This window comes from Sphingobacterium sp. HMA12, assembly GCF_002933815.1.
GTDB lineage: Bacteria > Bacteroidota > Bacteroidia > Sphingobacteriales > Sphingobacteriaceae > Sphingobacterium.
In genome coordinates this window covers 57,672-115,342 of record NZ_BEYR01000008.1, presented here as the reverse complement: position 1 = coordinate 115,342, position 57,671 = coordinate 57,672, and the positions used below count along the sequence as shown (strand labels likewise).

The 57,671-nt window shown below is 39.8% G+C and carries 51 protein-coding genes and 3 tRNA genes (2 of these 54 cut by a window edge); 21 read left to right on the top strand and 33 right to left on the bottom strand.

Features of this window, described 5'->3' with window-relative positions; genetic code table 11:
- The 3 genes from HMAT_RS25810 to HMAT_RS25800 form a co-directional block, all read left to right on the top strand.
- Nucleotides 1-861: the final stretch of a glycoside hydrolase gene (locus HMAT_RS25810; RefSeq protein ID WP_104385716.1), read on the top strand. 1,041 nt of this gene lie to the left of the window's left edge; only the last 861 of its 1,902 coding nucleotides appear in the window; its start codon lies beyond the left edge, outside the window; the stop codon is at nt 859-861.
- Nucleotides 862-1,084: 223 nt separating this feature from the next.
- Complete coding sequence (locus tag HMAT_RS25805; RefSeq protein ID WP_104385715.1) at nt 1,085-1,645, top strand: CopD family protein; 561 nt, start codon at nt 1,085-1,087, stop codon at nt 1,643-1,645.
- Between the two features lie 56 nt (nt 1,646-1,701).
- Nucleotides 1,702-2,508 carry a DUF4476 domain-containing protein gene (locus HMAT_RS25800; RefSeq protein ID WP_104385714.1) on the top strand — a complete coding sequence of 269 codons (807 nt, stop codon included), beginning with the start codon at nt 1,702-1,704 and terminating at the stop codon, nt 2,506-2,508.
- Between the two features lie 162 nt (nt 2,509-2,670).
- On the opposite strand, the gene HMAT_RS25795 is transcribed toward HMAT_RS25800, so the two are convergent.
- The 5 genes from HMAT_RS25795 to HMAT_RS25775 form a co-directional block, all read right to left on the bottom strand.
- Nucleotides 2,671-4,110, bottom strand: a complete 1,440-nt coding sequence (locus tag HMAT_RS25795) for an NAD-dependent succinate-semialdehyde dehydrogenase (protein ID WP_305852151.1) — start codon at nt 4,108-4,110, stop codon at nt 2,671-2,673.
- A gap of 157 nt (nt 4,111-4,267) precedes the next feature.
- Nucleotides 4,268-4,702, bottom strand: coding sequence for a thiol-disulfide oxidoreductase DCC family protein (locus tag HMAT_RS25790; RefSeq protein ID WP_104385712.1), 435 nt, complete (start codon nt 4,700-4,702; stop codon nt 4,268-4,270).
- Nucleotides 4,703-4,783: 81 nt separating this feature from the next.
- Nucleotides 4,784-5,998, bottom strand: a complete 1,215-nt coding sequence (locus HMAT_RS25785; RefSeq protein WP_077437666.1) for a bifunctional 3,4-dihydroxy-2-butanone-4-phosphate synthase/GTP cyclohydrolase II — start codon at nt 5,996-5,998, stop codon at nt 4,784-4,786.
- A 71-nt stretch (nt 5,999-6,069) separates the two neighbouring features.
- Nucleotides 6,070-7,554, bottom strand: coding sequence for an LptF/LptG family permease (locus tag HMAT_RS25780; protein WP_104385711.1), 1,485 nt, complete (start codon nt 7,552-7,554; stop codon nt 6,070-6,072).
- Nucleotides 7,555-7,655: 101 nt separating this feature from the next.
- Nucleotides 7,656-8,033, bottom strand: a complete 378-nt coding sequence (locus HMAT_RS25775; protein WP_104385710.1) for an START-like domain-containing protein — start codon at nt 8,031-8,033, stop codon at nt 7,656-7,658.
- A 65-nt stretch (nt 8,034-8,098) separates the two neighbouring features.
- On the opposite strand from HMAT_RS25775, the gene HMAT_RS25770 reads away from it, so the two are divergent.
- From HMAT_RS25770 to HMAT_RS25760, 3 genes are all read left to right on the top strand, one after another.
- Nucleotides 8,099-8,172: transfer RNA gene (locus HMAT_RS25770), tRNA-Met, on the top strand.
- A gap of 291 nt (nt 8,173-8,463) precedes the next feature.
- Nucleotides 8,464-8,537, top strand: a tRNA-Met gene (locus HMAT_RS25765).
- 370 nt (nt 8,538-8,907) lie between these two features.
- On the top strand, nt 8,908-10,824 hold the full coding sequence (locus HMAT_RS25760) for a peptide-N-glycosidase F-related protein (RefSeq protein ID WP_104385709.1): 1,917 nt from the start codon (nt 8,908-8,910) through the stop codon (nt 10,822-10,824).
- A 53-nt stretch (nt 10,825-10,877) separates the two neighbouring features.
- Here HMAT_RS25760 and HMAT_RS25755 read toward each other — a convergent pair whose 3' ends face one another.
- The 3 genes from HMAT_RS25755 to HMAT_RS25745 form a co-directional block, all read right to left on the bottom strand.
- On the bottom strand, nt 10,878-12,557 hold the full coding sequence (locus HMAT_RS25755) for a hypothetical protein (protein WP_104385708.1): 1,680 nt from the start codon (nt 12,555-12,557) through the stop codon (nt 10,878-10,880).
- Between the two features lies 1 nt (nt 12,558).
- Nucleotides 12,559-13,335: an ABC transporter ATP-binding protein gene (locus HMAT_RS25750; RefSeq protein WP_104385707.1), complete on the bottom strand. Its 777-nt coding sequence runs from the start codon at nt 13,333-13,335 to the stop codon at nt 12,559-12,561.
- Nucleotides 13,336-13,483: 148 nt separating this feature from the next.
- Nucleotides 13,484-13,873 (bottom strand): hypothetical protein, encoded by a 390-nt coding sequence (locus HMAT_RS25745; protein WP_104385706.1) that lies wholly within the window; start codon nt 13,871-13,873, stop codon nt 13,484-13,486.
- 205 nt (nt 13,874-14,078) lie between these two features.
- On the opposite strand from HMAT_RS25745, the gene HMAT_RS25740 reads away from it, so the two are divergent.
- A complete protein-coding gene (locus tag HMAT_RS25740; RefSeq protein WP_104385705.1) occupies nt 14,079-14,339 on the top strand; it encodes a hypothetical protein in 261 nt (86 codons plus the stop codon).
- Here HMAT_RS25740 and HMAT_RS25735 read toward each other — a convergent pair.
- From HMAT_RS25735 to rplM, 6 genes are all read right to left on the bottom strand, one after another.
- Nucleotides 14,336-15,160: an AraC family transcriptional regulator gene (locus tag HMAT_RS25735; protein WP_104385704.1), complete on the bottom strand. Its 825-nt coding sequence runs from the start codon at nt 15,158-15,160 to the stop codon at nt 14,336-14,338. The genes HMAT_RS25740 and HMAT_RS25735 overlap by 4 nt on opposite strands.
- Before the next feature lie 251 nt (nt 15,161-15,411).
- Nucleotides 15,412-16,275, bottom strand: a complete 864-nt coding sequence (locus tag HMAT_RS25730; RefSeq protein ID WP_104385768.1) for an SDR family oxidoreductase — start codon at nt 16,273-16,275, stop codon at nt 15,412-15,414.
- Nucleotides 16,276-16,486: 211 nt separating this feature from the next.
- Nucleotides 16,487-17,323 (bottom strand): translation elongation factor Ts, encoded by an 837-nt coding sequence (gene tsf / locus HMAT_RS25725; protein WP_104385703.1) that lies wholly within the window; start codon nt 17,321-17,323, stop codon nt 16,487-16,489.
- Between the two features lie 198 nt (nt 17,324-17,521).
- Nucleotides 17,522-18,319: a 30S ribosomal protein S2 gene (rpsB, locus tag HMAT_RS25720; RefSeq protein ID WP_104385702.1), complete on the bottom strand. Its 798-nt coding sequence runs from the start codon at nt 18,317-18,319 to the stop codon at nt 17,522-17,524.
- An 18-nt stretch (nt 18,320-18,337) separates the two neighbouring features.
- Nucleotides 18,338-18,724: a 30S ribosomal protein S9 gene (gene rpsI / locus HMAT_RS25715; RefSeq protein WP_104385701.1), complete on the bottom strand. Its 387-nt coding sequence runs from the start codon at nt 18,722-18,724 to the stop codon at nt 18,338-18,340.
- 11 nt (nt 18,725-18,735) lie between these two features.
- Complete coding sequence (rplM, locus tag HMAT_RS25710) at nt 18,736-19,179, bottom strand: 50S ribosomal protein L13 (protein ID WP_077437655.1); 444 nt, start codon at nt 19,177-19,179, stop codon at nt 18,736-18,738.
- 235 nt (nt 19,180-19,414) lie between these two features.
- Here rplM and HMAT_RS25705 point away from each other — a divergent pair, with 235 nt between their 5' ends.
- From HMAT_RS25705 to HMAT_RS25685, 5 genes are all read left to right on the top strand, one after another.
- Entirely contained in the window at nt 19,415-21,136 is a 1,722-nt protein-coding gene (locus HMAT_RS25705) for a hypothetical protein (protein WP_104385700.1), read from the top strand.
- The gene (locus HMAT_RS25700; protein WP_104385699.1) at nt 21,126-21,929 is read left to right on the top strand and encodes a DUF4292 domain-containing protein; all 804 of its coding nucleotides are present in this window, start codon (nt 21,126-21,128) and stop codon (nt 21,927-21,929) included. Before HMAT_RS25705 ends, HMAT_RS25700 begins: the two co-directional genes overlap by 11 nt.
- Before the next feature lie 108 nt (nt 21,930-22,037).
- Nucleotides 22,038-23,351: a murein hydrolase activator EnvC gene (locus tag HMAT_RS25695; protein WP_104385698.1), complete on the top strand. Its 1,314-nt coding sequence runs from the start codon at nt 22,038-22,040 to the stop codon at nt 23,349-23,351.
- 93 nt (nt 23,352-23,444) lie between these two features.
- Nucleotides 23,445-23,642, top strand: coding sequence for a twin-arginine translocase TatA/TatE family subunit (gene tatA, locus HMAT_RS25690; protein WP_046671996.1), 198 nt, complete (start codon nt 23,445-23,447; stop codon nt 23,640-23,642).
- Between the two features lie 183 nt (nt 23,643-23,825).
- On the top strand, nt 23,826-25,292 hold the full coding sequence (locus HMAT_RS25685; protein WP_104385697.1) for a LysM peptidoglycan-binding domain-containing protein: 1,467 nt from the start codon (nt 23,826-23,828) through the stop codon (nt 25,290-25,292).
- An 8-nt stretch (nt 25,293-25,300) separates the two neighbouring features.
- Here the strand turns inward: HMAT_RS25685 and HMAT_RS25680 are convergent, their stop codons facing one another.
- Both HMAT_RS25680 and HMAT_RS25675 read right to left on the bottom strand, forming a co-directional pair.
- Nucleotides 25,301-25,813 carry a phosphoribosyltransferase family protein gene (locus tag HMAT_RS25680; protein WP_104385696.1) on the bottom strand — a complete coding sequence of 171 codons (513 nt, stop codon included), beginning with the start codon at nt 25,811-25,813 and terminating at the stop codon, nt 25,301-25,303.
- Nucleotides 25,814-25,918: 105 nt separating this feature from the next.
- Nucleotides 25,919-26,500, bottom strand: a complete 582-nt coding sequence (locus tag HMAT_RS25675) for a C40 family peptidase (protein WP_104385695.1) — start codon at nt 26,498-26,500, stop codon at nt 25,919-25,921.
- A 530-nt stretch (nt 26,501-27,030) separates the two neighbouring features.
- On the opposite strand from HMAT_RS25675, the gene thrA reads away from it, so the two are divergent.
- From thrA to thrC, 3 genes are all read left to right on the top strand, one after another.
- A complete protein-coding gene (thrA, locus tag HMAT_RS25670; RefSeq protein WP_104385694.1) occupies nt 27,031-29,478 on the top strand; it encodes a bifunctional aspartate kinase/homoserine dehydrogenase I in 2,448 nt (815 codons plus the stop codon).
- Nucleotides 29,479-29,566: 88 nt separating this feature from the next.
- Nucleotides 29,567-30,505, top strand: a complete 939-nt coding sequence (locus HMAT_RS25665; RefSeq protein ID WP_104385767.1) for a homoserine kinase — start codon at nt 29,567-29,569, stop codon at nt 30,503-30,505.
- A gap of 127 nt (nt 30,506-30,632) precedes the next feature.
- Nucleotides 30,633-31,940: a threonine synthase gene (gene thrC, locus HMAT_RS25660; protein WP_104385693.1), complete on the top strand. Its 1,308-nt coding sequence runs from the start codon at nt 30,633-30,635 to the stop codon at nt 31,938-31,940.
- Between the two features lie 15 nt (nt 31,941-31,955).
- Here the strand turns inward: thrC and HMAT_RS25655 are convergent, their stop codons facing one another.
- A complete protein-coding gene (locus HMAT_RS25655) occupies nt 31,956-32,897 on the bottom strand; it encodes a hypothetical protein (protein WP_104385692.1) in 942 nt (313 codons plus the stop codon).
- Nucleotides 32,898-32,959: 62 nt separating this feature from the next.
- On the opposite strand from HMAT_RS25655, the gene HMAT_RS25650 reads away from it, so the two are divergent.
- Together HMAT_RS25650 and HMAT_RS25645 are read left to right on the top strand one after the other, a co-directional pair.
- Nucleotides 32,960-34,147 (top strand): class I SAM-dependent rRNA methyltransferase, encoded by a 1,188-nt coding sequence (locus HMAT_RS25650; protein WP_104385691.1) that lies wholly within the window; start codon nt 32,960-32,962, stop codon nt 34,145-34,147.
- Between the two features lie 60 nt (nt 34,148-34,207).
- On the top strand, nt 34,208-35,404 hold the full coding sequence (locus HMAT_RS25645; protein WP_104385690.1) for an MFS transporter: 1,197 nt from the start codon (nt 34,208-34,210) through the stop codon (nt 35,402-35,404).
- A gap of 62 nt (nt 35,405-35,466) precedes the next feature.
- On the opposite strand, the gene HMAT_RS25640 is transcribed toward HMAT_RS25645, so the two are convergent.
- The 7 genes from HMAT_RS25640 to HMAT_RS25610 all read right to left on the bottom strand — a co-directional run bounded on the left by HMAT_RS25640 (nt 35,467) and on the right by HMAT_RS25610 (nt 41,395).
- The gene (locus tag HMAT_RS25640) at nt 35,467-36,228 is read right to left on the bottom strand and encodes an SGNH/GDSL hydrolase family protein (RefSeq protein ID WP_104385689.1); all 762 of its coding nucleotides are present in this window, start codon (nt 36,226-36,228) and stop codon (nt 35,467-35,469) included.
- Nucleotides 36,229-36,254: 26 nt separating this feature from the next.
- Entirely contained in the window at nt 36,255-37,451 is a 1,197-nt protein-coding gene (locus tag HMAT_RS25635) for an aspartate aminotransferase family protein (protein WP_104385688.1), read from the bottom strand.
- Nucleotides 37,452-37,512: 61 nt separating this feature from the next.
- Nucleotides 37,513-37,932, bottom strand: coding sequence for a hypothetical protein (locus HMAT_RS25630; protein WP_233789605.1), 420 nt, complete (start codon nt 37,930-37,932; stop codon nt 37,513-37,515).
- Nucleotides 37,932-38,990 carry a hypothetical protein gene (locus tag HMAT_RS25625; protein ID WP_104385687.1) on the bottom strand — a complete coding sequence of 353 codons (1,059 nt, stop codon included), beginning with the start codon at nt 38,988-38,990 and terminating at the stop codon, nt 37,932-37,934. The genes HMAT_RS25630 and HMAT_RS25625 overlap by 1 nt, the downstream gene beginning before the upstream one ends.
- Before the next feature lie 33 nt (nt 38,991-39,023).
- On the bottom strand, nt 39,024-39,569 hold the full coding sequence (locus HMAT_RS25620; RefSeq protein WP_104385686.1) for an RNA polymerase sigma factor: 546 nt from the start codon (nt 39,567-39,569) through the stop codon (nt 39,024-39,026).
- 21 nt (nt 39,570-39,590) lie between these two features.
- A complete protein-coding gene (locus HMAT_RS25615; protein WP_104385685.1) occupies nt 39,591-40,544 on the bottom strand; it encodes a transketolase family protein in 954 nt (317 codons plus the stop codon).
- Between the two features lie 2 nt (nt 40,545-40,546).
- Nucleotides 40,547-41,395 carry a transketolase gene (locus tag HMAT_RS25610; protein ID WP_104385684.1) on the bottom strand — a complete coding sequence of 283 codons (849 nt, stop codon included), beginning with the start codon at nt 41,393-41,395 and terminating at the stop codon, nt 40,547-40,549.
- A gap of 188 nt (nt 41,396-41,583) precedes the next feature.
- Between HMAT_RS25610 and HMAT_RS25605 the strand changes: the two genes are divergently transcribed.
- Entirely contained in the window at nt 41,584-44,001 is a 2,418-nt protein-coding gene (locus HMAT_RS25605; protein ID WP_104385683.1) for a glycoside hydrolase family 3 N-terminal domain-containing protein, read from the top strand.
- Between the two features lie 109 nt (nt 44,002-44,110).
- On the opposite strand, the gene HMAT_RS25600 is transcribed toward HMAT_RS25605, so the two are convergent.
- The 4 genes from HMAT_RS25600 to HMAT_RS25585 form a co-directional block, all read right to left on the bottom strand.
- Nucleotides 44,111-44,665, bottom strand: a complete 555-nt coding sequence (locus HMAT_RS25600; RefSeq protein ID WP_104385682.1) for a NifU family protein — start codon at nt 44,663-44,665, stop codon at nt 44,111-44,113.
- A gap of 72 nt (nt 44,666-44,737) precedes the next feature.
- Entirely contained in the window at nt 44,738-46,087 is a 1,350-nt protein-coding gene (purB, locus tag HMAT_RS25595; protein ID WP_104385681.1) for an adenylosuccinate lyase, read from the bottom strand.
- Nucleotides 46,088-46,215: 128 nt separating this feature from the next.
- A complete protein-coding gene (locus HMAT_RS25590) occupies nt 46,216-46,440 on the bottom strand; it encodes a hypothetical protein (protein ID WP_104385680.1) in 225 nt (74 codons plus the stop codon).
- A 150-nt stretch (nt 46,441-46,590) separates the two neighbouring features.
- Nucleotides 46,591-46,815 carry a hypothetical protein gene (locus HMAT_RS25585; protein ID WP_104385679.1) on the bottom strand — a complete coding sequence of 75 codons (225 nt, stop codon included), beginning with the start codon at nt 46,813-46,815 and terminating at the stop codon, nt 46,591-46,593.
- A 343-nt stretch (nt 46,816-47,158) separates the two neighbouring features.
- Between HMAT_RS25585 and HMAT_RS25580 the strand changes: the two genes are divergently transcribed.
- Nucleotides 47,159-48,508: an acyl-CoA dehydrogenase family protein gene (locus HMAT_RS25580; protein WP_199768769.1), complete on the top strand. Its 1,350-nt coding sequence runs from the start codon at nt 47,159-47,161 to the stop codon at nt 48,506-48,508.
- A 95-nt stretch (nt 48,509-48,603) separates the two neighbouring features.
- On the opposite strand, the gene HMAT_RS25575 is transcribed toward HMAT_RS25580, so the two are convergent.
- From HMAT_RS25575 to rplS, 5 genes are all read right to left on the bottom strand, one after another.
- Nucleotides 48,604-49,386, bottom strand: a complete 783-nt coding sequence (locus HMAT_RS25575) for an META domain-containing protein (RefSeq protein WP_104385677.1) — start codon at nt 49,384-49,386, stop codon at nt 48,604-48,606.
- Between the two features lie 121 nt (nt 49,387-49,507).
- Complete coding sequence (yidC, locus tag HMAT_RS25570) at nt 49,508-51,331, bottom strand: membrane protein insertase YidC (RefSeq protein WP_104385676.1); 1,824 nt, start codon at nt 51,329-51,331, stop codon at nt 49,508-49,510.
- 39 nt (nt 51,332-51,370) lie between these two features.
- Entirely contained in the window at nt 51,371-52,981 is a 1,611-nt protein-coding gene (locus HMAT_RS25565; protein WP_104385675.1) for a CTP synthase, read from the bottom strand.
- Between the two features lie 124 nt (nt 52,982-53,105).
- Nucleotides 53,106-54,191 carry a carbohydrate-binding family 9-like protein gene (locus tag HMAT_RS25560; RefSeq protein WP_104385674.1) on the bottom strand — a complete coding sequence of 362 codons (1,086 nt, stop codon included), beginning with the start codon at nt 54,189-54,191 and terminating at the stop codon, nt 53,106-53,108.
- A gap of 337 nt (nt 54,192-54,528) precedes the next feature.
- Nucleotides 54,529-54,876 carry a 50S ribosomal protein L19 gene (gene rplS, locus HMAT_RS25555; protein ID WP_077437627.1) on the bottom strand — a complete coding sequence of 116 codons (348 nt, stop codon included), beginning with the start codon at nt 54,874-54,876 and terminating at the stop codon, nt 54,529-54,531.
- Between the two features lie 342 nt (nt 54,877-55,218).
- Here rplS and HMAT_RS25550 point away from each other — a divergent pair.
- Both HMAT_RS25550 and HMAT_RS25545 read left to right on the top strand, forming a co-directional pair.
- Nucleotides 55,219-55,292, top strand: a tRNA-Pro gene (locus tag HMAT_RS25550).
- Nucleotides 55,293-55,636: 344 nt separating this feature from the next.
- A protein-coding gene (locus tag HMAT_RS25545) for a tetratricopeptide repeat protein (RefSeq protein WP_104385766.1) crosses the window boundary here: on the top strand, nt 55,637-57,671 show its 5' portion. Its footprint extends 494 nt past the window's final position; only the first 2,035 of its 2,529 coding nucleotides appear in the window; its start codon is at nt 55,637-55,639; the stop codon falls past the right edge of the window.

Here is a 57,671-nt window from a genome sequence, read left to right as displayed (position 1 = left end):
CGTGATTCCAAGCCGCCATTAGCTGCCTGGGCGGTCAATGCGATCTATGAAGCTGATCATGACCTATCGTTTGTACGGGAAATGTATGATAAACTAGTCTTGTACCATGAATGGTGGTTTCGCTACCGGGATCACAATAAAAATGGTATCTGTGAGTACGGTGCTACAGATGGAACATTGGAAGCCGCTAAGTGGGAAAGTGGTATGGACAACGCTATTCGGTACGACAGTACCCAGATGTTATGGAATGAAGAAGGGGCCTGGAGTATGAATCAAGAGTCTGTGGAGCTCAGTGCTTATCTCGAGTTGGAACGAAAATATCTGATGCAATTTGCAGAATTGCTCGGTGTACCATTTCGGGGGAAAACAGAATCCTACCTTGCCATGGATTACTTCTTCGATCAAGAGCGGGGGTATTATTTTGACCGCAAACTGGATGGAGCGCTTATCCCATGTTTTGGTCCCGAAGGTTGGTCGCCATTGTGGACAGGTTTAGCTACTTTGCGGCAAGCTGAGGCTGTGGTTCGTGTAATGCAGGATACCAGTAAATTTGCCTCCTTTGTACCATTTCCTACTGCTGCCCTAGACAACGCTAAATTCATGGATAGGGGATACTGGCGCGGGCCTATTTGGTTGGATCAGGTCTATTTCGCAATTTCTGGTTTAAGGAAATATAATTATCAAAAGGAGGCCGATCTGTATACCAAACAGGTCTTTGAGCGACTGGAGGGATTATCCGATAATGGGCCAATTCATGAAAACTATGAGGCACGCACGGGTAAAAGACTCAAAGCACCCCATTTTAGTTGGTCTGCTGCACACTTATTTTTGTTATATAAGGAACTGAAAACTTCTCAGTAGAAAAAATTAGATGAGTTGAAAATCGGAGAGATAACAACACTTCGGATCTGGTAGTTGTACAATCTATGCCGGATTTGAAGCGTTTATTATTTAATATGCATTACTGAAAACTATAGTTATGTAATAGAGATGGACTTTTGTCTTTTTGTATACTATATGTAAGATTTATCTAATTAAAGCCTAGCTTTATTGATTGCCCCTAACTTTTCTTATTTTTGTATCCATGGTCTATTTATACGCAAAAGCAGTTCATATTATCTTTGTGGTTTGTTGGATGGCTGGATTATTTTATATCGTTCGCTTATTCATTTACCATACCGAAGCTAAATCCAAATCTGCAGAAGAGTATGGGGTTTTGCATAAACAGTTTATACTGATGGAGAGTAAATTGTGGTGGATCATCACGACACCCGCCATGTATCTCACCATTGTGGCTGCCCTCGTTATGCTGTATATCAATCCGGGATTATTGACCATGGGCTGGATGCATGTTAAGCTCACTTTTGTATTAGGGTTGATCCTTTATCATTTCGCTTGCCAACGTATTATGTTTCAGTTAAAAGGGGAATCATCGGCTTGGTCCTCGACCAAATTGCGTCTTTGGAATGAGCTGGCGACCGTCTTATTATTTGCAATCGTATTTACCGTTGTATTAAAGTCTGCCCTCAATTGGATATTTGGTGTCCTTGGACTTTTAATATTGTCGATCTCCTTAATGATGGCTGTGAAGCTCTACAAAAAGTTCAGAAATAAAAGTAATTCGAACAAAACGTTAAATTCTTAGTTTTCTTAATCCTTTTCTATTCTCGTTAGTCGAACGATTATAAATTGAAAAGGAATATGTACAAGAGACTTTTGACCGTGATCATGTTGCTTGCTATTGCAACTGGAGGATTCGCCCAACGTTATAGACCTTATGGCGGAACACTAAATATTTATTCGACCGATGTTCCCTTCTTTCTTTATATCAATAATGTTTTGTACAATAATAGACCGTCGATTGACCTTTGTGTGCCGAATTTGCAAAACCCGAGATATAATCTCCGTATTGTCTTTGCAAACAGACAGCAGAGAACTTTAAACGGAAGAGGTGTGCAGCTCGTCAACGGAAATGGTCAATATATGGATGTTGTATTTTCAGTAAGCAGCCGTGGGGGGAATCGGGGGATTGTACTGGAATCGATGAATCCTGTAGATCGGTATAATGATAATTATCGGAACAGGGATAACTATAATGACGGCACTAATAATGAGAATAGATACGATCGGGATCAACAACAAAACGAGGGATATGGCCAGTCTGAGGGTGGTAGAAGTAATAATCAACAATATCAGGAAGATCCGATCGACAATACTGGTTATCAGGATAAAAATGATGCGAACCAGTTGAATGATCTACTCAACCAAAAAGAAAATGATCAGGATCGCTTGCAGGTCGCTACCCAGGAATTGAAAAATAGGCGGTTGCGCAGTTCTGAAATCATAGACCTCATGGAATTATTTATAAGAGACGACAATAAATTGGCTTTTGCTAAATATGCCTATACAAGCTGTCTTGACAAAGAGAACTATGATAAAGTAGGCGCGGCACTGTCATTTAGTTCAACTCGGGAGAAATTGGCAGCATTTATTAAAACTCAGCATTAGCTGCGGGAGGTTCGGATTGAATTGGGTCTTTTCAACTGCAATTGCCTATGAATGAAATTAAACGAGAATTGGCTGTATGAACAAGGGGGCTATTTGCGTCAGATTTCAAAACAACAATGGATTCTTTGGCAAACAGTCCCTTTCAGTTAAGCTATATCGTAATTATTCGCCGAAACAGATGTACTTCAATTCCATGTACTCATCGAGTCCATGTTTTGATCCCTCACGGCCGACGCCAGATTCTTTTACGCCACCAAATGGGGCTGCTGCATTTGATATTAATCCCGTATTAACACCGACCATACCCGCCTCCAATTGTTCGGCAACACGGAAGCAACGATTGATATTGGTGCTGTAGAAATAGGAGGCAAGACCAAATTCAGTCTGATTGGCCATGGCAATACCGTCTTCCTCTGTTTTGAAACTGAATAATGCACAGACTGGGCCGAAAGTTTCCTCGTGAAATATCAGTGCCTCTTTAGGGATATTGGTCAGTACAGTTGGCTGGAAGAATAGGTCTTTGATCACAGTGCCTCCTGTTGCCAGTTCTGCTCCATGCTTTAAAGCATCTTGGACATGATGCTGTACTTTTTCCAAACCTTTGGCATTGATCAAAGGTCCAACTTGAACCCCCTTGTCTAAGCCGTTGCCCACCTTTAGTTGACGTACAGCTTGAATGAGTTTTGTGGCAAAGGCATCGTATACATCTTCCTGGATCAGAAAACGGTTGATTGACACGCAGGTTTGCCCAGAATTACGGAATTTACCGGCAATAGCACCTTCCACGGCGGCATCAATATCTGCGTCATTAAACACAAGAAAAGGTGCATTTCCACCGAGTTCCATAGAGACCTTCTTAATGTTTGAAGCTGATTGTTCGATTAATGTCCTGCCAACTTCAGTAGATCCCGTAAAAGAAAGTTTTCGCACCAGATTGTTAGTGGCAAGTTCCTTTCCGATACCAGCGCTGTCCCTTCCGGTAATCACGTTAAAGACACCTTTTGGCAGGCCTGCTTCTTCGGCTAGTTTGACTAATGCGATTGCAGATAAAGGTGTTTGGGATGCGGGTTTGAGTATAACTGTACAGCCTGCAACGAGTGCGGGAGCGACCTTTCGGGTGATCATGGCCAAAGGGAAATTCCAGGGTGTAATCGCGGCAACAACACCAACTCCTTGTCGGATTGTCATCATTCGTGTTCCTTTTTTCTGGACTGGGATAGTTTCACCATAGGCTCTCTTACCTTCTTCGGCATACCACTCAACAAATGAATTTCCGTAATCTACTTCTACTTTTGATTCATTGAGCGGCTTTCCGCTCTCAAGTGTCATAATTTCAGCAAGTAAATCTTTATTCTGTTGAATGAGATTGTACCAATTGCGCACAATGGCACATCGTTCCGAAGTTGTTATATTTTTCCAGCTTTTCCAGGCTTTGTCAGCAGCCTGTATGGCTTTTGTGCAATCTGCAACCTTTAAATCAGGTAAGGATGCAATCGTTTTCCCAGTGGCGGGATTGACGACATCAAACCTATTTTTTGATGTGATGAATTTTCCGTTGATATAGGCTTTGTCAATTAAGAGTGGATTTTTCATTGGACTCATTAGTTTTTGTTTTTTACAAGGAATTTTATTGCTTGGGCCCTTTCCTTATGTATTCTTGTGGATAGATCCTCTTGGACTGTTTGGTATAACAGCTGCTTTTGGAACAATATTCTTCAGCCTATTGTTTGCAAACAAACGATTTTATGGGACGATTTACTTAGACGAATTTTTTCCGTTGCTGCTCATTGGGAAGCGTACAATACGTATTGGTGCCAAACCATTTGTAGCGATTTTTTGCAAAGTACTCATAGCCTGCGTCCCGCCATTTTTTCGGCAGTATTTTTATAAAATAGAAAATTGAATAGGGAAGACCTAACGTTTTGCAGATATTCAATATCGCCTCGCTTTTGATATAACAACCTGTTGATGATAAATAAACGATGGAATCTATATTTTTTGGAATAACATTTAAATTATCTTTAGCGAAGTCAGACTGTAAGGAACTAAACAGAAACCTATTATTGGTATCTATTTTCAATAGGATTTGAACAAAACGATTACAAACTAAGCAATCACCGTCAAAAAAGATGATATGTTTCCCTTGCTTATCCATTAGTATAAAGTTACTTCTATTTCCCGAACGAACTGCCATGATAACATCACATCTTTTATAAAAAAAGCGGTTTTTTTCCGTATAAAAAAACCGCTTTTGAAATATTCTTTTCGATTTTTATTATAAGTTTTTCATAATGGTATGACCCATACGATCCCGTTTTGTTTTCAGATATTCCTCGTTGTAAGGATTAGCTGTTATTTCAATTGGAACGTTTTCTACAATTTCTAAACCATAACCGACCAATCCGGCACGTTTTGTTGGGTTATTGGACATTAGGCGCATTTTTGTTACCCCAAGGTTTCGCAGGATTTGTGCTCCTACCCCATAGTCTCTCAAGTCAGCTTTAAATCCAAGTTGTGTATTGGCATCAACAGTATCCAATCCATTCTCTTGCAATTTGTAAGCATGCAATTTATTGATCAGTCCAATACCGCGGCCTTCCTGATTCATATAGACAATCACCCCTTTTCCTTCATTTTGGATCATTTCCATTGCCTTGTGAAGTTGAGGTCCACAGTCACAACGGCAGGAGCCAAAAATATCGCCGGTCACACAAGAGCTATGTACACGGACAAGAATAGGTTCATCTTCGTTCCATTCTCCTTTATAAAGGGCAAGATGTTGTTCGCCGGTATCTTTTTGTGTAAAGGCTTTCATTTGAAAATCACCATATTGTGTAGGCATATTGACCGTTACTTCTTCATTGATCAACGAATCGTGTTTTAAGCGGTATTCAATAAGGTCTTCAATACTGATAATTTTTAAATCAAATTTTTTGGCAACTTCCATTAATTCTGGTAGTCTTGCCATTTCGCCATCTTCTTTTAAGATTTCGACCAATACACCTGCTGGTTCAAAACCTGCCAAACGAGCAAGGTCAACAGTTGCTTCAGTATGTCCTGTACGACGCAGTACACCACCGTCTTTAGCAATCAATGGAAAGATATGTCCTGGTCTGCCCAACTCCTCGTAGTGAATATTTGGGTCGATCATAGCCTTGATGGTCTTTGAACGATCAGATGCTGAGATTCCCGTTGTACAGCCGTATCCCTGTAAGTCAATAGAAACCGTAAAATTAGTCTCGTAAACGGCTGTATTTTGCCCTACCATGAGGTCAAGATGTAAAGCATCAGCTCTTTCTTTGGTAATAGGAGCACATACTAAACCCCGGCCATGGGTTGCCATAAAATTGATAATCTCGGGAGTTGCGTTGCGGGCGGCGGTGATGAAATCACCTTCATTTTCACGATCTTCGTCATCTACGACGATAACTACTTTTCCTGCTTGTATATCAGCGATCGCTTCTTCGATCGTGTTTAATTTGAATTCCATTTATTGTTATATTGTATAGATACAAAGTTAGTATAGAATCTAATTTTATTTATAATAAGGCTGTCAAAAATCTAATGTGATTCTTTTAATTTATCCTTTTTACCAAATTTCTCTTTGATCCACTTCCAGGCCGCTTCAGCTTTTATTTTATATTGATCGATATCAAAGAGTGCTGAATCTGTGGTTGACTTATAGGTTAAAAATGCCGCCAGTGGCGTCAATACGATGATCGCCATCCACATACCTACTGCCGACGATATCGCACCATCTTTGGCTGTTTTTTCGGCAACTGTAGAGATGATATGATAGATTAGGAAGAAGATGATGGCCATAACGACCGGAAGACCGAGACCGCCTTTTCTAATAATAGCGCCTAAAGGTGCTCCAATAGCAAATAAAAGTAGACAGGATACCGCTAATGTAAATTTTCTATGCCATTCGATCCGATATCGAATATCTTTTGTCTTATAGTCCTTAAATTCAAGTGTACGGCTATTAAGGTCTTCTTTCAAATAGTTTAGCTGGCTCAGGGCATTCATGGTGACCTGTGTCCGTTGTTCAGGCGGTACTAGATCGGCTATTAAATCGTTATAAGGCTTTACTTTCGCTTCCTTTACTTTAGGTTGACCCGGTTGACTGGCATTAAAATACTTTGAATAGATATTATAACGGGTATCCAAGGTCCTTGTAATTGCTTTTCCCATACTGTCAATTTTAATATGGTTCGAGTCAATATACATATCAAGTTGCTTGAGATTCAACATGGCATGGTGACTTTTGAAAAGACTTTCATCTGTTTTGCCCTGTTGAAAACTCCCCATGTCAAACTTCTGTTCCGTTTCTTTAAACTTAAAACGTGTGAATTGCTGGCGTGGATCGTATGTTTTTGAGTTTTTTGTGCGCGACTCTTCATAGCGTATCCCATCCTTCAATTTGAGGATCATATAGCTATTGTCAGGCGAATTATAAATGTATCCCTCTTTAGCCATCAAAACATTGTTGGCCGTATTGCCGCCACGATGATCATAGATCATCAGATCATAGAGAATCGTGCCCCCCTTATTTTTTCCTCTTGCACGAATGGAATACCCTGGAATTGTATTGTTAAAAATACCCGGTTTGATTAGAAAATCTGCTTTTTTATTTCGCACATCTGTCAATAGGGTCCCCATTTTCAGGTTGACGACCGGCAGGATGAAATCGGAAAATAGAAAAGAACTTGTGGCAAAAATTGCAACAAGTACAAATAGGGGAGTCATGGCCTTGCGTAGTGATACGCCTGCCGCTTTGATCGCCACAAGCTCATAGCTTTCCCCTAGGTTACCGAAGGTCATAATGGAAGACAATAGCATGGATAAGGGCATTGCCATTTGAATTTGAACAATGCATTGATACCCAATGAGCTCCATAATGGTATACCATTCAAATCCTTTTCCGATCAGATCATCAATGTATTTGAATAGGAAAAGCATCAATAACACAAACATCACAATAAAAAATGTGACAATGAATGGTTTAATGAAAGCTTGAAGAATAAGTAAATGAACCTTTTTCATCCGTGACGCTAAGCAAATTGATGCCTTTACATTAAAGCATCTTCCAGCCAAGGAGCTCTTTTAGAGCCCTTGGAGAAAATATATTGCAAAGATAGGTTTTTTTACGCACCTATAACACTCTGAAGATAGACGATTGAATTTTTCCAGATTAATTTTCTATTTTCCAAGTCCTCTTCTTTAGCAAAATCTATTATTTTAAGTGCAACATCGTTTGTCAGCTCATCTTGATCTATCTCTAGATCGAAATAGTAAGGATCATCATCGAGCCACTTAAAACGCACTGATTTGTTTTCTTTGGAAGCTACGATTTTTGCGCGATGCGGTTCGTCGTCCCAAATGAAGGTATAAATAGTGTCTTTATAGTTTACATCATCTGCAAACCACTGTGCCAGTTCGTTTGGTTCTTGCAAATACGGAAATAAAATTCTAGGTGAAGAGTTGATGATATATTCTAGTTGGAATTTTATTTTATCTGCCATATAAATGTTTTTTTAAATATTAGTTTGTTTAAATCAAAAATAAGCTATATTTGCATTCCCAAAATGGCGGGGTAGCTCAGATGGTTAGAGCGTTGGATTCATAACCCAAAGGTCGGCAGTTCGATTCTGCTCCCCGCTACAAATCTCTTTCCATTTTGCTTTCTATCGCATAAACTTATTATTTGTAATAATACATATTTATTTTGTTATTGCAAGTTTTTTTGTGAAAAGTTGAAGGCTTTTTCACAATTTTCTGTATTTAAAATCTCCACCATCTTATACCGATTTTTTTTAGACTAAGCCGTTATTTTAGTTCGTTAAGAATGAGTTTGTTGTGTGGGATATAGGTTTTTGATCGTAATAAATCCTTAAAAAAAATAAAAAAATCTTTTGAATTGACAGGTGAAGTGGTATATTTGCATACCGAAACGGCGGGGTAGCTCAGATGGTTAGAGCGCAGGATTCATAACCCTGAGGTCGGCAGTTCGATCCTGCTCCCCGCTACTTTAAAAAGGAAAGTCTCATTACAGACTTTCCTTTTTTTTTGGAATAGTTTTTTGGAATAACCCTTTGATTAACAAGCGTTTTTTCGATATCATTTAATTGGAAAAGTATCTTTGAGTTAGTGGGGCAGTTGCTTGAACTTTAGAAGATCTACTGGCTGATATTCATTGTGTCCTGCGCACCGGCGATCTTATATTATTGGCTCGGTTTCATCTCATGGCTGCCTATCGACAGCCGTCTGCTAGTGCTCATGCGCGATTGTGTAATACCGTTTCTGTGTTAGCTATGCCTGCCTGCTGCTGCTGATAGGTTGTGACGTTAAATTCATGTATATTTGCACGGTTTCTTACCTATTATTTTTTATTCTATAATGAACTTCAGACCTATTCTTATTCTAGTGTGGCTTATGATCGGTTATCATGCTATTGCACAAAAGCAAGCAATAAACCACGTTGTCACGCACAACCGTACGACTATTATTTGTGATGCTGCTAAAGGTGCAAATCCTTATCCTGCGTGGGGGGTATTTCCTAATGCCGATTCCCCTGTAAGAAAAATAACTATGCATGTCACTTTGGGAAGCCCTGATAGCTTGAACACGGCACATTGGGATTATCTGGATCATATCGTATTGAGACGCAAAGGGGGAGCGAAAGGACAGGAGCTCAACTATGAATTGGGCCGGATGCTTACGCCCTATGGGAGCATTTACAATAAGGGGTGGAGCTGGAAGTGGCAGGTAGATGTGACTGACTTTGCCCCTTTTTTGCGGGATAGTGTTGAGATTGTATATGTACACTCGGGTTTTGAAGATAAAACAGTAGGTTGGGCACTTAACATAGATTTCGAAATTTTATCGGGTCCTCCAGTTGTTACACCTTTGGGCATAACACCTTTGTGGAATAAGGCCTATAAATACGGCGATCCCAACGAGAAAATAGAAGAGAATTTAACGCCGGTAACTTACGAATCGCTAGGGCATGCGGCTCTAAGCCGGATACGAATTCAACATACAGGACATGGTATGGACAAACCTCGTGGTTGCAGCGAGTTTTGTACGCGATGGCGTGAACTCATGCTCGACGGAAAGGTTGTCGACCTGCGGGATATGTGGAAAAAGTGTAGCGATAACCCTTTGTACCCACAAGGCGGGACCTGGATCTTTGATCGGGCGTATTGGTGTCCCGGTGATCTGCAGCAACCCGATGTAATTGATGTGTTTACAAAGCCCGGACGCCATACTGCAGCATTGCGTATGGAACCTTATACTGCCTCTGATAATATACAGGCGGTTGAAAATATCTCAGCTTATTTGTTTCATTATTCGAAGCCCAAGCAAAAAATAGATGTGGCCGTCGAATCTATTATGGTACCAAACGACGAGCAACGTTTTTCGAGATTAAATCCAGCTAGTTCGGGCCCACGGATATCCTTTAGAAATCTCGGGGCGGATCCACTGCATTCTCTTATAATAGTGTACGGAACTAAGGGCTATCCTTCAAAAACATTTCATTGGAGGGGAAATCTTTCGTTTAATCAAGTGGCAGACGTGCTGCTACCGGGGGAAATTCAAGAAAAAGATGGTGAAAATGTCTTCCATGTAGAACTTGTCAAACCGAACGGTAAGAAAGATGCATGGTCAGAGGACAATGAAATGAAAGCTGTTTTTACAGCGCCAGAGAAATTTCCCAATGAATTTGTTGTGAAATTTCTTACAAATAAAACACCTCAAGACAACCGTATTTTTTTAATAAATGCTCAACAGGATACAATTTTTCAAAAAAAGGAAGCACAATTGACAGCACTCACACTGTATACTGATACGATACGGGTCGCCGAAGGCAACTACTCCCTTCGCCTGATAGATACGGCTGGAAATGGACTACAGTTTTGGGCACAACCCGAAAATGGAGACGGTTATCTGCGCATTTTTGACCTGAAGGGAAATCTTATTCATGCATTTGAAAGTGATTGTGGAATAGGAGAAATGTTTAGCTTTAAGGCTGTTTCGGGTTTTGAAATGGATACAACAAAGGCTCGATATGCATTTTCCCTGTATCCAAGATCGGTGGTTGACCAAACGCAATTAAATGTGGTGTCGAATAAGCTGAGCGATATGACCGTGCGGATAACCGTTGATGGTGTACAGTGGCAGATGCACGAATATAAAGCTGTTAAAAATGCTGTGTTCAACTACGATCTTAATCATCTTCCTAAAGGAAGGATAATTGTGGAAGCTTTTATGGATGGTATCAGCCGGTTTAAAGGGCGGATCAATAAAAAGTAATAGTGAAATACACAGGTTCCATTTATTGGAACTTGTGTATTCCTTATAATTTCTTAGTTGTCGTCAAAGGCGAGACTTTTCCAATCGTCTTTTTGCAGGTATTTGAGCATGATAAAAAATAATAGCCAGCCAAGCGCCGCTAAAGCCCAAACCAATAGTTCGTATTGAAAAATCACTTTATGAAGATAACCTAAAAGTCCCAGCAAACCTAAAATCAATAAATTGACCACCGCTTTGGAACTGGATTGACTCGCTTTGGAAAAAGGATAATTTTTGACCAGAAAAAGCATGATTAGGATACTTTCTATCCCGCCGACTGCTGAGGAAAGCAATAGATCATTTATCGAGCTGATACCAAATAAAGGAACACAAATACAGAAAAACAAAATGTTAAATGGCAATACATATTTAATGAGGCAGGCTTTAAGTACTCCCGTCATAAATTGTCCCGGACGGTCCATTGGAACAACATAATAAATCCAGGCTGCTTTATATTTATTGCTCTGCGTGATCAGCTGAAATACTGTTAATATGGTCAACAGTGACAGATAAAACATGATAATATATAAACCGGATTCTCTCAACTTGACCAGTTTCTCCGCGAATGGCAGCCCCTCGCCGGTCCGTAAAAACAGGAATATAAAATAGATGGGAAGATAAGCTAAAGAGGGATAGAGTTGCTGTTTAAATTCTCTTGTTTTTGAACTAATAAGCCATACAATACTAAATCCAGCCTCTTCGAGCGGAGATGAGCATACGCCGGCTCCCAATTTTTTATAGAATGGTCGTCCTGTATTGGTGTGTGAAATTGCCTGATCGGTTTCAGATAAAGGTGTATCACCACTTGCTAGAGCGGCTATTTTGGCATTAAAACCTCTGGAAAATAATTTTGTACAAGCATAGACTCCAAAGAAAGGAACAACTAAGCCCAAAAGGGAAAATATAATGGACTGTAGGCTATGATTGCCCTGAAGCAAGGACTGAAAAGAGGCGATCCAAGTACTGGGAAATATCCATAGAAATTTAAGTTGTTCAATTGTCAGCTGTGACTCAACGATTGTTTGAATCAGATTGGGACCAAGATAATAGGCTAGAAAAATGATCAATGAAAGTCCAATCTGTATATAGGCAATAATATCCTTAAATTTTTGGATGGGGAGATATTTGATGCTGATCATATAGAACCCGTTAACGAAAACCAGGGCAATCAGTGTACTCAATAGGAGTTGTAGAATCAATAGAAAAATGCCTGTTATATCCCAGTTAAATGAGACATAAACCACTACTGGCAGGCATAATGCAATAATCTGATTGAAAAGCTTAATGGCGATAAATGTTATTCGCGATAAGGCCACTGTCCTATCGCTAACAGGCTTGGGCATAATAATGTACTGGTCCCGAGTGTCTAAAAGTATAGGTGAAAAGTCTGATACCAATGTAATGCTGAGCATGCTGGTAAAACAGAGTAACATAATGGAAAGTGCTAAGTAACGATCTGGAATGAGGATGAGAATAACCATGAACATCAAGCCAATGATCATATACATAATAAATTGTATAATGGAGGTGGACGATGAGGATTTCCCGGCATTCCGTTTCTTAAATGTAATCGGTTTTCTATTATCTAAGGTAACTTTTGTTTCTAGAATAATTTTAAACTGCGTATAGTTTACACCCAGGCTTTCCCAGATACCCTTAAACAGAAGAATAAATCGTAAGATAAATTTTTCCATATTATTGAATAGCGCTAATGATGTTAGATGCATCCAGTGCATCGTTGTCGGTATTGGTTAATTTTGCGAATATGTGTTCAAGTGATTCATTGGGATCCGACTTCAGTTCATTAATAGTACCATCGGCAATGATACTTCCCTGATTGATCAACAGGATTCTATCGGAAACTTTTTCAACGACGTCCATCATGTGGGAGCAGTAAAAAATAGTTTTACCTTCTTTGGCCAGCAGTGATATGAGTTCTTTTACAAAGATCACCGCGTTGGCATCGAGTCCGGACAGGGGCTCATCCAGGATGATGATCTGTGGGTTATGAATAATGCCAGATATCAAAAGCACTTTTTGCCGCATGCCTTTAGAAAAGGTATCCATTCTACTCATAGCATTTGCGGCCAGGCCAAATGCACTTAATAATTTTAAGGAACGTTCTTGAATTATATCGTCTTCCATACCATACAATTTTCCGACAAAATCAAGGTATTCCATCGGAGTCAATACTTCGTACAGTTCTGCATTTTCGGGGACGTATCCGAGCTGGGATTTTATCGAAAGAGGATCTTTTTGAATATCGATACCATTGATCTCGACTTGGCCGGTGAAGTCTTCGATCAAGCCTGTCAAGATCTTGACTGTCGTGGATTTTCCAGCACCATTGGGACCTATATAGCCGATGACCTGGCCCGGGAATATATCCAGATTGATTCCTTTTAAAATTTCTTTAGTTCCGTATGATTTTTTTAGGTCAATAATACGGATGAGCGGTAAAGTACTTTCCATGTATTTAAATCTTTCAACATAAACTTACATAAAAAATACAGAGTTACGCGCTTATTTGGATGTTGAATTCCATATTTCTTTGCAAAAATGTAATCTACAAAAAAAGGAGTCCTAAGACTCCTTTCAAAACTACTTTATAATCGGAAAACTACCTGTCATTTTTTGGATATCCCTCTTCATCAAGGTCCTCTCGCATATCTTCTTCGTTCTCGGCCAATTTTTTATCCAAAGGGGATAATCGGTCATGTTTGAAGGTATCTATACGCATATGTGCATCCTCGAGATCCTCTTCTTCCAAATCTTCGCGATCTGCATACTCATCGCCTACAAAAGGGTTGGAATCGTCATAACTGGAATCATCGTCTATCGCTCCTTCGGATAGTGTATCATAATTGGCAGGATGGTCATAATCTGGATCATTATCATCTACATCCAGTTCATAACTTTCCAGCTCTTCGTTATAAGCTAAGTTTTGCTCTGAATCCGGGTAATCTGATTCGACTTTTCCCTTTGTTTTTTTGTGTTCTGTGCCAGCCATAATCCTCTGATTTATCTACAGTAATAAAACAGGTTGGAAGATAAAAAGTTTTAAAAATTATTGCTGATAATTGGGGAAATGTGTTGTTTTTTTACCTCTGTGAATATCGTTGAAGTAACTGCCATAAAAGCATAATATTTATCTTGGTAATGCAAACAAATTGAGAACAATAATGTTTTATTAAAAACAGTAAATCTTGGCCACTATGATTTTCAAGCGTTTAAATTATCAGACATTACAGAGTTTGCGTCTACAGGGGTATAATATCCTGTTGACTATCGGGCGTTCGGAAGATGAGAACCCAATTTATTTTCCCATGAAATTGGAGTCGTTCAATTCTGCGCAGGCAAATACCAATAGCGGGGAAGGGCATACAGTTCAAGGCCAGAAGATATTGATTTTAGACGAGGCAATACAACGATCATTGAACAATGACCTCAATGGGATCATTCAGCTTGATCATTAGCCAGACCCTTTCTTCAATCTTTTATAAGCGCTTGGGGTTGTATTTCGTTTTTTCTTATAAAAGTTAGTGAGGTGGCTTTCGTCATTAAAGCCCAATTCATCTACAATCTGTTTCATCGTGTATTGGCTGGACGCTAACCGGTCTTCAATAAGTTGGATACGGATATCATCAATGTATAATTTGTAACTTTTCTGCCGTCTTTTCTTAAAAAAAGCACCGAAATAATTGGCTGAAATCTGAAAATGATCTGCTATATTTTTAATTTGAAGTTTGTCTGGGAAATAGATATTCTGTTGAATATAGGCCTCTATTTCCTCAGACATTTCGCGGGACTCATTGATCAGTAGGTTCAGTTCCTTTAATATATTTTCAATGAATGCAAACAGTGACATCACTTGATGAAAGATAAATGTAGAAGTTGCAGCATCTTCAGATTCTGCCTGCTGATAAATCAGCGACAAGACTTTTTCAATTAACTTGCGATTTTCTTTTTTTAGGGAGAGGCTTTTATTTAGTAATGTCTCCGAATTGAAAATATGCTGCGGATTGTGAGACAGACAAAAATTTTGCTGTATATGGTGCAGGTCTTTAAAATAGTGGTTTGAAAAATATAAAATAAATACACTTGAATCTTTTTTGCTTTCAAGCATTTCTGAACCAGTATTCAGGAAAAGTAAATTTTCTTTAAGAAATTTAGCCCCAGTATTTTTCGATACCAAAACGCCTTCCGAGATATAGACCAAGGCAAAATCAAAACCTAGGTCGTCCAGATTGATCTTTTGTTTATTTTTGATTTTTTCGGGTAAGAAGGATAAACTCATTAGACGTAGGTAAATTTTATTTTATAATTGTTGATGAATCAGAATGCCGTGATATTCTTTTGTTGGAATAGCTGGCAATTATCGCGCGAACAGCTTTATTGCTAAACAGGGTCCGCGAAGGGGATTAGCTGTCTAAAGTATGCCAATATATTCTGTATATCCAGCTGAATCGAATAGCCAAATATCGTTATTTTGGCTTTACTTCCGTTAATTTTACAGAAAAACAATGGATTTTTCAAACAGGGGAATCACTAGGTACTTTTTGCGTTTCGCGTCATTTGCTCAATGTTGTCCCATTGTTCTTCGGGAATAATATCCAGACCATTAAATTCTCCTGCGCCTTTTAACCATTCTCCACCATCTATTGTTATGACATCACCATTGATGTAGCTTGAATAGTCGGACACAAGATAAGCTGCGAGATTTGCCAGCTCGTCTAATTGACCTACACGACCGAGGGGTATCCGTTTAGTCGGCGATAAGAGTTCACCCAACTCTCCCGGAAGTAGGCGTTCCATGGCGCCGGAAGTTTGAAATGGGCCTGGTGCAATAGCGTTTAAACGTATTCCTTTTTTACCCCATTCGACAGCAAGAGATCTTGTCATGGCTAATACACCAGCTTTGGCTGTAGCCGAAGGAACAACGTACCCTGAACCCGTCCAGGCATAGGTGGTCACAATACTGAGCACAGTTTTGTTTTGATCCTTATTTTCGATCCAGCGTTTGCCCAGCGCCAATGTATAATTTATACTTCCCTGAAGAACGATTCCAATGACGGACTCAAAGGCACGATGACTCAGGCGTTCGGTGGGGGATATAAAGTTTCCTGCAGCGTTGTTGATTAAGATGTCTATACCGCCCAGTTGTTCATATCCATAAGCAACTACACGTTCAACATCCTCATAATTCCGTACATCGCCGGCTATAGCGAGGCATTTGCCTTGATGTTTGTTTGACAATTCCCTTGCTGTATGTTGAATCACATCATCCTTTCGACTGCTTATCAGGCAGGAAGCGCCTAATTCCAAGAAATAATCAGTCATCGCTTTTCCTAGCCCGGTACCGCCGCCGGTAATTAAAATGCGTTTGCCTTTTAGTGAATCTTCTTTTAGCATGCCCATATCTTATTTCATTTTTATATAATTTAAGTTACATAAATTTGAATGAAAAAAAAAGCGGTAGCTAAAAGACAGGGAAACACGAAAGGCTGATAACAAATGATAAGGAGATGGGTAATAAGGGGGGATTTATATATAAAAACAGGGACTATTATGTGAATAATCCCTGTTTTTATTTTTCCGATCTATTGCTAGAAAGGGAACTGGCTTATGCGCCTAATTGTACGCGTTTGAAAGCAGTTACAGTCAATCCTTTAGAAACTGAATCTAAGAATTGAGCGATATTTTTAGAAGAATCTTTTACAAATTCTTGGTTCAACAAAGTCGTGTCTTTGAAGAATTTGTTCAATTTACCTTGAGCGATTTTCTCAGCCATATCTGCTGGTTTTCCTTCTGCAATGATTTGTTCTTTCGCGATAGCGATTTCACGCTCGATTGTGTTTTGATCAACACCATCTTTATCAATTGCAATAGGGTTCATCGCTGCAATTTGCATTGCAACATCTTTACCAGCTTCTTCAGCACCAGCTGCATCAGCAGAAAGACCTACCAATACACCTAAGCGGTAGTTACCGTGGATATAAGCGATTACTTTCTCTGCAGAGACTGTTTCATATTTAGAAACATCAATTTTCTCTCCGATTACACCAGTTTGCTCGATCAAAGCATCAGCGATTTTCTTGCCATCAAGTTCCAAACCTTTTAGTTCTTCTAAAGAAGCTGGTTTGTTGTTTAACGCTAGGTCTGCGATTTTTTCTGCGAAAGCTACGAAATCTGAGTTTTTCGCTACGAAGTCAGTTTCACAGTTTACTTCAACTACGATACCTGATTTACCATCAGCAGTTGCTTTAGCGATGATAACGCCTTCGTTAGAGTCGCGATCCTGACGGCTAGCAGCTACTTTAGCACCTTTTTTACGCAAGTAATCTACAGCAGCTTCGAAGTCACCATTAGACTCAACCAAAGCTTTTTTACAATCCATCATACCAGCGCCAGTTTGTTGACGCAATTTGTTTACATCTGATGCAGAAATTTGTACTGACATGTTTATTTCTTTTTTATTATTGTTTACTACTGAAAATTTTGTACAATATTAACTTAAAACATGTTAAGCTAATATGAAGTTTAACATTCCTTGATAATCCAGTGCTGTTAAACCAAAAAACCGGACAGATAGGCTAGTTCAAGAAAAGTAATCTTTTCCAGAAACTAACGCTACGCTATCCGGTTTGGAATAAAAATATTATTCTCCGTCTTTCGCTTTGCGAGGACGTTTAGCTTCTGAAGCTTCACTATTGTCAACTTTTGCTTTAGCAGCAGCAGCATCTTTTTCAGCTTCTTCTTCTTTATCGCGTTTGCGCTCGTCCAAACCTTCTTGGATTGCTTGACCAATAATGCTTGCGATTAAGCTAATAGATTTACTAGCGTCATCATTTGCAGGGATTGGGAAATCAATGTTTGAAGGATCAGAGTTTGTATCTACCATCGCGAAAGTAGGGATGTTCAATTTCATTGCTTCAGAAACAGCGATGTGTTCTTTTTTCACATCGATGATGAATAAAGCAGCTGGCAAACGGTTCAAATCAGCGATACCTCCTAAAAGGTTTTCTAATTTGATACGCTCACGTTGAATCATTAACTTTTCTTTTTTAGACAATACATCATAAGTACCGTCTTTTTGCATTTTGTCAATGTTAGACATTTTTTTGATAGACTTACGAACTGTAGCGAAGTTTGTAAGCATACCACCTAACCAACGCTCAGTAACGAAAGGCATGTTAACCTCTTTAGCTTGTTGTGCGATGATTTCTTTTGCTTGTTTTTTCGTTGCTACGAATAAAACTTTACGACCTGATTTTACGATTTGTTTGATAGCTGAAGCAGCTTCTTCTAATTTCGTAAGAGTTTTGTTCAAGTCAATGATGTGGATACCGTTGCGCTCCATGAAAATGTACTTAGCCATTTTCGGATCCCATTTACGTGTAAGGTGACCAAAGTGCACACCTGCATCCAATAAATCTTGATAAGTAGTTCTTGCCATTTTTTGATCCTCCTTTGATTAACGTTTACTGAATTGGAATCTTCTACGAGCTTTACGACGTCCTGGTTTCTTACGCTCAACCATACGGTCATCACGTGTTACTAAACCTTTAGCGCGTAATGCAGGTTTAACTTCTGGGTTAAGCTCAACCAAAGCTTTTGAGATCGCTAGGCGAACAGCTTCTGCTTGACCTTTAATACCACCTCCGTTAACGTTTACTTTTACATCAAAGTTTGCTAATTCACCAGCTACGTTCAAAGATTGTGTTGCGATGTATTGCAAAGGTAATGTTGGGAAATACTCTTTGTAGTCTTTACCGTTTATAACAATGTTTCCGCTACCAGCAGTTAAGTAAATGCGGGCAACAGCAGTTTTTCTTCTTCCTGAAGTGTTAGTTGTTGACATGTCGATTCTCCTTAAAATTTAACTGGTTTTGGATTTTGTGCTTCATGCTTGTGCTCAGTACCAGCATAAACGTAAAGGTTCTTAAACAATTGACGACCTAAACGGTTTTTAGGAAGCATACCGCGAACAGCTTTTTCAATGATGCGCTCTGGGAATTTAGCCATTAACTCTTTAGGAGAAACGAAACGTTGACCACCTGGGTATCCAGTGTAGCGTACGTAAACTTTGTCGCCTAATTTGTTTCCTGTCAATCTAATTTTGTCTGCATTGATAACAATAACGTTATCTCCACAGTCTACGTGTGGGGTGAATGTAGGCTTGTGCTTACCACGAATTACCTTCGCGATGTTGCTCGCCAAACGCCCCAAAATCTCTCCTTCAGCGTCAACAACGATCCACTCTTTGTTAACGGTGTTCTTGTTGGCAGAGACAGTTTTGTAACTTAACGTATTCACTTGCTTTTGTTTAAATAATTTGTAAAATTTTATTTATCTTCCCCTTATCACAAGGGTCTGCAAAGGTACATCTATTATTCTATATTTTAAAATCTATTTTACTTATTTTGTTGAAAACGAGCCAAGTTTCTTGTGGACTGGGCTAATCTCAATATTTTTACAACTTACGCGAATGAATATTGTTACATTAGTTAGTATATTGCAGGAAGAATTTTTAATTATTTAGTGGAAGTAGATGAGATTGAATTTTTTAGATAAACGCGTTGTTTTAGGTTTTGTTGGATTTCTCTTTGGTACCTTCAGTTTATTGCAAGCGCAATCATTGGAGAAAAAAAGTAGGCCTTATGATGCACGACTCAAAAATGTACAGGAGATATTAAAGCAAGGGAAAATCGGTCCCGGTGTGGATTCATTGGATGCTATACTCGCAGATTATCCCCAAGCAGATGATATCTATTTTACAAAAGCGATCCTTTTTGCCCAAATGAGAAATCAGGATGGTGCGATCGATGCAATAAAAGCCGCGTTAGAAATTCAACCGAAACCCGAGTACCTGAGCTTTGCCGTGGATGCCTTTAAAAGCAAAAATGATGCAGATAGCGCATTGATCTATTTAGATAAACTGATCGACCTGGATGATAATAATACAGCTTCATTGAAACGCGAACGTATTATGCTCCTTTTTAACGGTGGCTATAAAGACGTCGCATTGGAGTACTTTTATAAAACAAAAGAAATTGAAGTTGCTTCTGATACATTGGATATGGTCGGCAGTGTCCTGTTGAATGATGCTGGTGACTATAAGGCTGTGATCGGTCTTTTAAAACCCTGGGCTGACAATGGAACGAAACTGGCTCAAGTCTATGGGCAATTGGCACAGGCTTATAATCTTTCCAAAAATTCAAAACTTGCCTTAGCGTATATCAATAAAGGAATTGAGACTTCACAGGAAGATTTTCTTTATTTTGATTTAGCGAATCTGTACCGCTTTGATAAAAAAATCAAATTATCATTCGATGCCTTAAAAAAAGGTTTTCAATCTAAAAAGATTGATTTTGGTGATAAAAATAGAATCATCATGACTTTGTTGGGGCCCAAAAGCCCGTATACAAACGCGCAACTTTTGGAACTGGCTAATATCTTAGTTGAGGTCCATCCGCGAATAGCTGAAAGTCATATGGCCAAAGGACAGGTATTGTGGCTAAATGAAGATAAGACGGCAGCACAAAGTTCGTTGGCTGTTGCTGTAAGTATGAATCCTTATCAGATCGACGCTTGGCGGATGTTAATGAGCCTGGATATGGATAAGGGCGAATTTGACCAAGCCATCGCTCATGGCGGAGAAGCTCTACATTATGTGGCTAACAATCCAACCATACTCTATTTCACCAGCATGGCCTATCTGATGAAAAAAGATACAGAGAATAGCCGCAAGTTTATGGAGGCTGCATTAAATAATGCCCAGGATGAAACCCCTTTTTTACAAGCCAATATCTATGGTGGACTGGGGGATATCTACAATACATTGAAAATGTATAAAGAATCGGATGCAGCTTATATGGAAGCGATTCGATTGGATAGCACAAATGTGACTGTCATGAACAATTTAGCGTACTATTTATCGTTAAGAAAAGAACGGCTTGATGAAGCGACAAAGTACGCTGCTATGGCTACCGCAATGCAGCCCAATAACGGGACATTTGAGGATACTTATGCCTGGGTCTTATTTGTCGACGGTAAATATGAGGATGCGTTAGTCTGGATTCAAAAGGCACTGAAAAATACAAATCCGCAGACTGCGGTTTTACTGGAACATTATGGAGATATTCTGGTTAAGCTCGGTAAGACAACAGAAGCGGTCAAGCAATGGAATCTGGCACTGGAAAAGGGATCGGATTCTGAAGAAAGTAAACAGAAACTAAAAAAGAAGATTGAGACTAAAAGTTATGTGGAATAAAATTGTTTGGGTAGGTATTCTGGTACTGCTGCTTTCTTCCTGTAGCTCGAAAAAGAAACTGCTGAAAGAAGCGGATCTCAAATCAGAGAATGAGCTGGTCATCAAAGACAATACACGCGAGGCAAAGAAAACAACTTTGCGTAATCTCTTTTTGACCAATTTAAATTACTCGACCTTTTCAGGAAAAGCAAAAATGCGTCTCGACCTTGGCAAGGATAACTTCGATGTCACCTCTAATATCCGGATTGAAAAGGACAAAAAAATCTGGATTTCTATATCAGCAACTCTTGGGATCGAAGTCGCCCGTGTGTTAATAACACCAGATAGTGTGCAGATCCTGAATAAGTTTCAGAGCGAATATATGGTCAAACCATTTGACTACTTATATCGTTTCGCCAGTCCAGATCTTACTTTTGCTAATCTACAGGATTTATTATTGGCTAATCTTTCAGTTAACCTCTTGTCAGATATTGATGCGGTGAACTTTCAGCAGGATCCGAATTCTGTACAATTAGACGGAAAATTGAATGAGCTTGATTTTCTATATAAACTGAACAACAATAATCGACCTTACCAGTTCCGGCTGTCACAGTTGTCGAAGAAACAGTTGCTCGAAGCAAACTATGGTGATTATGCAATGGCCTCCGGTCAGGAATTTCCGATGCTGTTAAAAATGATTATTTCAGATGGCCGGCAGGAGATAAAAACAGAAATTAATTTTAATAAGGTGACGTTTAATGAACCTGTTGAAATGCCTTTTTCAGTGTCATCGCGATATAAAGTAATCCGATAAGAAGTTATCTATTTCCATTAGATTTATTACTTTCGCATTTAGTTTGCTAGTGTAGATGAATATAATGGGGTTGGGAAGGGAGCAAATACGAAATAAATAGTACTGTAAATGAACTTTAAGAAGACGATATTTGGTATAATAGCATTCATTTTGATGATTGGTATTTCTGCTGCGCAGACGAGAGCCGAACTGGAAAAGCAACGGGAAAAACTCAATCGTGAAATTGCTGAATTGCAGAATACCGTTAAAGAAATAGCCAAGGAGAAGTCATTGACACAACAGCAAGTGACGGCCTTGAGTAAACAGATCAACCTACGTGAACAAAAGATAAATACAATTACTTCTGAAGTTGCTGTCATCAATAAACACATCAATGCGAATACTGCCGCAGTCAACAAATTGAAGGCTGAACTGGAAAAAATGAAACGTGATTATGAAAAGATGATCATGTTTGCTTTTCGTAACCGCAATGCTTATAATAAGTTGATGTTTATTTTTGCTTCGAAGGATTTTAATCAAGGATTTAGACGTGTAAAATATTTGCAGCAATTTAACGATTCAAGAAAATTAAAAGCTGCTGACATCGAGAATACCAAGAAACAGATCGAACAAAAAATTGCGCAATTGCAGGCTGACCGAAATAAACAGGTGGCACTGATGAAAGAACAGGAAAGTGAGAAGAGGACAATTTCTGAGCAGCGTTCTGTTTATTCAGGGCAATTGAGTGAGCTAATTGTTACAGAGCGAGGGGTGAAGAAAGATATTACGCAGAAACAGAAAGAAGAACGTCGTATCAATGCCGCAATTAAGGAAATCATCCGTAGGGAAATTGAAGCTGAGCGAAGACGTGCAGAAGCCGCTCGTCGCGCAGCAGAAGCCGCAGCTGAACGTAATCGCAAAGCAAATGAGTCTGCAAATGCATCGAAAGGTAAAAACAATACGAACACGAAAAGTAGTAATACTGCACGAAAATCAGATTCTGAAGTCTTACGTAGTACACCGGAAGCAATCAAACTTTCCAATGATTTTAGATCCAATCGTGGTAGCTTGCCGTGGCCGGTTTCCAATGCGAAAGTTATGCAAGGCTTTGGTGGGGAAAGCGTGGGTAGAAATGTGAACTGGGATCACGAGTCCGTGAAAATTCAAACATCCAGCGGAGCTGCCGTAAAAGCTGTTTTTGCAGGTGAGGTAAGTAGCGTGTTGACAATGTATGGACAACGTATTGTGATGATCAAACACGGTGAATACTTTACCGTATATAATAACTTAGGTAGTGTAAGCGTTTCGAAGGGGCAAAAGGTCAGTACAGGTCAAACGATCGGTACAGCGGATGTGGATTCAGATACAGGCGTGCCTATGGTGGACTTCTCTGTTTATCAGGGATCAACGCCGTTGAATCCGATGTCCTGGTTGGCGAGATAAGAAATAATTACTATATTTAATAATTATCATTACATTTGTAAGGAGAGAGAACAGATTTAGTTTAAAAGAATTGAAAAACAAGAAATTATAGTTATGTCAACATCATTATTAATCATGGGAATCGGGGGGCAGGAGTTAATTGTCATTGTAGTAATATTGTTACTATTATTTGGTGGTAAGAAGATTCCTGAATTGATGCGCGGATTGGGCAAAGGAGTGAAGGAATTTAAAGAAGGCCAGAAAGATGAGTCTTCCCCAGAAAAGAAATCTGAAGTAGAAGATAATAAATAAGGAAGATTGTTCTTCCATATAACAGAGATACGATTTTGTGCTGAACAAAATCGTATTTTGTTTTACCTCGGACCTATAGCTGAATAGGCCAAACCATTTTTATACTAAAATCCATTTCTAGACGTTTAGATTATTGTTGATTTTTTAAGAAGAGAAATCAAACCTGGATTTAACAGTAAATTTATGATCGGAAAACAGACGTTAATTTCAATACTAGGAGGGGTATGCTATGTGCTACCACTCATGGCTCAAGAAAGCGCTGTGGAAGGCATGAGAGAAGCCACGCATCAAATCATCCAAGGAAGGATTGAAAAAGAAAAACAGGAGATTTACCAATACTTAGACAGTGTTAAATCTTCAGGGAATAGCCGGAATGATGATTCTGTGATTACTGACGAAGAAATACAGCTTGTCCGGAAACTTAAGGCAATTGAACGAGAGGTCCCTTTAAATTACTCCCCCAGGGTAAAAGATCTGATCTCTAAATACACCTCTGATAATTACAATCCATATATGTGTAGAATGATGGGACTTGGGCAGTATTACTTTCCGATGTTTGATCGTATTCTGGATGAAGTTGGTGTACCACGAGAACTGAAATACCTAAGTGTGGTCGAATCATCGTTGAACCCTCGGGATATTTCGAGTGCTGGTGCTACAGGGTTGTGGCAGCTGATGTATTATGAAGCAAAGACCTACAACCTGACTGTGGATAGCTATACAGACCAGCGAATGGATCCTATTGCATCCAGTTATGCCATCGCGAAAATCTTAAAGGAAGCTTATGACGAATATGGTGACTGGCTTTTGGCGATCGCGTCATACAATGGTGGTAAAGGTGCTGTTGGGAGGGCCATTCAACGTTCTGGAAAAGAAAAGCCTACCTTTTGGGATATCGCACCCTATCTTACTCAACAAACTCAAAACTATATTCCCAAATTTATCGCGATGACGTATGCGATGAAATATGCGGAAGAAAATAATATAGATGCCGCTGACACCGAGCTTTCTTTGCGAACCCAGGCACTTGACGTCAACAAGCGGATTTCTTTAAGCCAGGTAGCAGAGGCTCTGCATGTATCCAAAGAAACGCTCCGCGCACTAAATCCCAGTTTCAAAAAGAATATTTTAAATGGTACAGAAGAAGCACCCTTAAGACTGATTCTACCTGTCGTGGATAAGAAAATAGCAACTGAGGAGCTTTACGCTGCGCTTAATACGCCTATCCCGGCTGCGGTAACGGCTAATACCAGTGTTAACGAATCTGCGGAGCTTTTAAAAGATGGAAAATATCGCGTGAAAGTAGGGGAGACATTTGCATCGATCGCTGAAAAGTTTGAAGTTACTGTTCAGGATATAAAATCATGGAATAACCTACGTGGAAATCAAATTGTACCGGGGCAAAATCTAACAATCAAGAAAGAAGATAATTATATCAATACAAAATTAGCACACAATGCTGAGAAATCAGTTAAGAAGAGTCAACAACGTGCTTCTACGCGTACAGCATATTATGTTGTAAAAAAAGGGGACACCTTATCTCAGATTGCTGATAAGAATGGTTTATCTGTTAGCCGCTTGAAAAGTGATAATGATCTGAACGGGAGCCGGATTAAGCCGGGAATGAAATTGAAAGTGTCAAAGAAATAGCAACATGGTTATACCAACCATGCTGCATCTTCTTCGTTATCAAATTCTTCGAGGGTAACTGTCACATGTTCTTTTAGGATCGTAGATAATTTAGTGCCATAATAGTCACTAAAGATCGGGAACTTGTGGTGGCTCCTATCAATCAGTACAGCTGTTCTCATCTTCTTCAATGGAACATTCAGAAATACGCCCAAACCATAAGCCAGCGCTCTGCCACTATTTAATACATCATCAACCAGGATGATCGTTTTGTCTTTTGCCATGTCAACAGGTAAATCCGTGCCCGCACTCAATGACCGGCTTGTTTTCTTCATGGTAACTTTAATCAAAAGAATTTCCTTGTCTGAAATATCTTTTAATATCGCCTGAAGGCGCTGTGCAAATACATAACCCCGATCGGCGATCCCAACCAAAACAAGTGTTTCGTCTTCAAAATTGTCTTCTAAAATCTGATAGGCAATACGGATAGACTTCTGTTTTATTTGTTCTTTATTTAAGATGAGCGTTTTCTTTGAAGACATAATAGTATTTCAATGATTATAGGGTAAAAATAGGATATTAAATTGTATAAAAAAAGCCCAAAGCCGTTTAAAGCTTTGGACTTTTGTATCTCGATAACCGAATCCTTAATTCAGTTTATTATCTTTTTCTGCTTTCAATATTTCGGCAGTGAGCGATTTATGATCTTCTGGTAAACGGCCGCCATTATAATAGTAGCGTCTCCAATAAGGCTCGTCCAAGTTGCTGATCATAACACCCTTGCTAGACGAAGCATGAGCAAACTTATTATCACCAATATATACGCCCACATGAGTGATGCTTCTGCTTCTGATTTTGAAGAATACCAAATCACCTGCTTTCAATTCATTCTTTTCTACAGTCTTTACTTGCGAATATTGATTACGGCTGTTGTAACCTAAAGAAGTATTAAATACCTTGTCATATAATTCGTAAGAAAATTTAGAACAATCAATGCCTCGTTTTGAATCTCCGCCCAAACGGTATGGAGTACCTAGCCATTCGTATACAAATTGATAAAGTTTTGTATTGGTGGTTGCGGAGACTGCAACACCCATGATTTGCGAGAAGTATTCTTTGGCGAGGTTATCAGGATCTGATTCTGGTTTGGAGTTTCTGTTGGTTTGTGCCTGCGACACTAGACATAAGCCGATAAATAGCATTGACGCTATAAATTTCTTTGTTTTCATTAAATCGCTTTTTTGTACAACATTTAACTTTTAAAAATTCAATACTGTCATCTATTTTGGACAGCACTGTTGCGAATATAATACAATATCAGTTTAAGGTCAAATTTTTTTAAAGCTATTTAACGAAATTTTAACAATTTTAACATCTTTCTTAACGCTTTTTGGACAGATTGAAATTTAATCGGTCTGTCGAGCTTTTACTACAACCAAGTATGGTCTCGGTTCATATAAAATAACCGGCTTATGTTAGAATATTATTCTTTAAGCCTTGTTTTTGTGAATCTGAAAAAAAATATTAATTTTCTTTAGGAATGTGATAATATTTGTTCTATATTTACCACACATAAGCAATAACAATGAACACAAACACAATTATTACAACGATTATTATTACCACCGGGATAAAACTTAGGAGGAAGTAGTTTCATTGTATATAATTGTAGACACAATATTTCGAAGCGCTTTCCTCAAAAAGGAAAGCGCTTCTTTTTTGTCACATAAATCAAACTAAACAAACAGTATAAATCAGTATGAAAGTTTTAAAATTTGGAGGAACTTCAGTTGGAACAGTAGAAAGTCTCAAAGCAGTCTTAAGTATTGTTAAGAAATCCTACGATGCTAAGGAAAAGCCGCTGGTGGTATTATCTGCGATGTCAGGAGTAACAAATTTACTAACCCAGTTGGCAGAGGACGCGGCAGAAGGAAAGTCCTTTTCTGATGGACTTAAATCTTTGGAGGATAAACATTTTGCAGTTGTGAAAGAGCTCCTTGCAGTTAAGTTCCAAAATCCGGTTTTCACCAAGCTTAAGTTATTTTTCAATGAGATCGAGGATCTGCTCCAGGGAATTTTTGCACTGAAAGAATTGAGCAATCAGAGTAAAGATTTGATTCTCAGTTATGGTGAACGCTGCTCCAATTATATGGTGTCTAAAGTAATGGAGCAGTACATACCAGAAGCTTTATTTATAGATGCTTCACATTATGTAAAGACAGATTCCAACTTTGGTAATGCCCATTTAAATGAAGCGCTGACAGAGCAGCTTGTGAAATCAATGTATATCACACATAGCGACAAATTGCTTTTTGTGACGGGTTTTATCGGTAGCAATGAGAATGGCCGCATCACCACCTTGGGAAGGGGCGGATCGGACTATACTGCCGCCATTTTTGGGTCGATACTTGATGCGACAGCGATTGAAATCTGGACTGACGTTAACGGTATGTTGACTGCTGATCCCCGGATCGTGAAAAAAGCCTTTTCACTCCCCGTGCTTTCTTATACTGAAGCAATGGAGCTTTCTTATTTCGGTGCTAAGGTGATCTACCCGCCAACCATGATACCAGCATTTTTGAGGAAAATACCAATTGTCATCCGCAATACGTTTGAGCCTGATTTCTCGGGTACAGTGATCCAATTTGATAGCGGAAAAACAGCGTTGCCGATCAAGGGGATTTCTTCTATCTCGGATATTTCTGTGATCAATTTAAGTGGATCAGGAATGATCGGCAAATCTGGGTTTAGCGGGCGACTTTTTACATTGTTGGCAAGGGAACAGATTAATGTTGTATTGATCACACAATCGTCGTCGGAACACAGCATCACTTTCGCGGTCAATCCATCGGAAGCAAAACGTGCGATCCAGTTGATTGAAATAGAATTTGAACTGGAAATCCAGGCAAATAAGCTAGTCATTCCCGCTATAGAGGACAATCTTTCTGTATTGGCCATTGTCGGTGAAAATATGAAAAGAACGCCGGGAATGTCCGGTAGATTATTTGCTGCACTTGGACGAAATGGTATCAATGTAAGAGCTATAGCACAAGGGTCATCTGAATACAATATCTCCGTCATCATCGGTAAAGAAGACCTGGCCAAAGCGCTCAATGCTGTTCACGATGCTTTTTTTGCGGAATTGAAAAAAACATTGCATGTGTTTAATATTGGTACAGGTAACATCGGTGCAACGCTATTTAAACAATTGGAGGATCAGCATGATTTTCTGCTTGATAAAAATGATATAGAGATCAAAGTGGTTGGAATTTCCAATAGCCGCAAAATGTTATTCAATACAGAAGGTGTGGAACTAAATAATTGGTCGGCCGAGCTCGAAAAAAATGGTTCCGAGGCTGATCTGGCTTTATTTATTGAAAAAATGAAAGCCCTAAACCTACCAAACTGTGTGTTTATTGATAATACAGCAAGTAAGTTGCCGGCCACGTATTATGAAGATATCTTTAAATCCAATATCTCCATCGTAACCTGTAACAAAATCGCGAATTCTGGAAAGTATGCACAATATAAGACGCTTCGCGATACCGCCCATAAACATGGGGTGGACTTTTTCTATGAGACGAATGTCGGTGCCGGGCTACCTATCGTAAGGGTTCTTAAAGACTTGATGTTGAGTGGTGACCGTATCTTAAAGATTGAGGCCATTCTTTCAGGTACTATATCTTACATCTTCAATAATTTCAAAGATGATGCTGCTTTTTTCAATGTTGTAAAACAAGCGCAAGAGTTGGGCTATACCGAACCAGATCCAAGGGATGATTTGGGGGGAATAGACTTTATGCGTAAAATGTTGATTTTGGCGAGAGACGCTGGCTATGCCGTGGAAGCGGAAGATGTAGATCTGGGACCGATTCTTCCGGAAGCCTGTTTGAGTGCCGATACCGTGAATTCCTTCTATGCGGAATTACAAAATGAGAATGCTTATTTTGAAGATATGAAAGCAAGAGCTGCTCGTGAGAAGAAGGTAATACGCTATATTGGCAAGCTTGAAAATGGAAAAGTTTCTATCGCGATCCAATTTGTTGATGAAAACCACCCTTTTTACGCGCTATCGGGTAGTGATAACATTATTTCCTTTACCACAGAAAGATACAAAGAACGCCCTTTGGTTGTCAAGGGACCGGGGGCCGGGGCCGAAGTGACGGCAGCAGGCGTATTCGCAGATTTGGTTAACGTGGGAGCATAAGACTATTTTGAAGTAAATAACGATTGAAGTAATGGCTAATAATTTAAATGTAGAATATCTAAAAGGTAAAGTCATCGATTTGGACAAGATGTTGCCGGAAGTTAGGGTATTTGCTCCTGCAACTGTTGCGAATATGATCTGTGGTTTTGATATACTGGGTTTTGCTGTAGAGCAACCCGGGGATGAGGTCATCATGCGGCGCAAGCAGCAACCCGGAGTGACCATAAAAGAGATCACAGGAGATGATGGTAGGCTCCCGCTTGACCCAAGTAAAAATACGGTGTCGGCTTGTGTTCAGTATCTGTTGCAAGCGCTAAATATTGCGTCGAAAGTCGGTGTTGAAATTGAATTGCACAAACACATGCCAATCGGATCGGGCTTGGGCTCCAGTGCGGCGAGTACAGTGGCAGGGCTTTTTGCAATCAATGTTATGCTTGGCAACCCATTAACGAAAGAAGAATTGTTGCCGTTCTGTGTCGAGGGGGAACGATTAGCCTGTGGCACAGGTCATGCCGATAATGTTGCGCCTGCACTTTATGGTGGTATAACACTAATCAGGGGTAATGAGCCTTTGGATGTAGTTTCTATTCCTTCACCGAAGGAATTAGTGGCGGCAGTGGTGTTTCCACAGGTCGATGTCCCTACGCGGGATGCACGACAATTAATCAAAGATAAAGTTCTATTAAAAGATGCTGTGACACAATGGGGTAATATTGCCGGATTGGTAGCGGCTTTATTTAAAGAAGATTATGAGCTGATTGCCCGGAGCATGAAGGATATTCTTATAGAGCCCACGCGTGCGATACTGATTCCGCAGTTTTATGAAATGAAGGAAATCGCCCTACAGCATGGCGCCCTGAGCTTCGGTATTTCAGGTTCAGGTCCCTCGGTCGTTGCTATGACACGGGATGAGCAGATCGCTAAAAAGATTGCTGATAGCATCCAGGCTCATCTTAAGAAAAATGAAATTGAGAGCTTTGGCTATGTATCAAAAGTAAATATAGAAGGGCCGAGAGTATTAAATTAAAAATTTTGCCATACCGTGTTTATGAAAATAGTACATGGAAGGTGGCGTCTGACTAATCGTATGACACTGTATAATATACAGGGATACCCTATTCAGTATAGATGTATGTTAAAGTAAATATTAAAAGATGAAGTTTTACAGTACAAATAATAAAGCATTGGCTGTCTCTTTCAAAGATGCCGTATTTAATTCACTACCAGCAGATAAAGGGTTATATATGCCCGAACAGATTCCACAATTGGATCCCTTGTTTATCAAAAATATACAACAATACTCCCTACAGGAAATTGCGTTGGAAGTCGCATCAACACTTTTGGGCAATGATATTCCCAAATCTGATTTAAAGAAGATCATAGATGAAGCGATTAATTTTGAAGCACCAGTAAAATTCCTAACTGACAGTACAGCTGTATTGGAGTTATTTCATGGCCCTTCTTATGCATTTAAGGATTTTGGCGCCCGTTTTATGAGCCGTATCATGGGCTATTTTTCCAAAGCCGACGATAAATTGCTCGATGTACTCGTCGCCACTTCGGGTGACACAGGTGGGGCTGTGGCCTTGGGCTTTCTGGGGGTGGAGGGAACCCGTGTGACAATATTGTATCCCAAAGGTAAAGTTTCCGAGGTGCAGGAACTTCAGTTGACCACAAACGGCCAAAATATACGTGCATTAGAGGTAGATGGTACATTTGACGACTGTCAAGCACTCGTGAAGCAGGCTTTCAATGATGCTGAACTCAATCAAACTTTACGATTGACATCTGCCAATTCAATTAATATTGCTCGACTGATCCCACAAACCTTTTACTATTTTTATGCTTACGCCCAACTGAAAACCCAAGGGATCAATGAAGTTGTATTTACCGTGCCCAGCGGTAATTTCGGTAATATTGGTGCGGGTTTGCTCGCTTATAAAATGGGGCTTCCTGTCAAACATTTTGTAGCAGCGACAAATGTAAACGATACTGTGCCACGATTCCTTTCTTCGGGACAATACGAACCTAAACCTTCTGTCCAGACATTGAGTAATGCCATGGATGTAGGAGACCCAAGCAATTGGGTGCGGATTCAGGATCTTTTTGCAGGTAATCTTGCAGAACTAAAAGCAATACTTTCTTCCTATACTTTTACTGACGAAGAAACAAAAGTTGGGATGGATAAGCTCGTTCAGGAAGCAAATTATATTGCCTGCCCACATACAGCTATTGCTTGGCTAGGCGCGAAGGCATATGCGAGCGAATATCCCGGAAATTATGCTTCGGTATTTTTATCAACTGCACATCCTTGTAAGTTTCCGGATGCGATAGATGCTGATGTGTTCGCAAAAATTGCATTGCCGGACGGTGCAGAAACGTTGCAGGGAAAAGAAAAATTAGCGGAACCTTTGGCGGTCAACTTCGAAGCGTTCAAAAGATATCTAATCAACCATAACTAAACGCGGAGGGCTCCATTAGGAGCCCTTTTTTATACCAAGATAGTTATCTATATAATTCTTTAATTCGAGCTTTTTGCTTTTATCGGAAATTAAATCATAAATAGGTATTGGTCTATATCTGTCAAAATCCACAAATTCCCCATTTTCTTCTGTCAAAGACGTTAACCATGCGGTGATATCAATAGTATTCTTTATCGGATGAAAATCAAATAATCTGAAATCAGCGCCTGAAACAAATGCAACAATTTTCCAATTTTTTAAGACCTTCTCTTCAAGAATGTTTTTTTTGTCTAGGTATTTTACAAGATTTACTGATGCTCCTTTTGAGCAGCTCAATATAAGGTGTGTACCGTATTTTTTTAGAATCTGATCAGGGGTATTATTCTTGACAAAATTGATAAATTCCTGATTTTGAAATTTTGGATCTTCTGCGGCAAACTCGTGGGTATTGTATTGAAAGCCTACGGTATAATAGTTTGTCAGTTGGATTTTCTGATCAGACGGAATATTTGTTAAGGCATCTGTTTCAGTTGTGGCAAGTTGCTCCCCGTCAAAATCGAATTTTAATTCCAAATTTCTTAACAACTGCTCCTTTGTGATATCTTCGAGTACGCTTCCCCCGCCTGAAGTGCTTGTTGTTCTGAAAATAGAAGAAGATTGCCTTAATTTTTCTGTGTTAAGGATTTTGCCACGGAGACCTTTATTGATAAACAGCAGGTTCTCTTTAGCATCATAGCCATAGCCAACCATAAAATAAGGTTCTGCTTTAATTTCTTGACTGACTTTCATTTCTATTTTCTCAAATGTAGTCGAATTAACAACCTCAAGATCTTCCTCATTTTTAATTGCGGGTTCAGGATCTGATTTTTTGCAAGAAAATGTAGTAATAATAATTGCTGTAGTTAATAAAAGATGTTTTAAATTCATTTTGTAAATATACAAGAATATTTCTTTCATTATTTTTTTTTATTGCAAATAAAGAATCAAAATTTTACAAATAATAAGTTAATTTTGCAGTAATGAAATCAGTTTATTTGAATAAGGGTAAGGATAAAGCTGCCTGGCAATTGCATCCTTGGGTATTTTCTGGAGCAATTAAATCATTGTCGGATAAGATAGAAGATGGCGAAGTTGTCGGTGTATACAATGCCGAGCGTGAGTTTATTGCATACGGATTGTTTCACAATAGCTCCCGGGTAGCCGTTCGTTTATTGGAATGGAATCCGCAAGCTCAGATTGACGCGAATTGGTGGCGTACCCGTATTCAAAAGGCGGTAGCTGCGAGGCAACATTTGTTGCAGGATGGTATGACGAATACCGTTCGTCTCATTTTTGCAGAAGCGGATTTTTTGCCTGGATTGATCGTCGATAAGTACGCAGATTTTATCTCTATCCAGGTTCATGCTGTAGGTGTAGAAAAGGTCAAAGACATTATTATTGCTGAATTAAATACCTTGCTCAATCCTACTGGGATCTACGAACGGAGTGACCTGAAGTCGCGGGAACATGAGGGCTTACCTGATACAAATGGTCTTTTGTCCGGAGAGGTACCACCTGAATTTGTAGACGTTATCGAAAATGGTCTTCATTATAAAGTAAATATTATTGATGGACAAAAGTCCGGATTTTACTGTGACCAGCGGGAAAATAGATTGTTGACCGCACAATATGTTGCCGATAAACGTGTATTGGATTGTTTCTGCTATTCTGGTGGATTTACATTGAACAGCTTAAAAGCTGGAGCAAGTGAAGTTGTGTCGGTGGATAGTTCGGCATTGGCGATTGAAACACTGGAAAAAAATGTAGCCGAAAATGGCTTTGAGCCAAATCGGCATAAAGCAATATTGTCCGACGTCAATAAGCAATTGCGCAAGTTTATAGATGAAGGGGAAAAATTTGATTTGATCGTTCTGGATCCACCTAAATATGCGCCTTCCAGATCAGCTTTGGAGCGTGCCTCACGGGCTTATAAAGATTTAAATCGTCGAGGTTTAATGCTGTTGAATAGCGGGGGATTATTAGCGACCTTTTCTTGTTCCGGCGCAATGGATATGGATACATTTAAGCAAGTGCTAGCGTGGGCGGCATTGGATGCAGGCAAAGAAATACAATTTATTCGACAATTCCATCAACCAGAGGACCATCCTGTACGGGCCTCATTTCCTGAAGGTGAATACCTCAAAGGATTGTTGGTACGTGTAATATAGATAAATGCAGATATACAGGTTGATTCGAAATGAATCGACCTTTTTAATTTAAGCGAAGTCATGATTAGAGAAAAAGAAACCAGACCTATTTTTTCTATTTTGTTTGCCGTGAGTATGGTGCACCTGCTGAATGATCTTATTCAGGCTGTCATTCCTGCTACCTATCCTTTATTAAAAGAAGAGCACCACCTGAGTTTTTCACAGGTAGGAATGATTACATTGGTGTATCAGATTGCTGCGTCAATTTTTCAGCCTGTTGTAGGCTCTTTTACCGATAAGCGCCCTGTGCCATATTCACAGATTATCGGTATGTCCTTTTCCCTTGTGGGCATGTTGCTGTTTTCCCAGGCACATACCTATGCATGGATCTTATTTTCCGTTTTCCTGGTAGGTATTGGTTCCTCGATCTTTCACCCTGAATCTTCGCGCGTAGCCTATATGGCTTCGGGTGGCAGACGGAGCATGGCTCAATCTATATTTCAGATCGGCGGAAATGCGGGTACAGCTTTGGCACCTATTATCGTTGCTTTTCTGGTTTTACCTCGCGGTCAGCAGGCCATTGCCTGGATGTGTTTATTTACAATCGTTGGTCAGTTTATCTCCTATTATATTGGCACTTGGTATAAGCGTCGGCTTGCAAATGTTTCCAGAACCAAAAAAAGAGTTATTCGTGTACCGGATCTACCCAATTCACGTATTGTGACTACCGTTGTTATTCTATTGTTGTTGATTGTATCTAAATATTTCTATATCGCCAGTATTACGAACTATTTTCAGTTTTATACCATGAAAAAATTTGGGATCAATGAAGTTGAAGCACAGGTGTACCTATTTTATTTTCTGATAGCTGTTGCGGTCGGTACATTACTCGGTGGAGCGTTCGGGGATCGTTTTGGCCGTAAATATGTGATTTGGTTTTCGGTTTTAGGCGTGGCGCCTTTCGCATTGGCGTTACCTTATGTTGGTCTCACCATGACTGGAATACTGATTGTCATTATCGGATTGATATTATCTTCGGCCTTTCCTGCCATAATTGTCTATGCTCAGGAATTACTGCCTAAAAAGCTAGGAATGGTTTCGGGGCTATTTTATGGTTTTGCATTCGGCATGGGCGGGATAGGATCTGCCGTTCTCGGTTGGCAGGCGGATCATACCTCCATCGAATTTATTTATCACCTATGTTCATATTTACCCTTGATCGGTATCGTCGCTTATTTCCTTCCTGATTTACAAAAGACGCCTTACAAAGAGATTTAGCATAAGATTTATTAATAAACAAGAGGGCGGACATTGTCAAAATATCCGCCCTCTTGTTTGTATTATTTGATGCAATCCATCCAGGCTGTAGCCATCATTTGTGCTCCCGCTAGCGTCGGGTGTACACCATCCGCTGCCCAATAGGCTCCCGGGGCTGTCTTTTGTGCGTTATCAAAGACTTTCTGATAAGGAAGGAGTATCGCATTGAATTCTTTTGCGATTTCACGTGCAGTCTCCTGATAGGCTAAAAATTTGGGATACCAGGCATCTGTGATATGCCCTACACCTTTTACTGCAAAAGGTTCTCCAATAATCAGTTTAACATTCGGAAGTTTCTGCAAGGTCTCCTGCAACAATTGTTGGTATTGGGATTTATATTCTTCAACAGTTGTTTTAGCTCCTCGGTCTATGGTTCTCCAAAAATCATTTACACCGATCAAGATGCTTAACACGGTTGGTTTGATTGCCAAAGTATCCTCTGCCCAGCGTTTTTGAAGGTCGGGAACACGATTGCCACTGATTCCGGTATTGTAGATTTTTAGATTCTTTGCGGCATATTTATTCAATAGTTCGCTTGCGGCCAATAAAGCGTAACCACGACCCAAAGCGTTAGTGTCATTGGCATTCCTGTTATCCCTATCGCGGCCCACATCCGTAATGGAGTCGCCCTGAAATAGGATAACGTCTCCATCATTCAAACTTATTTTTGAAGATTTGAAGCTGTCTTCATAGGCGTAAGCTTCGTTGCCCAATAAATTAGCGCCAGTCAAAAGGCCGGCACCAATTATGCTTTTTTTGATAAATGATCTGCGGTTTGTGCTCATTATTAGGTTTTTGTTATGCTTTAAAGTTACATACTTTTAGCATATTTTTCCAAACCTTTTATAATGATGTTACAGGCTTTTTCTATTTCAGCTTCGGTAATGGTTAACGGTGGAGCTATACGAAGTGCCGTTTCACAATGCAGGTACCAGTCGATCATCACCCCCTGTTCAGCACAATACTTACTGACACTATATACTTGCTCAAAGCTGTCCAATTGTAAGCACATCATAAGCCCTAGTCCACGGATTTCTCTGATTGCCGGATGGCTGAGTTTTTCACGAAATAAATTAGCCTTATAAGCTACCTGTTCTACCAGCTTCTCCGATTTAATGACAGCAAGCGACGCACGTGCTGCGGCGCAACTTACAGGATGGCCTCCGAAGGTCGTGATATGGCCTAGCATGGGGTTGTCTTTGATGACATCCATCACTTCTTTGGCGGCAACAAAAGCACCCAAAGGCATGCCACCTCCAATGCCTTTGGCCAACATGAGGATATCGGGTACAATACCAAAATGCTCAAACGCAAATAACTTGCCCGATCGGCCAAAACCAGTCTGGATTTCATCAAAGATGAGCAGTGTACCTGTCTCATCACAACGTTTTCTTACAGCTTGCATATAGGCTATATCAGGAACTCTGACACCAGCTTCCCCTTGAATGGCTTCTAGGATAACGGCAGCAGTTTTATCTGTAATATTCGCTAAGTCCCGCGGATCGTTAAATGTAATAAAGTCTATTTCCGGAAGGAGTGGGGCATAAGCCTGACGGTATTCATCGTTCCCGATAAGGCTAAGAGCACCTTGTGTACTACCATGATAAGCTTTCTTGGCTGCGATAATCTGTCTTCGTCCAGTATATTTCTTAGCTATTTTCATAGACCCTTCTACAGCTTCTGCTCCACTGTTGGTCAGGTATACCGATTGAAAATTTGAAGGCAATTCTGCTAATAATTCTGTTGCAAACAGGACTTGCGGCGCCTGTACAAATTCACCATAGACAGTGACATGCAAATACTGATCAAGTTGAGTCTTTATGGCTTCGAGCACCTGGGGGTGACGATGCCCAATATTGCTCACATTAAATCCGGAGACAAGATCCATATACTCTTCTCCATTAGGCCCGTATAGGTAAACACCTTCGGCCTTAACCACTTCAACCAATCTAGGTGAGCTAGAGGTCTGAGCGGTGTTCATTAAAAATAATTCTCTATTGCTTAACATGATTTTACAAATGTCCGAAAATAAAAAAGAAGTCTTCAAGACTTCTTTTTTATTTTCGGGATTATCTACCCCTATTTTGTAAAGATTTGTAGAGATGTTCCCTGAACTCCTGCTCTACTTCAAAGAATTGTGAAGCCCGGGCATTGCCTATTACTTTGGCAAATTTTGCACGGTACTCTTTCTTTATCTGTACCTCTTTGGCATCGTACTGTAATACATCCCTTGATCCACTTCTAAAACTGTTTTTAGGGGCACCATTTAATTTTTCTTTCCGGATATCCCATAATGTTTGGCTATATTCATTATAGAGCGGAAAAAATTGCTGTGCTTCTTTGGGAGTCAAATCTAGTTCTTTAGTAATGTAAGCTATCTTTTCATTTTCAATAGCTTGGAAACGATTTTTGTCTTGCGCAAAGCCCAAGGCAATAGAAAATATACTAAAGAACAATGTTATCCATATGTTTTTTTTGTTGAACATCATTATAAGGTATAGTTTAGATAATCTTCTATCTCTTGTTTAGATATATTAGTGCCAAATCCTTTTGTCGGAAGATTTGTTTCATCTGTATATTGGGACATATATATAATGTCATCACCTGAAGCCGATGCGGAAAGGTAATTGATAATTTCCTGTTTGGGTATTTCAGATAAATGCTGACTTAACTGTTCTTCTGCTAAGTTATCTTCTGGGATCGTATCTTGCTGTTGATATTGATATCCCCAATATCCACCAAGGCCTAACATTGCTGTAAAAGATGCAGCGACCGCATATCGGGAGTACCATTTTTTTTGTTTTCCCAAGCGACGGACAGGAGTTGAATTGCTTTCTTCGTTAGTTTCCTGAATAGCGTCGATAATTTTGTCTGAAAGTGTGTCAAAATAATGCGGCGGTACGTCAAATTCTGTTGTAGGAACTGTAGCTTTTAATTTCTCTTCGGTAATACGAGAAAAAATAGTTGCTTCAAGATCTGCTTGATAATCTACGGGAAGAGCAAAACCATCCGTTGGAACAGTTTCCTTCAATGCTGTTTCAGCAATACGAGAAAAAATAGTTTCTTCAAGATCTAGATGGTAATTTATAGGAACAGCAAAGCCGTCAGTTGAAACGATATCCTTTAATTCTGTTGCCGCAATGTCTGTAGTGATATTTTGTTCAAGTGTTTGAAAATAACCTGCTGGCACTATCAAGCCATCCGATTGGATTTTTTCTTTTAAGTTTTCTTCTGAAATGCGATGAAAGATATCTTCTGTTAATATCGCAGCATACTGTTCAGGAATAGTAAATCCCTCCAAAGTAACCTTGTTTTTGAGGGAATCCTCCGCTATTTTGCTCAGCACAAGATCAGGGAGTGAATCAAAGTATCCTTCCGGAACCTCAAATAGAGACTCATCCTTGCATTCCATCCATTTGACTTGCCCTATTATTTTAGATTCTAAATCACTGAAATAATTTTCAGGCACGGCAAAAGGATTTTTACGCAATGATTCTGGAAGATGATTAAACTCCAGCCCATCATGATATGTGCTATTTTCCTTCATAGTATCTATTAGAGCCTAATTCCGCTAAAAGGTTTAATCGTGATTATTAAAAAAAGACTCTATTTTTTTTACGGCCAAATGATAGGAGGCTTTTAATGCTCCAACACTTGTACCCAGTACTTCAGAAATCTCTTCATACTTCATATCTTCAAAATATTTCATATTGAAAACCAATTTCTGTTTCTCGGGCAATGTCAATAAAGCCTGTTGCAATTTCATTTGCGCTTTGTCGCCATTAAAGTAATTGCCATCAGCAAGTGTTTCTGCTAAATAAGCAGTCGTGTCGTCGTCCAACGACACGTTCTGCTTTTGCTTTTTTTTATTTAAGAATGTAATACATTCATTTGTTGCGATCCGATATAGCCAGGTATACAATTGTGAATCTTCACGGAAGTTACCGAGGTTCTTCCATACTTTGACAAAAATATCCTGTACGACATCATCTGCATCATCATGATCAATTACCATTCTTCGCACATGCCAATAAATCTTTTGTTGATATTTTTTCAACAATAAACGGAAAGCTTCTTCTCGCGTACTTTCTTCGGCGAATTTTGCTATAATTAAAGCGTCATCCATATATTGACCTGTGTAGTTTTCTTATTTTCTTTTGATTACCTTTTGAGCAGCAGCAACAATAGCGTCTGCGTTCAAACCATATTTCTCCATAAGTTGTGCTGGAGTACCTGATTCTCCAAAGCTGTCATTTACGGCTACATATTCTTGTGGGCTAGGTAATTCTTTTGCCAATACCTGTGCAACGCTGTCGCCCAATCCGCCTAAACGATTGTGTTCTTCAGCAGTCACAACACATTTTGTTTTTGCAACAGATTTCAAAATCGCTTCCTCATCCAACGGTTTGATGGTATGGATATTGATGATCTCGGCACTGATGCCCAATTCAGCTAATTTTTCACCTGCTTGAATGGCTTCCCATACCAAGTGACCTGTAGCGATGATGGTTACATCTGTACCTTCATTTAATAGGATCGCTTTTCCTATGACAAATTCCTGATCCGCAGGTGTGAAGTTAGGAACTACCGGACGGCCAAAACGTAAATAAACCGGACCTTCAAATTTTGCTGCCGCAATTGTAGCCGCTTTTGTTTGGTTGAAGTCACAAGGATTAATTACAGTCATTCCAGGTAGCATCTTCATCAATCCAATGTCTTCCAAAATCTGGTGTGTTGCACCATCTTCACCTAAGGTTAATCCAGCATGAGAAGCGGCAATTTTCACATTCTTATCTGAATATGCAATAGATTGACGGATTTGGTCATAAACACGGCCCGTAGAGAAGTTGGCAAATGTACCTGTGAAAGGAACTTTACCACCGATAGTAAGTCCAGCAGCGATACCCATCATGTTTGCCTCAGCAATACCGATTTGGAAAAAGCGCTCTGGGAATTCTTTGATAAAATCGTTCATTTTCAATGATCCGATCAAATCAGCACATAATGCTACCACATTTTCGTTTTGTTTTCCAGCTTCCAATAAGCCAGCTCCAAAACCTGAACGTGTATCTTTTGACTCTGTGTAAGTATATTTTTTCATTTCTAGTAATCTCCTAAAGTTTCAGTAAGTTGATTCAATGCCGACGCCAATTGTTCGTCATTTGGAGCAACACCGTGCCATTTATGAGAACCCATCATGAAATCAACACCTTTTCCCATCTCTGTGTGCAATAAGATAACCACTGGTTTACCTTTTCCGGTACGCGATTTTGCTTCTTCTAATCCAGCAACTACTGAAGCCATATCGTTTCCTTTAGTCACTTCCATCACATCCCAGCCAAAAGCTTCCCATTTAGCACGAAGATCACCTAATGACAGTACCTGATCTGTAGACCCATCGATCTGTGCATTATTGTAATCAACTGTAGCAATCAAGTTGTCAATTTTGTTGTGCGGCGCATACATTGCGGCTTCCCAAACTTGGCCTTCCTGCAATTCACCATCACCCATTAATACATAAACTAGATTATTGTCTTTATTCAATCTTTTTGCCTGTGCGGCTCCAATAGCAACGGATAATCCCTGACCCAAAGATCCTGACGCAATACGGATGCCCGGAAGGCCTTCGTGTGTCGTTGGGTGACCTTGTAGTCTAGAATTGATTTTTCTGAATGTTGCCAGTTCGCTTACTTCAAAATACCCCGCATGTGCCAATGTACTGTAAAATACAGGTGAAATGTGTCCGTTTGACAAGAAGAATAGATCTTCACCTTTTCCGTCCATATCAAAGGAAGGATTACGTTTCATTGCATTGAAATAAAGCGCCACAAAGTAATCTGTACAACCTAATGAACCACCTGGGTGTCCTGATTGACAAGCGTGTACCATACGGACGATATCACGTCTTACTTGTGATGCAATTTGTTCTAGTTTGTTAATATCTGCACTCATTTTTTTTGTTGGTTTCACAATTGGTCGTAAAGTTAACTATTTTTAAGCTAGATGCTTGTTAAAAAGTGAATTTCTTTATTTTGATAAGCCTCCAACCTGTGAACTCTCCCCATTTCAACTTTTAACTTTTTAATGTTGACTTTTTTTGTATCTTGCTTTTAATTATAAAACCCACAATTTTCAAGATAATGCCCAATCATTCCAAACACATCTTGCTTGTTGCTGTATTGTCCACATTACAATTCTATTCTTTCGCTCAGGATAAATCCATTTATCATAAAGATTGGATCGACTTTAATAAAAACGGTAAAAAGGATGTCTATGAGGATTCCAAACAATCTATAGCGAGTCGTGTCAATGATTTATTGAGCCAGATGACAACCCAGGAAAAAGCCAATCAAACCGTTACCCTATATGGGTATGGACGAGTTTTGAAGGATGAACAGCCTACTGCAGCTTGGGACAATGAAATATGGAAACATGGATTGGCCAATATTGATGAAATGTTAAACAGCTTAGCCTATAATAAGTCCGCAAAAAGTTCCTTTTCTTATCCCTTCAGTCGTCATGCTGTCGCTTTGAATAATGTGCAAAAGTGGTTTATTGAACATACTCGCCTGGGCATCCCTGTTGATTTTACGAATGAAGGTATACATGGTCTAAACCACGATCGGGCAACACCTTTACCGGCCCCAATCAATATCGGAAGTACCTGGAATACAAGATTGGTTAGAACGGCTGGTGAGATCGTCGGAAGAGAAGCGAAATACTTAGGATATACCAATGTTTACGCACCTATCCTCGATGTTTCTCGAGATCCGCGATGGGGGCGGGTAGTGGAAACTTATGGTGAAAATCCCTTTCATATTGCAGAAATGGGGAAACAGGCGGTATTGGGTATCCAGCAAAACGGCATTGCTTCAACCCTAAAACATTATGCCGTTTATTCCGTACCTAAAGGCGGGCGGGATGGAAACGCGCGGACAGATCCGCATGTTGGTTTTCGTGAAATGCATGAACTCCATTTATATCCTTTTAAGAGAGTAGTTAAAGAGGCCAAGCCGCTGGGGATCATGAGCAGTTACAACGACTATGATGGTGTTCCAGTATCCTCAAGTAAATATTTCCTGCAAGATTTGTTGCGAAAGGATTATGGATTTGAAGGTTATATCGTTTCCGATAGCGAAGCGCTCGAATTTATTAGCAATAAACATCATGTTGCCCCAGATTATAAAGACGCGATACGCCAAGCATTGGAAGGTGGACTTAATGTCCGGACGAATTTCGATCCGCCGAATACTTATCTGATTCCCCTGATGGAACTTATCAACGAAGGCGGGCTCGATATGAATGTATTGAATCAACGTGTTCGAGAAGTACTGACGGTCAAGTTTAAACTGGGACTATTTGATCATCCGCTTGTCGATAAGATCAACTTAGCGGATCAGAAAGTCCATACCCAAGCCGACGAAAATATTTCTCTGCAGGTGAACAGGGAATCCATTGTTTTGCTAAAAAATGAACAGGATCTCCTTCCTATTGATATCAATAAATACAAACGGATTTTGGTCACAGGACCCATGGCCGAGGCAACAAATTACACGACAAGTCGCTATGGTCCATCAAATAATCCAATAACAACCATTAAGGATGGTATTATAGCATACGCTAAGGACAAAGCACTGCATGTAAACTATACGAAAGGAGTGGATGTTGTCGATAAAAACTGGCCTGAAAGTGAAATCATCCCAACTGATCTGTCCCGGGAGGAAGTCGAAAACATGGCCACAGGTGTTCGACTTGGGCAGGAGTCAGATCTAATTATCGCCGTCATGGGCGAATCAGAACGTGAAGTTGGTGAAAGCCGATCTCGCTCCGATCTCAATCTACCTGGTAAACAGCGTGATTATTTGATGAAGTTAAAAGAAACCGGAAAGCCTATTATTCTAGTACTCGTAAATGGACGACCTTTGTCCATCAATTGGGAAAATAAATACCTGCCAGCCATTGTGGAGAGCTGGTTTCTCAGTGGTCAATCTGGACATGTTGTGGCAGATATGCTATTTGGTGAGTATAATCCGAGCGGAAAGCTTCCAATTTCTTTTCCTAAATCTGTTGGACAGATCGAAATGAATTTTCCGACAAAGCCAGCAGCACAGGCGGGACAACCCGGTGTTGGCCCCAATGGCTGGGGAAATAGTCGGGTTGTTGGATTCCTTTATCCTTTCGGTTATGGCTTAAGTTATACCGATTTTCAATTTTCAAATTTACGGTTGAATAAAAAACAGATGCGACCAACAGACTCGTTGACTGTTACGATGGATGTGCAAAATATCGGAAAAAGAAAGGGTGCTGAAGTTGTTCAACTTTATATCAAGGATGTTGTTTCCTCTGTTACAACCTATGAAATGGATCTGCGCGGTTTCGAAAAAATCGAATTAAATCCCGGTGAGAAGAAGTCTGTTCAATTTTCAATTTTGCCAGCACATCTCGAATTGTTGGATCAATACAACAAATGGACTGTAGAGCCTGGGAGATTCGAAATCTTTATCGGAAATTCATCCGCTCACCTGCCTTTGAAAGATTCTTTTGATGTCGTCAATTAGTGATGTAATTGTGTTGCATCAATAGAGATATCAAATCGCTGTAAAAAGAGAAAGGATCCAGCACATGTGCTGAATCCTTTCTCTTTTTACTATTGGTTCGTATGAGTTCTTACATTGCTTCTGCAACAACTTCCGTCACACCTGGAACCATACGTTTTAATAAACCTTCGATACCAGCTTTTAACGTAATCGTTGATGAAGGGCAACCACTACAGGATCCTTTTAATTCAACGGTTACGATACCTTCGTTGAAGGATTTGTAATGAATGGCACCGCCATCCTGTTCAACGGCTGGCCGTACATAATCATGTAGTACCTGTTGTATTTTTACTTCTGTATCTGTGCCTTCAAAGTTTACTTCTGAATCATGATGTACAGCTTTTACTGCAAGCTCCGATTCTACAGCACCTTTTACAAAGTCTTTCAATAAGGCTTCAATATCTTCCCATTCCGCATCTTCTGTTTTGGTAATGGTCACAAAATTGCTTGCGAAGAAGACACCGTTTACAAAATTGAATTTGAACAACTCCTGTGCGAAAGGTGAATCTTGTGCAGCTTCTTTATTTGGAAAATCCACACTACCGTTGATCAATAACTTATTGACCAAAAACTTCATGGTTGAAGGATTGGGAGTAGATTCTGTATATACGTTGATAGTAGCCATTTAAATTTTATTTTTATTCCAAACAAAGATAAATCAAAAGAAGCGTTGTTAAGGTCATCTATAAGTCAAAGCTTATAACGTGACACCAGTGTAATTAGAAGGGCTGATTGCTTTTAATTCCGCTTTTACCTCTTCAGATACATTAAGATTGTCCACAAACGTTGCAATGGTCTCTTTGGTTACCTGTGTATTGGTACGTGTTAGATCTTTCAGTGCTTCGTAAGGTTTTGGATAGCCTTCTCTGCGCAAGATCGTTTGTAACGCTTCAGCAACAACGGCCCAATTATTTTCAAGATCATTGGCAAGCGCTTGTTCATTTAAGATCAATTTACGCAAACCTCTCAGTGTTGATTTTACCGCAATTAAAGTATGTGCAAATGGAACTCCGATATTACGTAGTACTGTTGAATCCGTTAGATCCCTTTGAAGACGTGAAATAGGTAATTTAGCCGCCAAATGCTCCAATATTGCATTGGCAATTCCTAAATTTCCCTCTGCGTTTTCAAAATCAATAGGATTGACTTTGTGTGGCATTGCAGATGATCCGATCTGACCTGCTGTGATTTTTTGCTTAAAGTATTCCATGGAGATATAGGTCCATATATCACGGCATAGGTCAATGATAATATTATTGATTCGTTTTAAGGCGTCACAGCTTGCGGCAAAGTTGTCATAGTGTTCAATTTGGGTCGTCGTTTGTGAGCGATCCAATCCTAAGATATTGTTGACAAAGTTATTACCAAAAGCAATCCAGTTGGTGTCTGGATAGGCCACATGGTGGGCATTGAAATTACCCGTCGCCCCGCCAAACTTTGCTGAGTAAGGTACTGTATGTAAAAGTTGGAGCTGACGCTCAATACGTTCGATAAAAACATAAAGTTCTTTACCTAAGCGAGTCGGAGATGCAGGCTGTCCGTGGGTGCGGGCGAGCATGGGAATGTCAGACCACGAGGTTGCCAACGACCTTAATTCATGGAGCAATTCATCAATGACCGGCGTATAACTTTCTTTGATTGCCTCTTTCCAGGAAAGCGGAATGGCTGTGTTGTTGATATCTTGAGACGTTAAACCAAAATGAATAAATTCAAGATGATCCTGTAGCCCTAATTTTTCAAATTGATCTTTTAAAAAGTATTCAACGGCTTTAACATCATGATTGGTCACTTTTTCCGTGTCTTTGATCCAGATCGCATCTTCTTCCGAAAAATTGCGATAGATATCTCTTAATTTTTCGTTCAGTGTACTGTCAAAATGTTGCAGTTGAGCGATTCCTGATTCACTTAATGCAATAAAATATTCGACTTCGACACGTACCCGATATTTTATTAAGGCAAATTCAGAAAAAAAAGCCGAAAGTTCATTGGTGTTATTGTAATAGCGTCCGTCAATAGGCGTAACTGCTGTTAAGGATGATAAAGCCATAGATTGAATGATTTTTTGGCAAAGGTAAAAAAATGCTTGGAGCTTAGCAATTTAATTGGGGTAGATAAAAATAAAAGCCTCCGTTAACGGGAGGCTTTTTATACTGTTTGAAATTCTGTTTCAGAGAATTAGTGAGCAGCTTTAGTTGAGTCTACAGCAGTTTTAGCTGAGTCAACAGCAGTTTTTGCTGAATCAAGTTTAGTGTTAGCTGAGTCTAAAGCAGTATTAGCTGAATCTAAAGCAGTGTTAGCTGAATCAGTAGCAGCGTCAGATTTTTTACCAGTTTCACCACATGAAGCGAAGGCTACAGTTAAAGCCAATCCTAAGAAACCTAATTTGAATGCGTTTTTCATTTTATTAAAATTAAAAGTAATTTCTAAATCTTGTTATTTAAGACTTAATACACGTAAATGAAAAAGGTAACCCTGTTTCTAAATATTTTAAAAAAAAGAGAGGCTTTTCGCAAGAAAAGCCTCTCCAAATACGTTATTCAGTTTCTAAAATTATTTTTTAGCAGCAGCTGAATCAACTTTAGCAGCAGCAGAATCAACTTTTTGAGCAGCTGAGTCAACTTTATTAGCAGCTGAATCCAAAGTGTTAGCAGCAGAATCAACTAAAGCAGATGCTGAATCAGCAGCACCTTCAGCTTTTTTCTCAGTGTTGTTACAAGATGCGAAAGCTACAGTTAAAGCTAAACCTAAGAAACCTAATTTGAATGCGTTTTTCATTTTCTAATTTTCTAATTTAAATTGAAATATTTTCTTTTTCATCTCTTAATACACGGAACCCAAAAAGGTAACCCAAAAAAAATATCTTTTTTTTAAAAATATTTAAAACGCTTGTAGTCAGCTGTTTTAAATTATGTTATCGCTTTTTGATACAGATGATTTGCAACTTTGAAAAGAGGGACTTAGAAAATAAGTGCAAACGATTTAATCAGCGAAATTGTTTGGACGGCTATAGGATAATGTAAGAACGGGGAGAAGGCATACTGTGCTAGCTGCTGGTTCAAACAATTTTCAATTATTTTTATTATTTTAAGGGGAAACCATTAAAAAAGAAATTGCGATTATGTTTGATAAAGTTAAGAATATAATGGATTTGGCAAAATCAATTGACTTTGGCAAATTGGAGGAAATCTCGAAAAAGGTAGATCTGGGCGCTGTCATGGATGCGGTTTCCAAAATGGACGATAAACAGCTTCATGGTTTAATGAAAATGCTGAGTGCCGGAAAGCAGAAAAAGGAATTGCCGCCTATAAATGGCGATTTCTACGATATGGACAGCAAGCTAAATGGGGCAGACCGTGAACTTCAATTGAAAGTGCGTGATTTTATGGAAGCTGAGGTAAAACCAATTGTCAATAAGTATTGGTTAAGAGACGAATTCCCTTTCGAAATAGTACCAAAGCTGGCCGCTTTAAATATTTGTGGATATACCTATGAAGGGTATGGCTGCATGGGCGGTAGTTCATTGATGGAAGGTATCATAGCGGCGGAGATAGCCCGTGTAGATGCTTCTGTTGCTACTTTTTTTGGTGTACAGAGCGGCTTGGCCATGGGATCGATCTATATCTGTGGTTCGGAAGCGCAAAAACAGGAATGGTTGCCGAGAATGCAAAAGATGGAAGTAATCGGCGCTTTTGGCCTGACCGAGCCCGAAGTGGGGTCGGGAGTAGCAGGTGGATTGACAACGACCTGTAAGAAAACTGATGGGGGCTGGGTTTTAAATGGTCAGAAAAAATGGATTGGCAATTCGACTTTTTCGGATATTACAATTGTCTGGGCTAGAGATCTGGATGATGGTGAAGTAAAAGGCTTCATTGTCCGCAAAGATAATCCCGGGTTCTCGGTCGAAAAAATCAAGGATAAGATGGCCTTGCGGATCGTTCAAAACGGACTGATTACGCTCGACAATTGCATTGTTCCTGAAGATGATCGTTTGCAAAATGCCAATTCTTTTAAAGATACAGGTAAAGTCCTTCAGATGACGCGGGCCGGAGTGGCGTGGATGGCTGTAGGCTGTGCGCGGGGTGCCTATGAAAATGCACTGGATTATACGCGCAAACGAAAACAGTTTGGTAAACCTATTGCTTCTTTCCAGCTGATCCAAAATCATTTGGTCGAAATGTTGTCCAATCTAACTGCGATGCAGACTTTGGTCTTTCGGCTGTCTGAACTTCAGGATAGGGGACAGTTACGGGATGAACATGCTTCACTGGCAAAAGTCTTCTGTTCATTGCGTACAAGGGATATCGTATCTAAAGCGCGGGAAGTTATGGGTGGAAATGGTATCCTATTGGAATATAATGTCGCTAGATTCCTTGCCGATGCAGAGGCCATTTATTCTTATGAAGGCACTAAGGAGATCAATTCATTGATTGTCGGAAGAAGTATTACGGGATTTAGTGCCTTTGTCTAAAGCATTTGCACAATCTTGAGAGAAGGGAACAGTATAACGAATAATAAAAAGATAAGGCTCCAGAATGATTAGAGCCTTATCTTTTTTAATTATTTTTATTTGCGCTGAAACCTCATGATGGCAATATCACCCATGATGAAAGTCAGTGTATTTTCATTGATATCATAGCTGTTTACTTTTTCCAATGTGGAAAAGAAAGTCGCTTCACCATTGCCTTCACAAGCCATTTTCGTAGACATGATAGGCCCAAAGCTGATATGATTACCTTCTGTCTTAAATGTCGCATTGTAATTGTTGCAACTGCTATTTCCATTTATCTTTCCATCTACACTGTTGAATGTCATTGTTGGTTTACGATTTGGATATAATCCCTCAAAAGCGATACGTGGACCGGAGATGAAATCAAGTTCCCAGGTTCCGCTTAAATTTTGCTTTTCCTCAAGTAGTTTGAATTTTGCCAAAGGAGCCATCTTTGCTTTGTTTAAACTTAGGATACCATTGCTAAGCGTATAGTTATCTGCCGTGATCAATGCCTTAGACAACGCTTGTTCAATGGACATGTCCGGGCAAGCCATCATAGTCGACATCCCCTGTGCAAACTTAATTTTTCCATTGGCAGAAAAAGTAAGTTCACCTCCGATGCCGTTACAACCACCATTGCCACTGTAATTTTTTTCTTCCAGTTTGAGAAAAGGAACTTTGCCATTGACCTGTTCAGCAACGGCTTTTCCTCCGATTTCTATTAATTGCCATTTTTTTCCAATAAGGGCGGCAGATGTATTGTCTGTGTCCTGTTTGTCTGAATTCTTTTTCAATACTGCACAACCTGTCAGCGCAAGAACAGCCATCATCAATACCACAACGTTTCTAAATCTCATCTTTTAAATTTTTATATAAAACATTATTTCTAACGTTTGGTTTGGCAAAGCGCTACAAAAGCCTATTAACAAAATAAGGCTTCCCATTGGGAAGCCTTATTTATCAGCTATATAAACTGTATTATTTATTTTTGTTTTGTTGAGCTTGTTGCTGCGCACGCATCATCTCTTCCATTTTAGCTTGGAAACTAGATTTTTTTTCAGCTTTTGGATTCTTTTTATTTTCCTCCAGTTTGGCTAAGATTTTATCATCATTTACCATCGAACGGATTACCAACTGTGTTAAGAACGTAAATAACGCACTTAAGAAATAGTAATAGTTCAAACCAGCAGGGAAGCTGTTTAGGACAAAGAAGAAAATCAAAGGCATGATATAACCCATGTATTTCATTTGACCAGTTGCGCCCGAAGTCGCATTATTATACCAAGTGGTCAATAGTGTTGTTAAGGTCATCAAGATACACATCAAAGAGATGTGGTTGAATGATCCAAAAATAGGTGCAAATGTAAACAAGGTATCATAGGTTGACATATCCTTCATAAACAGGAAGCTCTGTCCTCTCAGTTCAAATAAATTTGGAAAGAAATAGAAGAAAGCAATTGTAAATGGCATTTGTAGCACAAGAGGTAGGCAGCCTCCGAGTGGATTCACACCAACCTGTTTATACAATTTCATTTGCTCCTGTTGCATCAACATCTGATTGTCTTCACCGACTTTGGCTTTGATCTCATCCAGCTGCGGCTTTAACACCCGCATTTTTGCCATAGAGACATATGACTTGTAGGTCATCGGAGAAAGGATCAGTTTCAACATCAGGGTCAACAATAGAATCACGATACCATAGCTCATGTGGAAGCCATCCAAGAAATTGAATACCGGTACTGTAATCCATTGATTGATCCAGCGCATAGGTCCCCAACCCATATTGATGATGGATTGATAATCGTTGCCTTCTGCTTTCAATACATTGTATTGGTTTGGTCCAAAAAAGAAATTCAATGAATAATTGTTGTCTTTATGGTTGTCAAAAGCCAGCTCAGCATTGGTGTTGTAAAATTTTACGACATCACTTTCCGTAGCATGTTTTACATCAACTTTCGCGTTAACAAATCCATCTTTGGCATTTAGGATATTGGAGAAATAATGTTGCTTAAAAGCAATCCATTGTACTTTCTTTTCCAGTGCTTCATCATCATCTTTCGATTCTGATAAATGGTCTACTTTACTGTCTTCTTGGTAATAAAGGGTGGATTTTTGTCTTTCAGATTCAATATTCTGTTCTTTTTGTCTTAGAACTGTACTCCAGTTCAATGTCAATGTTTTTTGACTCTGTGGGATCAGGTTTTGAATACCTTTTGTATTGACATCAAGGGCTACATTGTAACCTTTTCCGGCAATAGAATATACATATTCAATATATTGATCGGCACTGTAATTCAGTTTGAATTTTACTGATTGTTTTCCTTGGCCGGAAACCTGAATATCCGAAGATTCGGTATTAAAGAATAAATCGTTTGTTGAGACGTTCTGCCCTGCTGCATTGAAGAGGAAACCAAACTTATTATCTTCACCCTCAAATAGTATCAAAGGTTTTCCGTTGAAATTCTTTTCACCTTTGAGTTCGACTGACTTCACTTTACCACCTTTTGTGCTGATTTTGGCAATGATGGCATCATTTTCAAGTGTAATGATTTTTTCAGTTCCAAATTTTGATGCGCCAAAAGGTTTTTTCAGTTCAGCTGAATCTGCAATCACTGCTGTTTGCGCTGTTTTAGCTTTTGCGGTAGAGTCACTTGTTGCAGGTTGTCCTTTTGCAGCCTGAGCTTTAGCCTCTTGTCGCGCTTGTTCTTGTTTGATTTCTGATTCTGAAGGCTTCATCAGGTAAAATGAACCAGTGATGATGGCAAACATCAGGACCAAACCAATTAGGGTATTTCTATCCATCTTTAATTATTAAACTTAATTAATTTTATCCTTCTAATACTACTTTGATTTCTTGTTGGCCAAAGCAGCGGCTACAAAGCTAACAAAAAGTGGGTGAGGATTTGCAACTGTTGACTTTAATTCTGGATGAAATTGTCCGGCAACGAAAAAAGGATGGTTTTTCAATTCGACAATTTCAACTAATCCAGTCTCCGGATTGAAGCCCGAAGCGATCATTCCTGCTGCTTCATATTGTTTTAAATAGTCATTGTTAAATTCATAACGGTGACGATGTCTTTCGGAAATTTTTGTTTTTCCATAAATGGCAAAGGCCTTGGTTCCTTTTTTAATTTCGCAGTCGTAAGCGCCTAAACGCATTGTGCCACCCATATTGGTGATGTTTTTTTGCTCTTCCATCAGGTTGATGACAGGATTGCTGGTGTCCGCATCCATTTCAAAGCTATTGGCATCTTTTAATCCCAATACATTTCTGCCAAACTCAATGACCGAGCATTGCATACCCAGGCAAATACCAAAGAATGGAATATTGTTTTCACGTACATACTGGATCGCATTTAATTTACCATCCAGACCACGTTCACCAAAACCCGGGGCAACCAATACGCCGTCCATACCTTTTAGCTTTTCGGCGACGTTTTCTTTTGTAACACTTTCGGCAGCGATATAACTCACCTTTACTTTGCATTCATTTGTTGCACCCGCATGGATAAATCCTTCAGTAATGGATTTATAAGCGTCTGGAAGTTCGACATATTTTCCTACTAGAGCAATGCAAACCTCGCTTGTTGGATTTTTGAGCTTACCCAGGAAGTTTTTCCAATTTTCTAGATCCGGTTCATTTTTATTGGAAAGTTTTAGCTTTGTTAGGGCTGTTTTATCCAGGTTTTCTTTTAACATTAATAATGGAACATCATAGATGGTCGAAGCATCGATAGATTCCACGACAGCATTAATGTTAACATTACAGAACTGTGCTAATTTTTTGCGGATTTCTTGAGATAATTTATGCTCTGTACGGCATACCAGGATATCTGGTTGTACACCATATTCCAATAATGTTTTGACCGAGTGCTGTGTTGGCTTGGTTTTAAGTTCGCCGGCTGCAGCTAAATAAGGGACCAAAGTGAGGTGAATAACCAAAGAATTATTCGCCCCCAGTTCCCAGCGTAACTGTCTTACAGCTTCAACGAATGGAAGGGATTCTATATCGCCTACAGTTCCACCAAGTTCAGTAATAATGATATCATACTCACCGGATTCACCCAAAAGCTGCATGCGGCGTTTGATCTCATCAGTGATATGTGGGATGACTTGAACGGTTTTTCCTAAATATGCCCCTTCACGCTCTTGTTGGATGACGTGTTGATAGATACGACCTGTTGTTACATTATTCGCTTGTGAGGTAGGGACGTTTAAGAAACGCTCATAGTGGCCAAGGTCAAGGTCAGTTTCGGCTCCATCTTCAGTAACATAACATTCGCCATGCTCATAAGGATTCAATGTTCCCGGGTCAATGTTAATGTAAGGATCGAATTTTTGAATGGTCACTTTGTAGCCACGTGCCTGGAGAAGTTTAGCAAGGGAGGCTGCAATAATACCTTTCCCTAACGACGAAGTAACGCCGCCCGTAACAAAAATATATTTAGTCATAACAATTAAAGGATTTTCAATTTTATGTGGTCAAAACGACCAATAATAGTTGCTCTATGTACGGGATACAAAGATAGCAAATTTTTATTCAATATTATAATTGAAGATCGACTGAATAAATAAATTAGAAATAGATGTTGCCCTTATTATCGATTGTGGCCTTTAAATCGGGCTTCGATTTCGACTTAATCTCAATGCGATAGAACTTATTGGCATTGAAAAAGACAAGTTGATAATGCTTACTAATATTAATAATTTCAGGGTATAATTTACTCAATTCACCAAGAGATGTTGCATAGCGCTTATTGGCATTCCCATAAATCTGTTGCAGGTAAAAAATATTCCAGACGGTTTTTTCTAATGCCAAAAATTGTTCATCTACGAATTGTTGGTTATCCTGATCCACAAATTTGATATGTCCCCATCGTTCGGGATAATGCATGTTGATCAGACCAATGGGTGACCATACCCAGTTTTCTTCCGCAAGCGGCCTACCTGTATTGTCTTTTCTTTTGGTGTAACCTTTCTCATGGATATCATAGTGCCATTGTACGCGGGAGAAATTTATCTTCCACACTTCATTCGCCTTGATTTGATTACCCTCGCCAAAGTACTTTAGGCTTTTGACCGGAATTTTCATTTCGACAGTCCAAAAATTATCGATATCGGTTGGATTATTTATTGTTCCAACGTGATAAACAGCGCTTTCGATATCTTTAGTGTCCCAGTTTAGATTCGCTTTTCCACCAAAACGATAAGGTTTGGTCATGAGGAGGTCCATGATCGTGTTCAGTGCATTGACTTCAATTTCAATATATTCAGGAGATTGCAGGTTGGGTTTCAGAAACACCTCAAAGTCATTGTCATGATAGATGATGGTGTCTTTCTGTCTGAGGTAGCCATTGATATGAGGTTCTTCCAATTTGGCAAACAGATAGAGATTTTCATTATCCCAGAGCATTTTGACACGCGTTTCGAGAGCGGGATTTGGTTTGCTGCTCCCTTCTATGTCTTTGAATGTATTTGTCCATGCTGCCTTTGCCCAGGAGATTTCGTCATCTTTACCGTCAATTTCAATAGGACTTTGAGTTTTTTGGACATAATAAGTCTCTGGCTTAGACTGTAATTGGAGAAAATCACCTATATTTCGCTGTGCAAAAATGGTTATCGTCTGTAAGGTAAGAGCTAGTATAAAAAAAACAGTTTTCATCAAGATATTGTATGTCTATTAGTCACCAAGAAATCTATGTAAGCGCACTTTGTGGTGCTGTTTATATAAATCTTAAAATTTCCATTGATTTTTATGTATGGAAGATCGGCCGCGCTAAAAGTAAGTAAAATGTTTTAGCTAGACAAAGGGGGGTGATTCTTTTTAAGATATCAGATTCGATTGTCTTAATTTTATTACACGGGTTCCCGTATTGCTCATTAAGTAGTAAGGGGAGTGGAGTAGATTTGTCCTAAGTAGGAAAATGGTTGGTGTGGGGGGAAATAAAAAAAGGCTTTGAATTTCATCAAAGCCTTTTTTTATGCCGTGGTAGTCGTAATTAGATTCTTTTTGATTTAATACGAGCAGCTTTACCAGTAAGGCCACGTAAATAGAATAATTTAGCGCGACGAACTTTACCGTAGCTGTTTACTACAATTTTTTCAATGTTTGGTGAGTTTACAGGGAAAATACGTTCAACACCTACACCGTTTGAGATTTTACGAACGGTAAAAGTAGCGTTAGCACCTTCGCTGTTTAATTGGATTACTACACCTTGGTACACCTGAACACGCTCTTTATTTCCTTCGCGAATTTTATAATGAACGCTGATGGTATCTCCGGCTTTGAAAGCGGGAATTTCATTTCTTACTACCGCTTGTTCTTCTACAAATTTTACTAAATCCATGATTTCGAGTAATTATTAACGATTTATATCCTGTAAAAATCGGAATGCAATATTACGACTTATTTTTTGAATATGAAAATACTTTTTGAAAAAACTATCGACTGTTATTCAAATCGGATGCAAAGATATGAAAATGAAATGGATAATCTAAAGTTATTTTTAATAATCCTTTATAAGGTTCTTTGACCACGTTTTCAGGCATGCGAATGGTTATTATAGATGTTATCAATAAAAATATTGGTCAATCAATCAGTGATTTAGTATAAAAAATGCATTGAGGTATTGACAAATTCAAAAATTGATTCGATATTTGTGCCACACAAAACAAAGGTGATACCTTTTCGGGGTGTAGCGTAGCCCGGTATCGCGCCACATTTGGGATGTGGAGGTCGTAGGTTCGAATCCTGCCACCCCGACTAAAAGCTCTAACGAAAGTTAGGGCTTTTTTTGTTTCTAGACAAGAGAAGAACCTGCTACCTTCTTAACAAGCTATCAGGTTCGAACCGAAGGCTCAAGGGGAGTGTTTTCTTGGCTCCATTATTGTGTCAATTCGGTTGCCGATAGCAAGCAAAGGAATAGGGGATCGCGGAAACGAGATGGATATGACCTATAAATTGCGTTTTAGGATCCAATTTTTTCATGACGATTTACCCAATGTGCGTGGAATTCTTTAGTTTTGGCTCTATTAGCTAAGGGAGATTACACTATTGCCTCCTCGGCAAAGGAACGTTTGGAAAAAAATCAGAAATACGGACGAACAATGATATTAAAAAAGAGAATCGGCGACAATTACCTGAAAAGCCTGTTTACCGGGATACTTTCGGCTTTGCTGGTTACAGGGTATGCGCAGGAAGTGGAGAAACAGCAGAAAGACAAGAAACAACTGGATCAAGGGCAGGTTCAAACGATGGATTCCATCGATGTCGTACGCGACTACCGGCCGATGCTGGCTGATGCCGTCAAGGTGCGCCGGAGCCCGAATATGCAACTTATCAACCGCGACGCAATCGAGACGGAGCTGCGCCAGATCGCGACCAACACCTATCTGGCACGACAAAAATACAAACAGGCATATTACCATGAGTTGATGAAACGACATCCGGACGCTTCGCAAAACAATATCGACAATTACCGGATCAGCTATCTGGCCTATGGGGCCGGTGAATATAAAAGGGCGAGCGGTATGTTGGAATCGATAAAACCTTCGGATGCCTTTTATCAGGGAGCGATCATGACCTTGGGTCATATTGCCCTGGAAACGGGCGACAAGCAGGCGGCGCGCAATGCCTTTGTCAAAGCAACGAAACTGGATCTCGACCGGCAAGTGAAAGCCGACGCTTTATTTAACTACGCCAAAGTCCTTCTTGCGATGGACTCCACCCAAGCCGCACAAAAAGTCCTCGAGAAATATATCGCCCAGGAAGAGAAACCGGCTGATCCGGGGGCAAAAAAACAAGAAAGCCCCGAATCACTCTCAGCTGAAATCCTGCGAGGGACGACCAACTTCCATGCTGGGGTCAGCCTGCTGGAGTCGCTGAAGGAGCGAGGCCGGGAGGTCGATGCGATCTATCAAAAGGTAACTTACTACCGTGGACTGGAATTTTATAACGAGCGTGCTTTCGAAAATAGCATATCCATGTTTATGCGTTCGGAAAAATTCCCGATCAATGCGGAAATGGGGGCCTTGGCAACCTACTGGAAAGCGGAGGCGATGTACGAAGTGCGTAAATTCGGGGAGGCCGTGGAAAATTTCTCCCGGTTTCTGAGCTTGCCTGTGGCTCGAAACAACGAGGTCTATAATTATGCCAATTATGGGTTGGCTTATGCGGCCTACCGAAATAACCGTTTTGCGCTGGCGGCCGATTATTTTGAGCGCTTTCTGAAGGCCGGAGGAAGTACGGTGGATGAAAATATAAGGCATGACGTAGTCGCACGTTTGGGTGATTCGTATCTGTGCCTGCGCGATTACGGTCGGGCCAATAGCTACTATGACAAGCTGGTCGACGGCAAGGCGCCCAATCAGGACTATGCCTACTTCCAGCGCGGTGTTATCTTTGGCCTACAGGGCGACAATGAAACCAAGCTCAGCACCCTGCGGTCCGTCCTGAAACAATTTCCATCTTCCAACTATGCCGATGACGCAGCCTTTGAGATCCCTTACACCTATTTCACGATGGGGGATTATGAAAACGCGCTCACAGGGCTGCAAGGGATGATCGAGAAGTATCCACGGAGCAGCTATGTGCCGCGTGCGCTGATGACCATCGGACTCGTGCAGTACAATAACGATGAACCCGAAGCGGCGAAAGCCACCTTCCAACAGGTGGTGGAAAAATATGCCCGGACTGCTGAGGCCGAACAGGCGATGCGTTTCATTGAAAACATCTACCTCGACCAGGGCGATGCCACAAGCTATATCCGCTATGCGATAGGGACCAATGTTGGTAATTTGACACCTGCAGAGCAGGACAACCAAGCTTTCCAAGCAGCGCAATCTCTCTTTGCTAGAGGAGAATACGGAGCAGCTGTCGAAGCAATCAACGCCTATTTTGATAAATTTCCGAAACCCAAACAAGAAAAATATGCCCGTTACATTCGTGGGGTAAGTTCGTACAAGACCGGGCATCCGCAGGAAGCGTTGCACGATCTGAATATCATCCTGAACGACTGGACAAGTAAGTATACGGAGAATACCTTGCTAACGGTGGCTGCACTTTATCTGGACTTAAAGGAATACAATGAGGCTATTGTGCACCTCAAAAAATTGGAGCTAAATTCCGAATACAAAAAGAACT

Bases quoted from the DNA above. Each gene is read 5' to 3' on its own strand.
- HMAT_RS25805 (WP_104385715.1), top strand. From the start codon at position 1,085: ATGGTCTATTTATACGCAAAAGCAGTTCATATTATCTTTGTGGTTTGT.
- HMAT_RS25800 (WP_104385714.1), top strand. From the start codon at position 1,702: ATGTACAAGAGACTTTTGACCGTGATCATGTTGCTTGCTATTGCAACT.
- HMAT_RS25795 (WP_305852151.1), bottom strand. From the start codon at position 4,110: ATGAGTCCAATGAAAAATCCACTCTTAATTGACAAAGCCTATATCAAC.
- HMAT_RS25790 (WP_104385712.1), bottom strand. From the start codon at position 4,702: ATGGCAGTTCGTTCGGGAAATAGAAGTAACTTTATACTAATGGATAAG.
- HMAT_RS25785 (WP_077437666.1), bottom strand. From the start codon at position 5,998: ATGGAATTCAAATTAAACACGATCGAAGAAGCGATCGCTGATATACAA.
- HMAT_RS25780 (WP_104385711.1), bottom strand. From the start codon at position 7,554: ATGAAAAAGGTTCATTTACTTATTCTTCAAGCTTTCATTAAACCATTC.
- HMAT_RS25775 (WP_104385710.1), bottom strand. From the start codon at position 8,033: ATGGCAGATAAAATAAAATTCCAACTAGAATATATCATCAACTCTTCA.
- HMAT_RS25760 (WP_104385709.1), top strand. From the start codon at position 8,908: ATGAACTTCAGACCTATTCTTATTCTAGTGTGGCTTATGATCGGTTAT.
- HMAT_RS25755 (WP_104385708.1), bottom strand. From the start codon at position 12,557: ATGGAAAAATTTATCTTACGATTTATTCTTCTGTTTAAGGGTATCTGG.
- HMAT_RS25750 (WP_104385707.1), bottom strand. From the start codon at position 13,335: ATGGAAAGTACTTTACCGCTCATCCGTATTATTGACCTAAAAAAATCA.
- HMAT_RS25745 (WP_104385706.1), bottom strand. From the start codon at position 13,873: ATGGCTGGCACAGAACACAAAAAAACAAAGGGAAAAGTCGAATCAGAT.
- HMAT_RS25740 (WP_104385705.1), top strand. From the start codon at position 14,079: ATGATTTTCAAGCGTTTAAATTATCAGACATTACAGAGTTTGCGTCTA.
- HMAT_RS25735 (WP_104385704.1), bottom strand. From the start codon at position 15,160: ATGAGTTTATCCTTCTTACCCGAAAAAATCAAAAATAAACAAAAGATC.
- HMAT_RS25730 (WP_104385768.1), bottom strand. From the start codon at position 16,275: ATGCTAAAAGAAGATTCACTAAAAGGCAAACGCATTTTAATTACCGGC.
- tsf (WP_104385703.1), bottom strand. From the start codon at position 17,323: ATGTCAGTACAAATTTCTGCATCAGATGTAAACAAATTGCGTCAACAA.
- rpsB (WP_104385702.1), bottom strand. From the start codon at position 18,319: ATGGCAAGAACTACTTATCAAGATTTATTGGATGCAGGTGTGCACTTT.
- rpsI (WP_104385701.1), bottom strand. From the start codon at position 18,724: ATGTCAACAACTAACACTTCAGGAAGAAGAAAAACTGCTGTTGCCCGC.
- HMAT_RS25705 (WP_104385700.1), top strand. From the start codon at position 19,415: ATGAGATTGAATTTTTTAGATAAACGCGTTGTTTTAGGTTTTGTTGGA.
- HMAT_RS25700 (WP_104385699.1), top strand. From the start codon at position 21,126: ATGTGGAATAAAATTGTTTGGGTAGGTATTCTGGTACTGCTGCTTTCT.
- HMAT_RS25695 (WP_104385698.1), top strand. From the start codon at position 22,038: ATGAACTTTAAGAAGACGATATTTGGTATAATAGCATTCATTTTGATG.
- tatA (WP_046671996.1), top strand. From the start codon at position 23,445: ATGTCAACATCATTATTAATCATGGGAATCGGGGGGCAGGAGTTAATT.
- HMAT_RS25685 (WP_104385697.1), top strand. From the start codon at position 23,826: ATGATCGGAAAACAGACGTTAATTTCAATACTAGGAGGGGTATGCTAT.
- HMAT_RS25680 (WP_104385696.1), bottom strand. From the start codon at position 25,813: ATGTCTTCAAAGAAAACGCTCATCTTAAATAAAGAACAAATAAAACAG.
- HMAT_RS25675 (WP_104385695.1), bottom strand. From the start codon at position 26,500: ATGAAAACAAAGAAATTTATAGCGTCAATGCTATTTATCGGCTTATGT.
- thrA (WP_104385694.1), top strand. From the start codon at position 27,031: ATGAAAGTTTTAAAATTTGGAGGAACTTCAGTTGGAACAGTAGAAAGT.
- HMAT_RS25665 (WP_104385767.1), top strand. From the start codon at position 29,567: ATGTTGCCGGAAGTTAGGGTATTTGCTCCTGCAACTGTTGCGAATATG.
- thrC (WP_104385693.1), top strand. From the start codon at position 30,633: ATGAAGTTTTACAGTACAAATAATAAAGCATTGGCTGTCTCTTTCAAA.
- HMAT_RS25655 (WP_104385692.1), bottom strand. From the start codon at position 32,897: ATGAAAGAAATATTCTTGTATATTTACAAAATGAATTTAAAACATCTT.
- HMAT_RS25650 (WP_104385691.1), top strand. From the start codon at position 32,960: ATGAAATCAGTTTATTTGAATAAGGGTAAGGATAAAGCTGCCTGGCAA.
- HMAT_RS25645 (WP_104385690.1), top strand. From the start codon at position 34,208: ATGATTAGAGAAAAAGAAACCAGACCTATTTTTTCTATTTTGTTTGCC.
- HMAT_RS25640 (WP_104385689.1), bottom strand. From the start codon at position 36,228: ATGAGCACAAACCGCAGATCATTTATCAAAAAAAGCATAATTGGTGCC.
- HMAT_RS25635 (WP_104385688.1), bottom strand. From the start codon at position 37,451: ATGTTAAGCAATAGAGAATTATTTTTAATGAACACCGCTCAGACCTCT.
- HMAT_RS25630 (WP_233789605.1), bottom strand. From the start codon at position 37,932: ATGATGTTCAACAAAAAAAACATATGGATAACATTGTTCTTTAGTATA.
- HMAT_RS25625 (WP_104385687.1), bottom strand. From the start codon at position 38,990: ATGAAGGAAAATAGCACATATCATGATGGGCTGGAGTTTAATCATCTT.
- HMAT_RS25620 (WP_104385686.1), bottom strand. From the start codon at position 39,569: ATGGATGACGCTTTAATTATAGCAAAATTCGCCGAAGAAAGTACGCGA.
- HMAT_RS25615 (WP_104385685.1), bottom strand. From the start codon at position 40,544: ATGAAAAAATATACTTACACAGAGTCAAAAGATACACGTTCAGGTTTT.
- HMAT_RS25610 (WP_104385684.1), bottom strand. From the start codon at position 41,395: ATGAGTGCAGATATTAACAAACTAGAACAAATTGCATCACAAGTAAGA.
- HMAT_RS25605 (WP_104385683.1), top strand. From the start codon at position 41,584: ATGCCCAATCATTCCAAACACATCTTGCTTGTTGCTGTATTGTCCACA.
- HMAT_RS25600 (WP_104385682.1), bottom strand. From the start codon at position 44,665: ATGGCTACTATCAACGTATATACAGAATCTACTCCCAATCCTTCAACC.
- purB (WP_104385681.1), bottom strand. From the start codon at position 46,087: ATGGCTTTATCATCCTTAACAGCAGTTACGCCTATTGACGGACGCTAT.
- HMAT_RS25590 (WP_104385680.1), bottom strand. From the start codon at position 46,440: ATGAAAAACGCATTCAAATTAGGTTTCTTAGGATTGGCTTTAACTGTA.
- HMAT_RS25585 (WP_104385679.1), bottom strand. From the start codon at position 46,815: ATGAAAAACGCATTCAAATTAGGTTTCTTAGGTTTAGCTTTAACTGTA.
- HMAT_RS25580 (WP_199768769.1), top strand. From the start codon at position 47,159: ATGTTTGATAAAGTTAAGAATATAATGGATTTGGCAAAATCAATTGAC.
- HMAT_RS25575 (WP_104385677.1), bottom strand. From the start codon at position 49,386: ATGAGATTTAGAAACGTTGTGGTATTGATGATGGCTGTTCTTGCGCTG.
- yidC (WP_104385676.1), bottom strand. From the start codon at position 51,331: ATGGATAGAAATACCCTAATTGGTTTGGTCCTGATGTTTGCCATCATC.
- HMAT_RS25565 (WP_104385675.1), bottom strand. From the start codon at position 52,981: ATGACTAAATATATTTTTGTTACGGGCGGCGTTACTTCGTCGTTAGGG.
- HMAT_RS25560 (WP_104385674.1), bottom strand. From the start codon at position 54,191: ATGAAAACTGTTTTTTTTATACTAGCTCTTACCTTACAGACGATAACC.
- rplS (WP_077437627.1), bottom strand. From the start codon at position 54,876: ATGGATTTAGTAAAATTTGTAGAAGAACAAGCGGTAGTAAGAAATGAA.